The organism is Mesorhizobium sp. SARCC-RB16n (assembly GCF_008520305.1).
Lineage (GTDB): Bacteria > Pseudomonadota > Alphaproteobacteria > Rhizobiales > Rhizobiaceae > Mesorhizobium.
The window spans coordinates 1-53,567 of the sequence record NZ_ML703294.1; the positions used below are offsets into that span (position 1 = coordinate 1).

The following is a 53,567-nucleotide window of genomic DNA, read 5'->3' on the forward strand; positions in this document are numbered from 1 at the left end:
ACTCTTCCATCCGGAAAGGTTCGAAACTGTCCAAAGCCTCGATACGGCCATCAAGGGCTACATCGATTATTACAACCACCGCCGCATCAAACTGAAACTGAAAGGGCTGGCCCCCGTGCAATACAGGACCCAGCCCTTAAATCCACCAGCTCAATGAACCGTCCAACTTTACGGGGTCAGTTCACGAAGGCCGGATTTTTCGTTAACTCAGAAGGCGAAAAGCTCAGGCAGCTTCTTCCTGCTCGGCTTCCTCGTTGTCGGCCTTGGCGCCGCGCTTCGGGCCTTTGTTGAGGTTGACCTCGATCAGGCGCACGGCTTCGGTTTCCGACATGCGGTTGACTGCCGCGATCTCGCGCGCCATGCGGTCGAGGGCCGCCTCATAGAGCTGGCGTTCGGAATAGGACTGCTCCGGCTGGTTGTCGGCGCGGTAGAGGTCGCGCACGACTTCCGAGATCGAGATCAGGTCACCCGAATTGATCTTGGCGTCATATTCCTGGGCACGGCGCGACCACATGGTGCGCTTGACGCGGGCGCGACCCTGCACCACCTTCAGCGCGCGTTCGACATAATCCTCTTCCGACAGTTTGCGCATGCCGATCGAGGTCGCCTTGGCGACCGGCACCTTCAGGCGCATCTTGTCCTTCTGGAAGTCGATGACGAAAAGTTCCAGCTTGTGGCCGGCCACTTCCTGCTCGTCGATCGAGACGATCTGCCCAACGCCATGCGCCGGATAGACGATATACTCACCGGTCTTGAAACCGTGACGCGCGGCCGTGGACTTTTTCTGCGGGGTGATCGTTGCCATTACGCCCTGAACTCCTTGTTGTGGGCCGGCGGCGGTGCCGGCTGAACTCACGTGATCGGGGTCACCGACCATTAGCCGCACAACAGATGAACCCACCGGAAAAGCCGGGACCGGCAAACCGCACGAACTGCGACCGCCTGGCCCAGATCACTCTGGTCCGGAATGGGATTTTCACCTTTCAGTGATTTGGGGCGTCTGCGCCATAAATCGACGTTGTGTCACCGGCATATTTCGCTGATGTAACACAAAAAGTCGGAAGAATCAAGGTTTTGGTGCAAAAGCGAAGGCCACAGCTCTGCTCCGGCTGTCAAGCCGGTTAATGTACCATGCCTCTTACGCAGCGTCATACAGGTCGCGACGCCGGTGCTGTCAGTCGCCTTCGCCGGGTTCCGCCGAGAAATATTTCTCGAACTTTCCTGTCTCGCCGTCGAAGGTCTTGGCGTCGGCCGGCGGCTCCTTCTTGGCGGTGATGTTAGGCCATTTCTCGGCATATTCAGTGTTGATCTGCAGCCATTTGTCGAGGCCCGACTCGGTGTCGGGCTTGATCGCGTCGGCCGGGCATTCCGGTTCGCAGACGCCGCAGTCGATGCACTCGTCGGGATGGATGACGAGCATGTTCTCGCCTTCGTAGAAACAGTCGACCGGACAGACCTCGATGCAGTCCATATATTTGCATTTGATGCAGTTGTCGGTCACGACATAGGTCATCGGTCGGCTCCGGGATGTCCCGTTTTTGTTGGCTTTTTTTGTGAGGTAACGCCTTTATCGGCTGCTTGCAAGGGTGGCCATTCCCAGTGGCGTCAGGGTTTGGGAATGGAATTCCAGGTGGGCGGTGCCGCGAAGGCCCGACATGCCCCGCCGACCGTCCTGTTTGCCGCTCAGGGTTCCGCTTTTGTTTGTCGTTCCTGTGGGGAAAAACACCCCGCGTTTGGTCGACAGGGCTCAATCTTCGTCAAGCAATCGGTCGGTCTGGCGGCGCTCTTTCTTGGTCGGGCGGCCGCTGCCGGCCTCGCGCAGCGCCGGAATGGCATCGGGAAGGGCGTCGGCCCTGGGCGCGGGCGGCGGCGACATGTCTTCATAAAGAGTGCGGGCTTCCTCGGCCGGGCCGCGCCGCACACCAGCGCCGAGCACCTTCCAGACGAAGATACGCCGGTCCAGCGTGATGGTCAGCACGTCGCCCTGCTTGACCAGATCGGAGGCCTGCGCTGCTTTGTCGCGATTGATGCGCACGCGGCCGGCGACCACCAATTTGGCCGCCAGCGAGCGCGATTTTACCGCGCGCGAGAAGAACAGCCATTTGTCGATGCGCTGGCGGCCTTCGGCAACCATCGAAGGGAGCCTACTTCTTTAATTGGTCGCGCAAGGCGGCGAGCTTGGCGAAGGGGGAATCAGGATCGAAGCGCACCGGGCGCTCCTCGCGCGGCTTGGGCTGGAAGGCGGGCTTTCCGCCTCCCTTGCCGCGATCAGCATCCTTGCCTTCCGGCCTGCCGCCCTTCCAGTCTGGACGGCCTTCGCGGCGGTCGGGACGATCGCCTTGCGGGCGTCCGTCGCGGCGCTGCTCGCCTTCGCCTTGCGGCCTCGGCTTGAACTTCGAGCGGTCGAAGCGCGGCTTGCCGGCGCCGTCGCGGCGTCCTTCATGGGCGGGACGGTCTGCGGGCGTGCCTGTTGCCTGTTCGCCGCCGGCATCGGCCGGCGCGTTGCTTCGGCCGCGCGCCTGTCCGTTTTGCGGGCGGTTGTTGCGGCCGTCGCGATGGCGCGGACGCTGGTCAAAGCGACCTTGGCGCCACAGCAGGATCGGCTTTGGCGCTTCGGCTTCCGGTGCGGGTCCGCTGGCGACTTCCTGCACTGCAACCGGTTCGGCGGCATCCGTCGGCGCGGAGGCCTCCACGGTTGGCTCCGTCGCTGCGGCTCCCTCCGTGGGCGTGGCCTCAATCTCGGCAGTTTCAGGTTCGGCCTGCGGTTCAACCGGCGCTGGCTCGGCGGGTTCAACAGCGGCTTCGGCTACAGGCGCTTCTTCATCCGCGACTTCAGCCGTGGCTTCCGCCTGCTCCTGCACGACAGCGTCCGCTGGCGCGTCTGCTACGGCTTCGGCTGGAACCTCCGTCTCCGCGGTGGTTGCCGCGTCCGGCACCAGCTCCGATCCTTCGGCGGCCGGCGATGCTGCTTCTTCCACTGCCCTGGCATGTTCCACGCGGGCTGCCTCTTCGGCTGCGGCTGCCTGCTTGGCCGCGGCGGCTTCCCGCGCGGCGGTGTCCTGCGCTTCCAGCCGTGCCTTGACTTCCGCAGGCGGCTTCGGCTCGGCGCGATAGCCGAGGCCCTTCAGGATCTCTTCCATGTCGTCGGCGGTGGCGCCGAGGATCGACATCATCGGCGGCGTCACCATGAAGGACTGGCCGTCATAGGCGCCGTCCGGCCGCTGGCCGAGGCCGGGCTTCCAGTTGGTCGCCGGGCGGATCAGGTCGGCCAGCCGCTCGAGAATGTCGATGCGCACAGCGCGGCGGCCGAGGTTGCGGTAGCCGGCAAGCTTGTAGAACGCCTTGTCGAAGGCCGGATCGATGACAACAGAGGTGCGGCCCGATGCCAGCGCGTGGACGACGTCGCCGAAGCCGGGTTTGTCCTTGCCATCGTTCTTCAGCGCCCACAGCAAGGTCACCAGCCCGGCGGGAGCCGGCTTGATCAGCGCCGGCACGAAGACGTGGTAGGCACCGAAGCGCACGCCGAGCCGGCGAAGTGCCGCGCGACCTTCCTGGTCGAGCGACTTCATTTCCTCGGCGATGTCGCGGCGATTGATGAGGCCGAAGTTCTCCACGAGCTGGAAGGCGATGCCGCGGCCGATACCGGAAATCTGCTCGGCATTTTTCAGGTCGACCAGCGGCTTCAGCAGGGATTCGATCTGGAAATTGACGAAGCGCTCGGCACGCGCGGCAACCTTGTCGCGCGCCGGGCCAGTGAGCTGTTCATCGGCCAGCAGCACCAGGCGAGGCTTCAGCGCGTCCTCGCCCGAAACCAGCGTGCCGATCGGGGCGCCAATCCAGCGCAGCGTGCCGTCCGAACCGAGCGCGAGGTCGCCATTGGCGCAGGCGCCGAAGCGCTCCGCACGTGCATCGAATTCGGCGGCCAGCGCCTTTTGCGCGGCCGTGCGCACGGCCTTGGCGTCTTCGCCGCCGGCGGTCTGGTCGGCGGTGAAGCGGAACCCTTGCAACTCGCCGACATGATGGCCTTCGACAAGGACGGTTCCGGTAGGACTGATTTCGGCTTCAGGCATGGTATTTTCTCTAAGGCGCCGCATGAGGACGGAAGTCCTGCGGTCTACGAAGCGTTTCGTCAACCGCTCATGCAGCGCATCCGACAATCTGTCTTCGATTTCGCGCGTCTTTTCCTGCCAGTGTGCCTGATCGGCCAGCCAGCCGGGCCGGTTCGACACGAATGTCCAGGTGCGGATCTGGGCGATGCGGTGCGACAGCGTATCGATGTCGCCTTCGGTGGTGTCGGCGCGGCGCACCTGCTCGGCCATGTAATTCTCGTCGACATGGCCATGCCGGGCGAGGTCCGTGTAGATCGAGGCGATCAGGTCGGCATGCTGGGCGGGCGCAATCTTGCGATAGTCCGGCAGCGCGCAGGCTTCCCACAGCAGCGCAACGCGTTTGGCATTGGTCGCGAGGGCGCGGATGTCTTCGTCGCGGGAGAGATGTTCGAGCGCCTGTGCATCGACGGCCGGCAGGGCGCGCGTCAGTCCCTCGACCGGGGCGTTGGTTTCGATGGAGCGCTTCAGCGCATCGAGGCTGGCGAAATCGAATTGGGCGGTGCGCCACTGCAGCACCTTCACCGGATCGAAGTCATGGCTCTCGATCTTCTGGACCAGGTCCTCGTCCAGCGGATCGACCTGGCCGGTGACGCCGAACGTGCCGTCGCGCAGATGCCGGCCGGCGCGGCCGGCGATCTGGCCGAGTTCGGCCGCTGTCAAATTGCGGTACTGGTAGCCGTCGAACTTGCGGTTCTGGGCAAAGGCGACATGGTCGAGATCGAGGTTGAGACCCATGCCGATCGCGTCGGTGGCTATGAGGTAGTCGACATCGCCCGACTGGAACAGCGCCACCTGGGCATTGCGGGTGCGGGGCGACAGCGCCCCGAGAACCACCGCCGCACCGCCCTGCTGGCGCCGGATCAGCTCGGCGATGGCGTAGACCTCGTCGGCGGAGAAGGCGACGATCGCGGTGCGCCGCGGCAGGCGCGTCAGTTTCTTGGAGCCGGCATAGGCCAGATGCGACAGCCGCGGCCGCGTCACCACCGAGACGCCCTTCAGCAGCCGCTGGAGAATGCCGTGCATGGTGGCCGCGCCGAGCAGCAGCGTTTCCTGGCGGCCGCGCAGATGCAGGATGCGATCGGTGAAGATATGGCCGCGCTCGAGGTCGCCTGCCAGTTGCACCTCGTCGATGGCGACGAAAGCGGCGTCGGTCTCGCGCGGCATGGCTTCGACGGTACAGACCGAATATCTGGCGCCCGGCGGCTGGATCTTCTCCTCGCCGGTGATCAGCGCCACCTTGTGAGCGCCAACTTTCTCGCAGACGCGCGTGTAGACTTCCCGGGCCAGCAGCCTCAGCGGCAGGCCGATGACGCCGGTTTCGTGCGCCACCATGCGCTCGATGGCGAGATGGGTCTTGCCCGTGTTGGTCGGGCCAAGCACGGCGGTCACGTCGCGGCCCGACAGGATCAGCGGCTCGGTGTGTTTCTGCTGGATGTTCATCGGCTCGGAAATAAGGCTTTCTGGCCTCTCGTTGTCGGGAGCGTGCCTGCACGGCGCGTATGACAGCCGACACATAGGGATTTCGGGCGCGAAGCGAAAGCGGAATGTTCCGGCCGGGTTCCGAAGACGCCCGCGCCAACCCGCAAATGAGCCTCTGCTTAACAGTTGGAACGAGTCTGGAACGAATCAGCGACGAATCGCTGACTTCGAGAGATTCAGCTTTTGTTCACGGCTAGATATGGATTTTGTGACGACGAGTCTCACCACATGCTGAATCGCCGAACTGGCCCGTTTTATGCTAGGTAGGCCTCGCCGTTAACTTTTGCCGGTAAACGATGCTGGAAGTACGGTACGCTCCGCTCAACATTATGAAATTGTTAATCTTTCTGAACTCGACGTTAAGGAATTGCAGGCAATCGCGGCCATTAATGTTAATATTGCGCTCAAAGCCGGAACGAATCGGCGACAAATCAGCGCCAGCGGTATTTTCTCCTTTTGTTCCCTCAATATCTTGTGTTGTGAACAGCTTATCCACCGAGGATTCACAGGCTTAACCACAGGTTTCGCGCAGGCGCCGCCGTCGCCATTAACCTTTGCGTGCCGGATTGGGACATTGCGCGATTGCCAAGCCTTCCGAGGCTTCAGGCGTCATTTGAAAGCGGACCGATTTCCCGGTCCGCTTGTCGCGGGGCTCGCGTCGATCCCCAGCCGTTGGCTACGATGAGAAGACGTCTCAGACGAAGTACTGGCCGCCATTGGCGGTGAGAGTCGAGCCGGTGATGAAGCCAGCATCTTCGGAAGCGAGGAAGACGACGCAGCGCGCGATCTCTTCCGGTTCGCCGAGGCGGCCGACCGGGATTTGCGGGATGATGCGTTCGTTGAGCACCTTCTCGTCGATTGCCTTGACCATCTCGGTGGCGATGTAGCCCGGGCAGATGACGTTGACGGTGATGCCCGCGCGGGCGCCTTCCTGGGCGAGCGCCTTCGAGAAGCCGATGTCGCCGGCCTTGGCGGCGGAGTAGTTGACCTGGCCGGCCTGGCCCTTCTGGCCGTTGATCGAGGAGATGGTGATGACGCGGCCGAACTTGCGGTCGCGCATGCCGCCCCACAGCGGATGCGTCATGTTGAAGACGCCGGACAGATTGGTGTCGATGACCTCTTTCCACTGATCGCGCGTCAACTTGTGGAACATGGCGTCGCGGGTGATGCCGGCATTGTTGACCAGTACGGAGACCGGGCCGAGGTCGGCCTCGACGTTCTTGATGCCGGCTGCGCAAGCGTCATAGTCGGCGACCGACCATTTATAAACCGGAATGCCGGTCTCGGCCTTGAACTTCGCCGCCGCGTCGTCGTTGCCGGCATAGTTCGCGGCAACCGAATAGCCGGCAGTCTTCAAAGCGATCGAGATGGCAGCGCCGATACCGCGCGATCCACCCGTGACGATTGCAACCTTGGTCATGCATTTCCCCTTTTTGAAATCGCCCTGTTGTCGGGCTTGGCAGGCACTGGATTTGCTACAGGCACTACATATGAAACGGGCGGCTCGCGCCGCCCGTCCAAATCTGTCAGAGAGCCTCCACGCACATGGCGACGCCCATGCCGCCGCCGATGCATAGGGTGGCGAGACCCTTCTTGGCGCCGCGTCGGCGCATCTCGAAGACCAGCGTGTTGAAGACGCGGGCGCCCGAGGCGCCGATCGGATGGCCGATGGCGATGGCGCCGCCATTGACGTTGACGATCGAGGGATCCCAGCCCATGTCCTTGTTGACTGCGCAGGCCTGCGCGGCGAAGGCCTCGTTGGCCTCGACCAGATCGAGATCGCCGACCGACCAGCCCGCCTTTTCCAACGCCTTGCGCGAGGCGGGAATGGGTCCGGTGCCCATGATCGCCGGATCGACGCCGGCGGTTGCCCAAGAGGCGATGCGCGCCAGCGGGGTGATGCCGCGCCTGGCGGCTTCCGCTTCGCTCATCAGCAGCGCGCCGGCGGCACCGTCATTGATGCCAGAGGCGTTGGCCGCGGTCACCGTGCCGTCCTTGTCGAAGGCCGGCTTCAGCTTGGTCATGGCATCGATCGTGGCGCCGTGGCGGATGTATTCGTCCTGGTCGACAATGGTGTCGCCCTTCTTGCCCTTGATGGTGAAGGCGACGATCTCGTCCTTGAACTTGCCGGCCTTCTGCGCGGCCTCGGCCTTGTTCTGCGAGGCCAGCGCGAACTGGTCCTGGTCGTCGCGGGTGATCTGGAACTGGCGGGCGACGTTCTCGGCCGTGTTGCCCATGTGGTAGCCGTTGAAGGCGTCCCACAGCCCATCCTTGATCATGGTGTCGATCATCTTGTAGTCGCCCATCTTGACGCCGGCACGCAGGTGCTCGGCGTGCGGCGACAGCGACATCGATTCCTGGCCGCCGGCGATGATCACCTTGGCGTCGCCGGTGGCGATCTGCTGCATGCCGAGCGCGATGGCCCGAAGGCCCGAGCCGCAAACCTGGTTGAGGCCCCAGGCGGTGGTCTCCTTGGGCAGGCCGGCAAGGATCGAGGCCTGGCGGGCCGGGTTCTGGCCTTGCGCCGCGGTCAGCACCTGGCCGAGTATGACCTCGTCGACCTCGCCCGCCTCGACACCGGCACGCGCCAAAAGTTCCTTGACGACGACGGCGCCGAGTTCATGTGCGGGCGTGGCGGCGAAGGCGCCGTTGAAGGAGCCTACAGCGGTACGCGCGGCGCTGGCAATGACGATGGAAGCGGACATTTTCTTCTCCAGACTTCAAGGGTGTTGTTGTGCCGTTGAGGACTTTTCTTGCCCTTTCCCAATCCCAAGTCAAACCGGAAATCGGCATGGCGCCGTTGGGTCGCAAGCAGGTCGTGCATCATGGTGCCGGCGGTCTGGCCGCTGCTGCGCAGCATATTTAGCCTGCCATGCAGCATTATATGATCCCGCACTGCACAAACTGCTTGGAATTATGAGGCTTTTGCGCATATCCTCAAAAAGGGCGCAATCGTTACCGGCTGCTTACTCAGGCGTGCCGGTGTCCGGGGAGGATGCAGATGGCCGCAAAAGACGACCCGATCATTATCAAGAAATACGCCAACCGCCGCCTCTATAATACGGGGACGAGCACCTATGTGACGCTCGAGGATCTGGCCGAGATGGTCAAGAAGGGCGAGGAATTCACCGTACAGGACGCCAAGACCGGTGACGACATCACCCATCCGGTGCTGACCCAGATCATTTTCGAACTGGAGAACAAGGACGGGCAGAACATGCTGCCGATCCCGTTCCTGCGCCAACTGATCGCCTTCTACGGCGACCAGATGCAGATGATCGTGCCGAGCTTCCTCGAACAGTCGATGATCGCCTTCTCCAAGGAGCAGGAGCGGTTCCGCGAGCAGATGAAGGGCGCCATCGGCAAGTCGCCGCTCGACGTGATGAAGATGGCGACGCCGATGAAGGCACTGGAGGAACAGACACGGCGCAACATGGAAATGTTCCAGAATGCGATGCGGCTGTTCACCCCTTTTCCGCCGGTGGGCTCCGCACCCGCCGCGACCCCTGCCGAACCGGCCAGGAAGGAAGTCCCGGAGAAACCCGACGATCTGCAGCAACTGAAGGACCAGATCGCGGCCATGCAGCGCAAGCTCGACACGATGTCGTAAGCGCATAGCTCTCACGCAATCCATGGCAACAATCCCTCATAGCGGCCGCGCGGCCGGATGACGCTGCCGCTCACGATCTGTTCGACCATGTGTGCCGCCCAGCCGACGCTGCGTCCAAGCGCGAATAGCTGGAACGGTGCGTCGCGCGGCAGACCAAGGCCGCGCGTCAGCACGGCCAGCGCAAAATCTATGTTCGGTTGGCCGCCGGTCGCGGCAATGGCGGCGGTTTCCAGCGATCGCAATGTCTCGTCGGTGTTGTCGAGGGCGGCCAGAAGTGCCGTGGCCCGGGGATCGCCCTCTGGATAGAGCTGGTGGCCGAAACCCGGCAGTGGCCGGTCGTGGCCGAGCCAGCGCCGGATCGCGACATCGGCGCCATGCCGCGTCGCGTCTTCGGCAAGCTGGATCACCGCTTCGCCGGCGCCGCCATGGCGTGGGCCGGACAATGTCGCCAGGCCCGCCAGCAGGCACGCGGCGGGTGAGGCGCCGGTCGAGGCCGCGACGCGGGCCGCGAAGGTCGATGCGTTGAGTTCGTGGTCGGCGAGGAGGACAAGGACGCGACGGATCGCTTCCGCGCCATCATCGTCCACCGACCAGCCTCGCGCCAATCGCCGATGTACTGGTTCCGGGCCCGCCTCGGCACCGAGGGCGCTGGCCAGAACGCCGATCGCGTGCGCCGCATCGGCGCACAACGAGGCAGCACTTCGTCCAAGCGAAGGCCGCGACTGGCCGGCAAGCAAAGCGAGTTGCGCAAAGGCCCGGGCGCGGCCGATCTGTGGCGGTGCATCTGGTGTCGGCGCTTCGAAGCTGACCGGGCCGGGCAAAGCCCAGAGCAGTCCAGCGGTTTCTTCCAGCGTGGCATGGTCGGACAGCGCAACGGCGTCCCGGCCCCGATAGATGAGGTGGCCGTGCCAGACGGTCGAGATCGCGGTGACAATCGACGGCTCGCCCCAGGCGATGGCGCTTTCGGCAATGGCCGAGGGGCTGCGCCCGCGCGCCCTTCGCGTCGCCAGCGCCGCGATGTCGTCGGCGCGGTACTGGCTGCGGCGCGGATCGTCCCGGTCCGGGCGCATGCCGATGCGGCCGCGGCTGACATAGGCGTAGAGCGTCTGCGGCCTCACCCGAAGCCTTTGCAGTGCCTCTTCCCGAGACAACCATTCGGACATATCGGCCCTGATATTGATTCTATTGATCAAGATTGATGGGTATGCCGCCCACCCTTATCTGCCATCTGCAAAAGCTTCAAGGAGATAAGGCCATGGCGAATGGGCTCGATGATGTGGTGGCGGCCGAAACCGTGCTGTCGGACGTGGATGGTCTGGGCGGCCGCCTGACGATCCGCGGCCATTCGCTTGGGGAATTGGCAGGGCGATGGAGTTATGCCCAAGTCGTCCACCTGCTGCTGGACGGGTTCTTCGACGATCTGCCTGGCGACGCCGAACTGGCGGCAAAACTGGGTGAGGCACGCGTCGAGGTCTTCGACCGGCTGGCGCCTGCGCTGTCCTTGCTGGCACCGCTCGAAATCTACAGCGCCATGCGCGCCGGCATGGCCTTGATGCCGGATGGCGAGACACTGACGGACGCCTTGAGACTGATCGCGGCGCCCGCGGTGCTGACGCCGGCCCTGCTGCGCCTGCAGCGCGGCGAGCAACCGATCGCCCCTGATGGCAAGGCCGACCATGCCGCCGACATGTTGAGGATGCTCAGGGGATCCGCCCCGTCGCCGGCATTGGCAAAGGCACTTGATACCTATCTGGTGACCGTGGGCGACCATGGCCTCAATGCATCGACCTTCGCCACCCGCGTCGTCGCCTCGACGCTGGCCGGCCTGACATCGTCGGTGCTGGCCGGGCTCGGGGCGCTCAAGGGGCCGCTGCATGGTGGCGCGCCCGGCCCGGTCATCGAGATGCTCGACGCCATCGCTGCGCATGGCGACGCGGCCGGCTGGCTGCGCGACGCGATCGCCCATGGTGAGCGCATCATGGGCTTCGGCCATCGCATCTACCGTGTGCGCGATCCGCGTGCCGATGTGCTGAAAGCGGTGGTGCGCAAGCTTGGCGGCGAGGGCGACACCGGTCGCCGGCTGGCCTTCGCCGAGATGGTCGAGCAAACGGCGCTCGACGTGCTTCGGATCGCCAAGCCACAGCGCTCGCTGCAGACCAATGTCGAATTCTACACCGCGCTGGTGCTGGAAGCGGCGGGATTTCCGCCCCAGGCGTTCAGCAATGTCTTTGCCGCCGGGCGCGTTGCCGGCTGGCTCGCGCATGCGCGCGAGCAGCAGACGACCGGACGGCTGATCCGTCCGCAATCGCGCTATGTCGGCCCGGTGCCGGACCTCGTCGCGTAGATTTCTGTCCGTTTTGAAAACTACGGCCTCTCCGCATTGCAGCGGGGGCTTTTTGCATGACCGAAATTTCATGTGATCACGCGACCGTGTTCGTGTTCTTGCCTTGGTCCGTCCTTATATGCTGCACTGCAACATAGGCCCCGCAACCGCTTCGCTTCAATGACGTTAGGCAAGCTGGCACATCAGGATGACAGGAACGCCATGACGAAGAACGGCAAGGCGGAGGAAAAGAAGAAGATCAACATCGCTCTTCAGGGCGGCGGCTCGCACGGCGCCTTCTCCTGGGGCGTGCTCGACCGGCTGCTGGAGGACGGCAGGCTGGAGATATCGGCCGTTTCCGGCACCAGCGCCGGCGCCATGAACGCGGTGGCGCTGGCCGATGGTTTCGTGCGCGGCGGAGTCGAGGGTGCCAGGCAGAAGCTGGACGATTTCTGGCACGCGGTGGCGGCGAAGGGCCGTTTCAGCCCGGTGCAGCGCATGCCGTGGGATGTCGCCTGGGGCAACTGGTCGATCGAGAACACGCCGGGCTACGTCTTCTTCGACACAATGTCGCGGGTGTTTTCGCCCTATGTCGCCAACCCGCTCGGCCTCAATCCATTGCGCGACGTGGTCGCGCGGGAAATCGACTTCAAGAATGTTCGCGCCTGCAAGTCGATGGAACTGTTCATCTCCGCCACCAATGTCGAGACGGGGCAATTGCGGGTGTTTTCCGATGGCGAGATCGATCTGGATACGGTGATGGCGTCGGCCTGCCTGCCGCAATTGTTCCGCGCCGTCGAGATCAAGGGCGTGCCCTACTGGGATGGCGGCTATGGCGGCAATCCGGCGCTCTATCCCTTCTTCAAGGCGGCGGCGACCGAGGACGTGCTTCTGGTGCAGATCAATCCGGTGGTGCGCGAGGGAACACCAAGAAGCGCCAACGAGATTCAGAACCGCATCGACGAGATCACTTTCAACGCCGGGCTGCTACGCGAATTCCGTTCGATCGCCTTCATCAAGGAACTGATCGCCGCGGGCCGTCTGCCGCATGGCGAGTACCGCGACATCCGCATGCATCGCATCGATGCCGACGAGGCGTTCAAGGACCTGTCGGCATCGTCCAAGGTCAATGCCGAATGGGCGTTCCTGACCTATCTGCGCGACCTCGGCCGCACCGCCGCCAGCGACTGGCTGGAGGAGAATTACGATGCCGTCGGCAAGCGGGGTACGCTCGATCTTTCGGGCGAACTCGATGATGGTTTCAAGCCGGTACGCGGTCCCGCACCCGGCCGTCGGGTCAAGGAATTTCTCGCCGTGCGCAAGAACCCGGAAGCGGAACGCCGTCGAGCCTGAGCCCGCCAAGTGCCGAAGAGCCGATCTGCATCAGGCACTGCCGCAACAACCAGCGCGTGTGAGTAGCGCATCATCATGCTGACGTCTGCTGCCACCATATGGCTGTCGATACTACGGGCTGTCGCATTGTATTGCTGAAATCAGACGAACGAAACGGTCGACATCCTTCCAGCTAATGGGACGAAGAACAGGCGATGTTTCCTCATCAGCATCGCGCTCGGTCTCATGTCGAGATCAGCGCACTGCGGGACTGGTACATTCCGGCGCCGGTGCACTGACGTTCCTAACACCGGTTCGGGCCAGCCGGGACTGGCCTTTGGCAATGCTGGCTTAAGTCCCTTCTTTTCTATTTTAGTCAGTTATTTCAAGTGCTTGTACGGTCCACGCGACGCCGGAGTTTAGTGCGGTTCGCCCGCCGGAAATTGATCTGGCCTGTCGGCCAAATCCGTATCCAGTTTCGAAGTAGGCCGGACGATGGCGCAACATCTCGGGAATGTCGCGCTGCCTTTTGGCGATGGCAGACCGTCGTCCGGTGCTGGTCATGAGGGTCGGATCATGCGCCGGCTGCAAGTCCGTTGAATAGGTATTTTAGCAGATCAAAAGCTGGCTCGCGGCGGTGACACCTTGCCCGGCTACGCAATGCTGCTGCAACTTTGGGACTATATTGCGATGCAACTTTGATGTAGAAGCGCGCTCGCCTATCACGGCGATTTGAACACGGTCAGGCGCGCACCCATATCGGCGACGCGCCCGCGTCAAAGACGCGGTGCTGGCCGAACCCGCAGTGGAAAAATGACGATGCCTAAAATCAGGTTTCACAAGCTTGCAGCCATTGTTGTGCTCATCGGTTTCGCGGCGTGGATGGCGACGGGCGAGTTCTCGTCGGTCGGCAGCGTAGCGGCCAACAAGGCCAAGGCCGCCGAAGTCCAGCAGGGCAAGGCGCCGGACGCGAGCAAGCCGAAGACAGCGGAAGCCGAACCGAAAGCGCCATTGCGCACCGTCGCGGTGGTGACGCCGCCACGCAAGACCTATGCGCGCGCCATCCGCATTTCGGGGCTGACCGAAGCCGATAAGCGCGCGGTGCTGGCAACCCGCGTCGCCGGCGTCATCGACAAGCTGCCTGTCAAGCAAGGCGATCACGTCAAGACCGGCGATCTGGTGCTGATGCTCGCCGCCGAGGAAAAGATCTCGATGGTCGACAACGCCAAGCAGCTTGTGGTGCAGCGCAAGGCCGAGCTCGATGCCGCCGAGCGGCTGGCTAAGACTGGAAACCTGCCCAAATTGCAGCTCGATACTGCCCGTTCCAACCTGACCCAGGCGCAATCCCAGCTGGATACCGCACAGGCCGAGCTCGACCGCAACGAAGTGAAGGCGCCGTTCGACGGCGTCATCGACCGGGTGCCGGTGGAACTCGGCAGCTCCGTTATGCAGGGCGGCGAGGTGGCGACGATCCTCAAGCTCGATCCGGTGGTCGCGCGCGGCGAGATTAGCGAGCGCGACCTCGGCTATCTCAAGATCGGCGACAAGGCCAGTGTCCGGCTGGTCAGCGGCCAGACCGTCGAAGGCACCGTGCGCTATATCAGCCGCGACGCCTCGTCGGCGACCCGCACCTTCCGTGTCGAGATCGCCATCCCCAATGCCGATGGCTCCGTTCCGGCCGGCATGACGGCGGAAATCCAGCTCAGCGCCTTGCCGACGGACGCGGTCCTGCTGCCGCGCTCGGTGGTGACGCTCGGCGACAAGGGGGATCTCGGCATCCGCGCCGTCGGCAAGGACAACAAGGTGGCGTTCTTCCCGATCGACCTGGTCGACGATACGCCGACCGGTCTCGTGCTTGGCGGCATCCCGGCCGATGCGCGCATCATCGTCGCCGGCCAGGAACTGGTGAAGGAAGGCGATAAGGTCAAGCCCGTCGAGGCCGACCAGGCGACCATCAACAAGCTGATCGGCGAAGCCACCGCCGGGACGCAGTAGCGCGTGGACGCCGGCGCCGGGCCTTGCCCGACGACAGCGTGTCCATTCGCCACTCCCGAAAGCAACAGCAGGCATAAGTCATGGATATCGTCAGACTCGCAATCAACAATGCCCGCCTGACCATTTCGGTCCTGGTCTTCCTGCTGATTGCAGGCTGGGTTGCCTATCAGTCGACACCGAAGGAAGCGGAACCCGACGTTCCGATTCCGATGATGTATGTCAGCCTGATCTATCAAGGCATTTCGCCTGAGGATTCCGAGCGCCTTCTGCTCCGGCCGATGGAAAGCAAGCTGAAGAGCCTGAAGGGCCTCAAGGAGATGCGCTCGGCCGCTTTCCAGGGCGGCGGCTATGTGCTGGTCGAGTTCCAGCCGCAGACGAACCTGGCGACGGCGCTGCAGGATACGCGCTCCAAGGTCCAGGACGGCAAGGCCGACCTGCCGCAGGCGGCCGAAGAGCCAGTCGTCACCGAGGTCAATATTTCCGAATTTCCCGTGCTGGTCGTCACTTTGTCCGGCGAATTGCCCGAACGTGTGCTGGCGGCCGCGGCGCGCGAGCTGCGCGACCGTATCGAGGAAGTGCCCGGCGTCCTGGAAGGTTCGCTGCAGGGCTCCCGCGACGATCTGGTCGAAGTCGTCATCGATCCGATGAAGCTGTCGTCTTACGGCTTGCAGCTCGACCAGCTGATCGGCGCCGTCGGTGCTTCCAACAGCCTGGTTGCCGCCGGCAACATCGAGGGCTCGCAAGGCAAATACGCCGTCAAGGTGCCGTCGCTGATCGAAACGCCCGAGGATGTGGCGGCACTTCCCGTGGTCGCCGGTCCCAATGCCGTCGTTCAGGCCAAGGACATCGCGACGATCCGCTCGACCTTCGCCGACGCCACGACGATCACGCGCCTCAACGGCAAGCCGGCCATCGCCATCGAGGTCAAGAAGCGCATCGGCGCCAATCTGATCGACACGCTGACCAAGGTCAGGGAGGTGTCCGATACCTTCGTCAAGACCATGCCCGAAGGCATGCACGTCACCTACACGCAGGACAAGTCTGTCTTCGTCAACCAGTTGCTGGGCGATCTGCAGAATCACGTGATGATCGCCGTCATCTTGGTGTTCATCGTCATCCTCTACGCGCTGTCCGGGCGTGCCTCGCTGCTCATTGGCCTGGCCATTCCGTCATCCTTCCTGATCGGCATCCTGCTGCTCGCCATGATGGGCTACACGATCAACATGATCGTGCTGTTCAGCCTCATCCTGGCGGTCGGCATGCTGGTCGACGATGCCATCATCGTCACGGAGTTTGCCGAACGACGGATGAGCGAGGGCATGCCGAAACAGGAAGCGTTCGCGCTCGCCGCCAAGCGCATGGCCGGTCCGGTCATCGCGGCGACGATGACGCGTATCGCCGCCTTCTCGCCGTTGCTGTTCTGGCCGGGCATCATCGGCGATTTCATGAAGTACATGCCGATCACGCTGATCGTCACGCTGTCGGCCTCGATGCTCTATGCGCTGGTCTTCGCGCCGACGCTGGGCGCGATCTTCGCCAAGGCGCCGCAGCATCACGAGGATGGCAATCGCGATGGCTGGTACATGGCTGTCGTCAAGCAGGCAGTACGCTTCCCCATCACCGTGATGGTGCTCACCGTCGTCTTGCTGGCCGGCATCTTCGTTGGCTATTCGAAGTATGGTGCCGGCGTGGAGTTCTTCCCGAGCGTCGAACCCGACTACGGCCTGCTCTATGTGCATGCCCGCGGCAACCTCTCGCTGGCCGAAATGGATACCGCGACCAGGATTGCCGAAAACCGGCTGCTCGGCTGGCCGGGCGTGAAGTCGGTCTATACCCGCGTCGGCAAGTCCGAGGGCGGCGGCCAGGACGTGCCCGAAGACGTCGTCGGCGTCATCCAGTACGAATTCATCGACTGGCGCGAGCGCAAATCGGCCAATGATATCCTGAACGACCTGCGTGGCGTGATGGCCGGCATTCCCGGCGTCGACGTCGAGGTGCGCGTGCCGGAAGCGGGTCCGCCGACCGGCAAGCCGATCCAGATCAGGCTTTCGGCCATCGACCCGAAGGGATTGGACGAGAAGGCGCGCGCCGTCGCCGCACGCATCGCCAAGGTGCCCGGCGTCATCGACATTTCCGATGGCTTGCCGCCGCCCGGCGTCGACTGGGCACTCGAGGTCGACCGGGCCAAGGCCGCCCAGTACGGCATCAGCCCAACCTCGGTCGGGACGGTGGTTCAGCTTGTCACCAACGGCCTGAAGCTTTCGGAATACCGGCCTGCCGGCGCCGATAAGGCCGTCGACATCCGGCTGCGCTTGCCGGAGGACCGGCGCACGCTGTCGACGCTCGACGAGCTCAGGGTGCAGACTTCGCAAGGGTCGGTGCCGATCTCGAACTTCGTCGTGCGCAAGGCGAAGCCGAGCGTCGGCGTCCTCAACCGCATCGATGGCGCCCGCACCGTGGTGGTGCAGGCCAACGTTGCCGCCGGCGCCCAGGTCGCTGCCGTGCAGCAGGAGGTCACCAAGGCCGTCAGCGACATGAATCTCGGCAGTGGCATCCGCTGGAAACTGGCTGGCTCGAACGAGGACAGCGCGGAAGCCAGCGCCTTCCTCAGCAAGGCTTTCGGTGCCGCGATCTTCCTGATCTTCCTGGTGCTGCTGGCGCAGTTCAACAAGTTCACCAGCGTGTGGCTGGTGCTGTCCTGCGTGGTCATGGCGACGATCGGCGTGTTCCTCGGACTGTTGATAACAGGCGAGACGTTCGGCATCGTCATGTCGGGCATCGGTGTCATTGCGCTGGCCGGCGTGGTGGTGAACAACAACATCGTGCTGATCGACACCTACGACCGGCTGCGCGAGGAGGGCTGGGACAAGATGGATGCGGTGCTGCAGACCTGCCGTGAGCGTGCGCGCCCGGTCGTGCTGACGGCGGTGTCGGCCATCCTCGGCGTGTTGCCGATCGCCTTCGGCCTTGGGCTCGAAATCTTCCATCACGAGACGACGATCAATGCGCCGTCGACGCAATGGTGGATTTCGCTGTCCTCGGCTATCGTCTTCGGCCTGTCCTTCGCCACCATCCTGACGCTGGTGGTGACGCCGTCGATGCTGATGGTGTTCACGCGCGCCAAGGTCAAGCCCGGTGCGCGGCGCGGCTGGTTCAGCCGCCTGTTCCGGCGTAGCAAGGGCGAGATCTCGTCGGACACGACGGCAGCGGATGCAGTCGCCGAGCCGGCAATTGCCTTCCCGAAAGCCGCCGAATAGACAGGCTTCCCGGTCTGACTGGCAAAGGCCGCCCGGAACAACCGGGCGGCCTTTTGCATTTCCCCCAGGGCCGATGCCAAGCATTGTCTCGGAAGCAACGCAGAGCGGGGAATTTGTCATGCCGATCACCACCATCGTCGTTGTCGTGCTGATCCTTGTCCTTATCGGGGCAATTCCGGCCTGGCCGCACTCGCGCTCCTGGGGTTATGGACCTTCAGGCATTATCGGCGTGGTGCTGGTGATCGTCCTTGTGTTGCTGTTGCTGGGGCGGATCTGAGCGGCCACCTCATCCATCGATAGCGGCTGCTGGCCGCGACGCGCCTCAGGCAGCTTTCGCGGCGCCATTCATGGTGGCTATGCCGATATCCTCGAGCGCCTCGGCAACCGCCTGGTCGAGCGGCGTGTGGGGAATTTCGCCGATGATGCCTTCCAGCCGCGTCGAGACCAACCGGTGCGGCTCGAAGCGCAGGTATGACATAGAGACGATCTCTTTCCACATTGCCACGAAAGGGCTGCCGGCGCGCAGTACCCACCAGGGCATCGCGGTCATCTTGAGCTGATGGCCGACGGCCTTCTCGGCGGCGGCCTTCATCTCGAGATCGGTGACGGCGTGGCCGGGGAAGTTCAGCGCCTCATAGAAGCCGAGCTTGTCGAGATTGCGGGCCAGCGCGACGAAACCGACGGCGAAGTCCGGCAGATAAGCCCATTCATGCACGAGGTCGGCCGGACCAGGTGCCGTGTAGATGCCCTTGTCGATCTTGGCGGCGACGACCAGGTCGAACCACGAGCCGCTGCCGGCGCCGCCGAAGAAATCGCCGGCGCGCAGAAGGATGGTGCGCACCCGGCCGGCCTCGGCCTCAAGGCGGAACAAATCCTCCATTGCGCAGCGAATGCGGCCTTTTTCAGTGGTCGGGTGGAAGGGGGTGTCTTCCGTGATCACCGCCGGCATTGGCGAGCCGTAGTTGTAGACGGTGCCGGGGAAGAGGTGCAGCGCGCCGTTAGCATGGCAGGCGGCCATGACATTCTGCGCCATCGGCAGGCACTTGCCCCAATCGGTGTAAATCGGGTTCAGGCCGTTGAAGATGATGTCGACGCCTTGCGTGGCGCGGATTAGCGACTGGCGGTCCAGCGCATCGCCGGCAACCGCGGTGGCGCCTGCGAGTTCGGCCGGCACCTTGCCGGTGCGGGTGACGGTGCGGACGTCGAAGCCGGCGTCGATGAAGGCTTTGGCAACCACGCGGCCGAGCCGGCCGTTGGCGCCGAGGATTGCGATCTTGCTCATTTCAGGTCTCCTTGTTGGTGTTTGCAGCCCGAATATGATCGCATCAATCACGAATGAAAATTGACTAGTATTGGCGTTCTGATATTCAAAATTGAATGACTGATATCGATTGGAATCTGATCAAGAGCTTTGTCACCGTGGCCGAAACCGGCAGCCTGTCGGCTGCCGCGCGCAAGCTCTCGGCGAGCCAGCCGACGCTTGGTCGTCACGTCGCGGAGTTGGAACAGGCGCTCGGCGTTACCTTGTTCCGGCGCGGACGGCGCGGTTATGAACTGACGGAAGCCGGCAGCACGCTGTTCGAACGCGGCAAGGCCGTGAGCGAACAGGCGAGCGCCTTCTCATTGCTCGCGCTGGGCTCGGTCGAGGCGATCGAGGGCACGGTACGGATTGCCGCCAGCGAAGTGGTGGCGGCCTATGTGCTGCCAGCCATGATGGCAAGGCTCGGCATCGAGGAGCCCGGTATCGAGGTCGAGATCGTTGCGTCGAACCAGGTCGAGAACCTGCTGCGTCGCGACGCCGACATCGCCATTCGCATGGTCAAGCCAGCCCAGAATGAACTGGTGGCGCGCAAGGTCTGCGATATCGCGCTCTGTGCCTGCGCTGCCGTATCCTATCTCGACAGGTGCGGGCGTCCACTAAGGCCGGCCGATCTCGTCAATCACGCCCTGATCGGCTTCGATCGCAGTGACGAGATAATCCGAGGCTTTTCCCAGCATGGCATCCCGGTCACCCGAAACAGTTTTCGTTTCAGGGCCGACAACCAGATCGTACTGTGGGAAGCGGTGCGGGCGGGAAACGGCATTGGTCTTGGCCAGGAGCCGCTGGCCGACCGCGATCCGCTGGTGGAAAAGGTGTTGCCCGGCCTGCCGTTACCTGCCCTGCCGGTGTGGCTGGCGATGCACCGCGACGTGCGCGGCAGCGTGCGCATCCGCCGCGTGGCCGACTTTCTCCATGAGGAGTTGAAGCGCTATTCGGCAGGGGCCGCGTCGGGGGCGAATTCGGCGCGGTGAGCCAATCCGGCCATCAGAAGGACGACGATCAGCAGGCCCGCCATGGCGATGAAGATCGGGCCGAAGCTGAAATGTTCGGCAACGAAGCCGATCGCCGACGGCGCCACCAGAATGCCGGAATAACCCATGGTGGTGACGACGCTCATGCCGGTGCCCGACGACATGCCTTCCTGGTTGCCGCCGGCCGAAAAGATGATCGGCACCATGTTGGCGATGCCGAAGCCGCACAGCGCAAAGGCTGATACGGCGAGCCAGGGCGACGGCGACAGGCCGGCGATCAGCATGCCGGCGGCGGCGAATACAGCCGACCCGCGCAGCGTCGTCACTGCGCCGAAGCGGTTGCGGACGCCATCGCCGAAAAAGCGCATGATCGCCATGACGCCGGAAAAGGCGGCGTAGGCAAGGCCGGCGACGGCGAGGTCGGCGCCGAGTTCCTGCCGCAGATACAGCGCCGCCCAGTCGAGCACCGCGCCTTCGGAAATCATCGTCAGCAGGGCCATCAGGCCGATCAGGTAGACCAATGGGTTTGCCGGCAAAGTAAATTTATGATGCTCGGCCGCCTGCGGCCTGTTTTCGGCCACGATATGGGGGACCGCCACCGCGATTGCCGCGAAGGCAAGCGCGGTCACCACCGAGGCATGGGCGAGATGGCCATAAGTCTGGATAGCAAAGCCGCCAAGGGCGCCGCCGGCGAAACCGCCGAGGCTCCAGAAGCCGTGCGAGGAGGACATGATGGCGCGCCCCAGCCGCCGTTCCACCACTACCGCATTGGCATTCATGGCGACATCCATGCCGCCGATCGAGCCGCCGAAGACGAACATGGCGACGGCCGCCAGCGGCACGTTGGGCGCCAGCGCCACGATAAGCAGGCCGAGGCTACCGCACAGGCCGAACCAGCGCAGCACGGTGCGCGAGCCATGTCTGGAGATCAGGTGGCCGCACCACGTCATGGCGGTGACCGCGCCGGCGCCGAACAAAAGGATCAGCAGGCCGAGCGTGAATTTCGAGATGTCCAGCCGCGTCAGGAACACCGGAATCTGCGGCGCCCAGCTGCCGGTCAGGAAGCCATTGGCAAGGAAAATGGCCGCAACGGCCCATCGGCCGCGAATGGCAGTCTGCATGGCGTTCGACGCGTTCATAGGCGAATCCGGTCAGAAAATGGCTTTGCGCGGCAAATTAGATCGATTCAATTTTCAGTCAAGCGCTCTTGTGGGAAAGCATTTGGGCCAAAACGGACTCAGTGATCCTTGGGACGCCTGGCTTCGAATTCGGCCTTCTTGGCGTCCGAAGCCTCTGTCTGGTTGAGTGCCTGCCATTCGGCATAAGGCATGCCGTAGACGATCTCGCGCGACTGGTCCTTGCCGAGGTCGACGCCTTCCGCATTGGCCGCCTCGCGGTACCAGTTCGACAGGCAGTTGCGGCAGAAGCCGGCGAGGTTCATCAGGTCTATGTTCTGCACGTCGCTGCGTTCGCGCAAATGCGTCACCAGCCGGCGAAAGGCGGCGGCCTCGAAGTCGCGCTTCTGTTCGTCGCTGAGTTCGGTCATCGTAACGTCCTTTCGGTCTTACAGCGGCCCGGAGCGCGAGCCGAATTGCTTGACCTCGTGTATATCGGCACGGCGGTCGATCGCGTCAACGATCGGAGCCAGCCGCCCGGCCCAGGCGAGAATGCCCTGCTGGTCCGCTATCAGGTCCTGGCGGATTTCGAGCAACGCGTGGGCATAGCCATTGACGATGGCGTGCTTGAACATGGTGTCGCCGCGCAGCGCGCCGTCATAGGGTTCGTTGTCGCCGACGATAAGTCTCTGGTCCTCAGCCAGCATGTCGATCAACGGCCGCGCCACCCGATCGTCCTTGTCCCAGAGGATGCCGACATGCCAGGGGCGCTGTCTGCCCTGCATGGCCGGCGTGAAGGAGTGCACCGAGAAGATGAAGGGCGCCTTCCCGGCGGCTTGAGCGACCGACGCAATCATGGCGCCGACCGCATCGTGATAGGGACGGTAGAAGCGATCAAGCCGCCTTTCGCGTTCCTCCCGCGCCAGGGGATAATTTCCCGGAATAATGGTGCCGTCGTAGAGCTGGCGAATGAGGGTTGGATCGTCCTCGCCGCGGTTGGGATCGATCAGCAGCCGCGAGAAATTGGCGAGCACCGCAGGCGCATCCAGCAGAGCCGCCAGTTCGCGCGTCACCGCCTCGACGCCGATATCATAGGCGATATGGCGATCGAACTCGGTCGCCGGCAGTCCCAGGCTGCCATACTCCTCGGGCAGGTCGCGGCGAGCATGATCGGCCAGAAGCACGATGCCTCGCTTGCGGTCGCCCTCGACGATATCGAAGGGCGCGAAAACTGTGGATCGGGTCATTGGCGGAAAATGGTCGTTCGCTGGCTTTGGGGGGAGGATGCTATCGTCATTCCACGAAGACGACGCGTGCGCAATGCCGTTGTTTGGCCAAGGTTTCCCGGGAAATCTGGCAAGAGGCGACGGATCATGCGCCGGGAGCCTTCCTAAATCGATTGGAATTGGACAAAACGGCGCGTTGACATGCGGCCGGACTTTTCCGAAAAGGGGCGCAGAGAGATGCTGATGTGGTTCTTAAGGGGTTTTGGAATGGGTTCCGCCGGCAGGCAGGGCATGCGCTCTGCCTTTGCCATGCCGCTCCTGATCCTGACCGTTGGCGTGTCGGCAATGGTCATGGCCTCGCCGGCGCACGCCGATTTCCGCGTCTGCAACGCCACGCAGAACCTGGTCGGCGTCGGCATCGGCTATCGTGCCAAGGCCGGCTGGATCACCGAGGGCTGGTGGCACATCGAAGGATCGAGCTGCAAGACGTTGATCGAAGGGCCGCTGTCATCAAGGTTTTACTATCTTTATGCAGAAGACGCGGAGCGCGGTGGGCGCTGGGACGGCCCGATCAACATGTGCGTGGCTGAAAAAGAGTTCAAGATCGCCGGCGTAAGCGACTGCGTCGCCCGGGGCTTCCAGCGCGCCGGATTCCAGGAATATGACACGGGCGAGCAGGCAAGCTGGATGGTCCAGCTCACCGATGAGCCCGCAACGGGAGGCGCCCCAGCCGCCCCGGGAACGAACAGTCAATGAGACGTAGCCGCAAGGTCAAGATCCTCGCCACCATCGGTCCGGCCTCCTCGTCCGAGGAGATGCTGAAGAAGCTGTTCGAAGCCGGTGCGGATGTCTTCCGCATCAATATGAGCCATACCGATCATGAGCTGATGCGCACCCTGGTCGCCCGCATCCGCGCCGTCGAGGAAAAAGTTGGCCGGCCGATAGGCATCCTGGCCGACCTGCAAGGTCCGAAGCTGCGCGTCGGCAAGTTCGCCAATGGCAAGGAAGTGCTGACGCTAGGCCAGACCTTCACGCTCGACGACAATCCCGAGCCTGGTACCTCGATCAGGGTCTACCTGCCCCATCCGGAAATCCTGAGCTCGGTCGAGGCTGGCCATCGCCTCCTGATCGATGACGGCAAGCTCGAGCTGAAGGCGGTGAAGAGCGACGGAAAGTCGATCGTCTGCACCGTCATTGCCGGCACCACCATTTCCGACAAGAAGGGCGTCAGCCTGCCCGATACCGACCTGCCGGTCGGTGCGCTGACCGAGAAGGACCGCAAGGATCTCGACGCTGTGCTGGCGACTGGCGTCGACTGGGTCGCGCTGTCTTTCGTGCAGCGGCCGGAAGACCTGGCCGAAGCGCGCAAGATCGCGCGCGGCCGCGCGCTCATCATGGCCAAGATCGAAAAGCCGCAGGCCGTCGCCCGGCTGGCCGAGATCATCGAATTGTCCGACGCGCTGATGGTCGCCCGCGGCGATCTCGGCGTCGAGATGCCGCTGGAAGCCGTGCCCGGCATCCAGAAGCAGATCACGCGCGCCGCGCGCCGCGCCGGCAAGCCGGTGGTGATCGCCACGCAGATGCTGGAATCGATGATCACCGCCCCGGTGCCGACCCGCGCCGAGGTCTCCGACGTTTCGATCGCCGTCTTCGAAGGCGCCGACGCCATCATGCTGTCGGCGGAATCGGCGGCAGGCGCCTATCCGGTCGAGGCGGTTGCCATGATGAACCGCATCGCCGCCAAAGTCGAAACAGATCCGACTTATGCCGGCATCATCAATGCACAGCGTTCGGAGCCGGAGGCGACCGGCGCCGATGCCATTTCGCTGGCCGCCCGTGAAATCGCCGAAACGCTGAAACTGTCGGCGATCGTCACCTACACGGCATCAGGGACCACCGGCCTGCGCGCAGCGCGTGAGCGCCCGCAGGTGCCGATCATCGCGCTGTCGCCGATCCTCAACACCGCCCGGCGGCTGTCGCTTCTGTGGGGTACGCATTGCGTCGTATCGCCAGATGCCACCGATCTCGACGACATGGTCAACCGCGCCTGCCGCATCGCGCTGGAAGAGGAATTCGGCAAGCCGGGCGATCGCGTCATCATCACCGCCGGCGTGCCGCTCAGGACGCCGGGGTCGACCAACATGCTGCGCATCGCCTATGTCGGATCGGAAACAGCCGGCCGATAGTCTCCTCCTTCTCGGCAGAAGCGCAGAACACACTGTTGCCGCGATACAACAAAGGCCGGGACAATTATCCCCGCCTTTGTCTCGACACAGGGTCGCCGTGATCACCGCTACAAGACGCGGTGAGGCGGCGTTAACAGTCGCCCTGCCTGAATTTCCCATCGCTTGAAAGTATATTGAATGTCATTTGCCGTTTCACGCCGGTCCCTTCTGACCGGGCTTTCGCTCATTGGCGTTTCGACCATCTCCGCCTGTGCTCAACTGCCCAGGCAGTCGATCGGCTTGGCGAGTACGCCTGTCCCGGTCCCGCTCGAGCCGACGCCGGAAAAGGCGCCGATCGAAGCTGCCGCGCCTGAAGGGATCGCCCCGGCGTCGTCCGACTACGCGGGCATGTACAGCGCGATCGAAGACGGCGGCCACGCGCTGCCGGCAATCCCGTTCGCCAAGGTCGACGGGCGGTTCCTGCGGCAGATCGTCGACGATCCGACAGGCGAAAAACCCGGCACGCTCGTGGTCAATACGACGGACAAGTATCTTTACTGGGTGCTCAAAGACGGCAAGGCCATGCGCTACGGTGTCGGGCTGGGGCGCCAGGGCTATTCCTGGAAGGGCCGAGCGATCGTCCAGTGGAAACGCAAATGGCCGACCTGGACGCCGCCTTCGGCAATGATCCGCAGGGATCCGAAGCTGGAAAAATGGCGACAGGGCATGCAGCCCGGCATCAGCAACCCGCTCGGGTCACGCGCGCTCTACATCTTCAAGGACGGCGTAGATACGCTTTACCGGATCCATGGGTCGCCGGACTGGAAATCGATCGGGAAATCCGCGTCGTCCGGCTGCGTGCGCATGTTCAACCAGGACGTGATGGACCTCTACGACCGCGTTCCCGGCAAGACGCCGCTGCTGGTCATTTAGCATATGGCGCTGCGTGGCGGTGGCCTGGCATCCTGCCCGGAGCCCAAGGGCAGACCTCAGGTCGGCGCGAGTTCCGCTTCGGGTTCCTTGATGTCGGCGCATTTGCCCACGCCATAGGCGTCGGCGGCAATCCGTGCCTCCACCGTCCCGGCGATTGCTTCCAGGTCGATTTCCTTGCCGGCGACTTTCTCGATGGCGCCGACGACGAGGTCGGAGGCGATCCAGTCGGGTTTGTGACCGAGATTATGCACCCAGACGAGCTCGGCGCCTGAGATGTCGCGCACCAGACCAACGGAATGGATATGCGCGTAGACGACCTTGTCGCGGTCGCCGGAGATGACCACGGTCGGCGCCGTGATCTCTTTGTAATGCGGCGCGGCACCAAGCGCATACCGATAGAGCCCGGCGACGTCGGTGGCGTTGGCGCGGAAGGCCGATGGCCGCAGCACCAGCGGGATCGAGGCCTCGGCGAGGTAATTGTCCGGCACTTTGTTGGGCGAGAAGACGCAGCTCGTCGCATCCGCCATCTGCAGCATTCCCGCGGGATAGCTCAGGGTCTCGGAGAACAGCCGGCCGATCGCCGGAATGGTGGTCAGGTCGTAGTACCAGGACGTCGCGCCGCCCGGCCAGGGATGGCTCGCCGGCGCCAGGAAGACGAGGCCGAGCGTCTTGTCGGCATGCTCGCGGCCGAAAGCCGCCGTCACCACGCCGCCGAAGGAATGGCCGACAATGATGGCCTTGCCGATGCCGAGACGGCCCATCAGCAGGGAAATGGTGTTGGCCTGTGCCGACGGATCCTCATTGTTGCCCGGGCCGCGTCCCGACCAGCCGGCTCCCGGCCGGTCGAAGAACAGCATTTCGGCGCGGCCTTCGAGCAACGGCCTGAGCGGCAGCATCTGGTCTTTCAAATTGGCGCTGGCGCCATGGATGAAGACGATCGGAGGCAGATCCGCATTGGTCGCGGCTGGGATGTGGACATAGTGGATGCGGGCGCCGTCGACGTCGGCGAATTCGCCGACCGGCGGACCGCGGCGCTCGATCAGCCATGAGCCGACGCGGGTCACGCCGGCAAGGGCAAGGACAAGCGCCATCAGGAAGGCGAGCACGGCATAGATCAGGTTCATGCGGGGATATACGGGCGTGAGGTGGGATTAGTTGTGGGGTAGGGAGTAGGCCAATGCTTATTGCCTAGTCTTCAAATGCCTTCGCCGGCAAGCTCTTCCGACAGGGTGGCGACCTGGTTCTGGGCGCTGCGCATCATGGGATAGATGGCCAGCACCTTCTGCCAGGCCTCGAGCGCCGATTGCTTGTGGCCGGTTTCAGCCATGATCTGGGCCAGGCCCGAAAGCGCGCCGAAATGGCGTGGCTCAAGCTGCAGGGTGCGATCGATGTCGGCCATCGACTTGCCGTAGTTCTTCATCATGAAATGCACGGTGGCGCGGCGGTTCCAGCCTTCGGCGTAGTTTGGCTGCAAGGTCACCACCTGATCCAGGAAATCGAGCGCGACGTCGAACTTCTGGTCGTTCATCGCTTTTTGCGACCACTGCATCATCAGGTCGATCGAGGCGCTGCCGGACTGGAACCATTCGTTCCAGATGTTGCCGGCGATGCGCTCGGCGGCCTTTTCGTTGCGCTCGCGCTTCAGGTCGGAGAACAGCTTGTCGAGCCGGGCCTGTTTCGTCATCGGCGCCGCCGGAGTGTCCGGGGCCGAGGGCTGGGCATCCGGGGGCGCCGGCTGACCATCCGCGGCCGCCGCCGCGATCGGCCGATCACCGGCCTGCGTCGGCAGGGAGATAACGCCGGAAACAATGAAAGTCGTCAAAAATGCAAAAAGAATCCGCATCGCCTGAGTTTAATCCCGGGCGGCGGAACATCAAAGTGATTTTAGCGTGGGAAGGTCGGCTGGCCGACAAGCATCAATGGGCGGAGGCAAAAAAGCCTCCGGCCGAAACTCAACCCTGGCGCGCCTTGTAGCGCGGGGCGGTCTTGTTGATGATGTAGATGCGGCCCTTGCGGCGAACCAGCTGGTTGTCGCGGTGACGCGCCTTCAGCGCCTTGAGCGAATTTTTGATCTTCATGGTCTTGCCTGTCGGTGCGGACCCGGTTCCGGGTCGAAATTTTAAGGCGCGCCAGAAGACGCGCCTTTTGAACGGTGGGTGGCTCATAAACGAGGAGCCTTGCCCATGTCAACCGTAAGTCAACCGCAAGCGTGCTTCGCGTCCAGATATCATCAAATATCCACCATGTCGGCCCCGCTAGCATTGCGCGACCTTGGGCGGGCTGGGATGATGCCGCGACAATCAAGTGATTTGGGGACCAAGATGCGCCGAATTTTCCTGTCCGCCTGCCTCGCCGTCCTGGCGGCAAGCGCGGCTGCCCGCGCGCAGGAATGCGACCGCTCCGACGACAGCCAGCAAATGATGAACATCTGCGCCGGCGAGGACTACCAGGCGGCCGACGCCAGGCTCAATGCGGCCTATCAGGCGCTGATCGGCTCCGACGATGCCGATGGCAGGAAATTGCTACAGGCCGCGCAACGGGCCTGGATCGCCTTCCGCGACGCCGAGTGCTCGCATTCCACGGCCGCCAGCGCGGGCGGTTCCATCCATGCGATGGAGGTCTCGCAATGCCTGACCAGGCTGACCAATGATCGCATCAAGCAGCTCGCTGCCTCTGCCAATTGCGAGGAAGGCGATGCGAATTGCGCCAGTCCCGGCGCGGACGAGAGCGGCGAGGTGCAATAGGCGTCTGCGATCAGCCGCGGCGGCTGATGCGGGTGAAATGGCCCATCTTGCGGCCGGGCCGCGCCTCGGCCTTGCCGTAGAGATGCAGCATCAGGTCGGGCTCGGCGAGCAGGGCTGGAACGCGCAGCACGTCGTCGCCGATCAGGTTCTCCATGACGCAATCGGAATGGCGGTCGGGGCTGCCCAGCGGCAGGCCTGCAATGGCGCGGATATGTTGCTCGAACTGCGAAACGATGCAGGCGGCTTCGGTCCAATGGCCTGAATTATGGACGCGGGGCGCGATCTCGTTGGCTAGCAGCGAACCATCGGCCAGTACGAAGAACTCCACACCGATGACACCGACATAGTCTAGCGCGGACAATATCTTCGATGCCGCCACTCGTGCCGCTACCGCCGTTTCGGGTTTGATGCCGGCTGGCAAGGTAGATGTGTGCAGAATACCGTCGCGGTGCACATTTTCGGCCGGATCATAGGCGGCGACCGCCCCATCGATCCCGCGCGCGGCAATGACGGAAATCTCGCGCTCGAACGGCACGAAACTTTCCAGGATCAGCGGCACATTGCCCATCGCCTCGCAGGTGCCGGCGAAACCGCCGGCTTCCATGTTGCGGAAGACGCGCTGGCCCTTGCCGTCATAGCCCATGCGTCGCGTCTTCAGGATGCCGCTGCCGCCGAATGCCTTCAGCGCCGCCGCCAGCTCGTTGTCTGCGTCGACCGGACGGAAATCGGCGGTGGCGATGCCGATGCCGTTGAGGAATGTCTTTTCGCTCACCCGGTCCTGCGCCACGTCAAGCGCGCGCGGCGGCGGATAGACCGGTACCGTGGCGGCAAGCGCGGTTGCAGCGGCCACCGGCACGTTCTCGAACTCGTAGGTGATGGCGGCGCTCGCGGCCGCCAGTTCGGCAAGGGCGGCCGGGTCGTCATAGGCGGCCGTGATCTGCCGGTTGGCGACCTGGGCGGCCGGGCAATCCGGCTGAGGCTCCAGCACGGCTGTGCGGTAACCGAGGCGGGCGGCTGCCATCGCCAGCATGCGGCCAAGCTGGCCGCCGCCAATGATGCCGATAGTCGATCCGGCGGGCAGGCTCACGGTGTGTCCGTCGGTTCGGCGGCGACCTTGGCGGTCTGCGAGGCGCGCCAGGCATCGAGCCGCTGGGCAAGCTTGTCGTCGTTCAGCGCCAATACGGCGGCGGCCAGAAGAGCTGCATTGGCAGCACCTGCCTTGCCGATGGCCAGTGTCCCGACCGGAATGCCGGCCGGCATCTGGACGATCGACAGCAGCGAATCCTGTCCCGACAGCGCCTTCGATTCCACCGGCACCCCAAACACTGGCAATGGCGTCATTGCCGCCGTCATGCCGGGCAGATGCGCTGCGCCACCGGCGCCGGCGATGATCACCTTGTAACCGGCTGCCTTCGCGCCCTTGGCGAATTCATAGAGCCGGTCGGGCGTGCGATGTGCGGAGATGATCAGCCGTTTATGGGGGACACCCAGCGCCTCCAGCGTCTCCGCTGCCTGGCGCATCGTCGCCCAGTCGGATTGGCTGCCCATGATGATGGCGACGTCGGCGCGTTGATCGTTCAAGCTTCTGCTCCCGGCGACAAAGGCGCGCCTTAGCGGAATTCGCGCGGGGCCGCAAGGATATGCGGCCACTGGCGAGATGCCGACGGCCGCATCCGGCTCATACCGCCGCCTTGCGGAAGCGGGCGACGAAGTCGTCGAGTTCGGGGCGCTCCATGTCGGAGATCGCCCAATAGGAGAAGGCGCCGTCGCTCCAGTGCACCATCGAGAAGCCGCTCGAGGAAAGATCGTCCGGCTGGGCGGTCTTGCCGCCCTGCTGCGGTTCGGCGACAAGCGTGATCAGGTGCTCGCGGTGACGGTAGACCAGTGCCGGAACTGGCCGGCCTGCGATTACCTCGACCCGGCCGCCGATCAGGGCAAAGCCGTCCTGGGCAAGGTCGGGCGCAGGCGGCGAGACGCCGATCCTGGCGTCGAGCCACGGCTTGACCGTATGGCGGTCGGAGGACCCGATGTCGATCGGGCTTGCGGCGAGCAGGCTGCGGCGATGGCCGCTGGCGACAGCGGCGGCAAAGCCGTCTTCCGCGCCGCTGAACATCACCCACTGCGTCGCGCCGCTGGCCAATACCGCGCTGATCATGATCGACGCGGCCATGGCGCGCCAGTCGAACGAGCCGAAGCGGCGTGCCCTTGGCAGTGTGCCTGTTTGCGAAGGACGCGTCCCTGCTTGCCGTCTCTGGCCTGCGCCTGCAATCAATCCCGGCAGCGTTGACGGCATGCCGCGCCGTGGCTGCGCCGCCTCTGCTTGGTCCTGCCGTTCGGTATCCGCCATGCCGATCGCCGCGATGCGGGCCCGAAAGGCGTCGCTGACATCGGGGCGTGGCAAGCGGCCGACCGCGCCTCGCAAGGCAACGATACGGGCATGTTCGGCGGCAAGCTGGGGATCGGCGGCGATGCGACGCTCCACGGCAAGGGCGGCCGCCGCATCAAGCTCGCCATCAACTAGGGCGTGGATCATCAGTCCCATACCTTCGGGATCGTTGGGCAGTCCATCGTCATGGCCGGTCATGGCGCTCTCCCCAGTTCAGACGCCAGCAGGTTACGGGCACGGGCCAGCCTGGACATCACCGTGCCCATCGGCACGTCGAGCGTGGCGGCTATCTCGCGATAGCTGAGGCCGTTGATGTCGCGCAGCACCAGCGTTTCGCGAAACGGCTGCGGCAGGGCTGATATTGCGGCCTCCAATGCCGCCGTATCGGCCCTGGCGATCAGGCTCGTTTCCGGGCCGTCCTCGTCGCGCAGGCTGGTGCCATGGGCCGCAGCCATGTCGTCGAGATCGCCGAGATCGCCGACGGCCATCATGGCGCGCGGCCGGTTGCGCGCCATCCAGGTGTAGGAGGTATTGCGCACGATGGTCAGCAGCCAGGCACGGGCGTTGCCGCCGGCATAGCCTGATATCCCGGCATGCGCCTTGATACAGGCGTCCTGCACGACATCCTCGGCGTCGGTGGCATTGCCGGTCAGCCAGCGGGCAAGCGCCAGCGCATCGCCGAGATGCGGCAGCACCACCTGGTTGAAGCGCTCTGCCAGGGCGCTCTCGCTCAAAGCAGCACCATGATCCCCTCCGGAGCGGACAGGCCGTGCCGCCTCAACATGCGACAGCGATTTTGCCGTGCTTGCAGGAGCAAAGCTCCCGGAAACGGGCGAAGTCGCCTGCCTTGCTGAAAGTGAATTCATCCGCGTCACCAGTGTCAAGCGCCATGAAAAGGAAGCGCGCCACGGAGGAGGAACTGATGACGATCATGCTCGCCAGCGCAGGAAGGCGGCGGCTGCCGCCGCGGCCGTGTTCGCTGTGCTCGCGATGATGGGGCATGCCGATCTCCTCAACGCCAGCTCTGGCGTATGCCGAGGAGACTTGTTGAGGGGACGATTTATTCCCGCGTGGGCAAATCCGGCTGTTCACGGTCGCGTGATCAGCCGGTGCTTTTCGGCACTGTTGGTCGGTTTGACGATCAATCCGGCCAGCGCAAGACGCCCGAGGAATCCTTGCGGGCGACCTTCATCGCATCGGCCGGGCGATCCTTCGCGGTCAGCACGGCGCGCAGCCGTTCGGCGACGATCTCCGCCTCGCCGGGGTGAAGGTTACAGGGGTCGAGGAAGAAATGGCCGCGCTCGACCTCGTGGTTGCGCACGATGATCGGCGGCGAGCCGGCCGCCAGCGCCGAGGTGAGTCCGGCCGCGGTGAAGCGGCTCTCCGGCGAGACGAATATCTGCAGCCGGTCGAGCGGATTGGCTGTCGGGTCTGGAATAATTTTCGCTGAGATGCCCGGCAGTCCCTGCAAAGCGCCCTTCCACAGGTTGAGTGCCGCCTCCTCGCGCCGTCGGATGCCGGCATGGTCGCGCTTCTCCCAAGCTTCGAGCGCCGCCATGGTGCCGGCGATGCTTTCCTTGCCGACCTTCATGGCACGCGCGACGCCGCGGTTCTGCAGATAGGCTGATCGCACCAGGTCCTTGCGGCCGGTGACGATGCCGCTGGTCGGCCCGCTCAGGAATTTGTGGCCGCTGTAGATGACGACATCGGCACCGCGCGCCAGGAAGCCGCGCAGATCATATTCGGACGCGGCATCGACGATGACAGGCACGCCCTTGGCATGGCAGATCTCGCAGAATTCCTCCAGCGACAGCATGCCGTACTGCACGGTGTGGTGGGCGACGACATAGAGGCCGGCTGCCGTGCGCTCGTTGATCGCTTCGCGCACATGATAGTCCTGCGTGACGCTGACCGTGCCGGCGGATACCACCTTGGCGCCGGCGACGCGCACCGACTGGTCGATCGGCGCGCCGTAATTGACGATGTGGCCAAGCTGGATGACGACCTCCGACTTGAGGTCGCCGGTGTCGTCCGGCAGGCGTTCGATGGCGAGCAGGCTGGTTCCGGTCATCGCGCCGGCGATCGCCATGGTGATGCCGCTGGCGCAGCAGGCGGTGATGAAGCCGGCCTCGCCGCCGGTGAGGCGCGCGACGACCGTGCTCGCGGCACGCTGCAGGTCGTCCATCTCCACCCATTGCGAGGCCATTTCGGCCATCGCGCTGATGGCTTCCGGGACGATGATCGAGGCGCCGAGCGCGGTCATGGTGCCGGAGACGTTGATGATCGGCCTCAAGCCCAGCCGTTCGCGGATTGTGGTGTTGGAGCCGGTGTCGGAGTAGGTTTTCATGTGAGCAAATCCCGTGGGTGGCAGGTCAGGCGGCAATCTCGACGACCGCTTCGATTTCGACGGTGATGTTTCCAGGCAGCGAGCCGACGCCGATCGCTGAACGGGCATGGCCGCCGATCTTGTCGAAGACATCGGCAAACAGGTCCGAACAGCCATTGACCACCTTCGGGTGATCGCTGAAGGTCGGCGTCGCATTGACAAAGCCGAGCAGCTTGACGACACGCACGATGCGGCCGAGATCGCCGGCGGCGGCATGCATGACGGCAAGCAGGTTGAGCCCGGTCAGGCGGGCATGCTGATAAGCCTGCTCGACCGTCACATCCTCCCCCACCTTGCCGGTGCAGAACGTGCCGTCGGCGCGCAGCGGCCCCTGGCCGGAGAGGAAGATCAGCCGGCCGCTTTCGGCGTGGGTGACGAAGTTGGCGATGGGTGTCGGCGGCTCGGGCAGCGTCAGGCCGAGTTCGGCGAGCCTGGTATAAGGCGTCATGGATGAAGGCTCCTTGGGGCGGCGTCGGCCGTCCGATGTCAGAAGTGCGAGGCGCGGAAGCGCGCCAGGAAAGTGCGGAGGCGCTCGTTGGTGGTCTCCGCCGCGAGGATCTCCTTCGGCGGCCCGACGGCGCTGACGCCGCCATCGGCCATGAAGACGATGCGGCTCGAAGCGTCGCGGGCGAAGGCCATTTCGTGTGTCACCATCAGCATCGTCATGCCGTCTTCGGCGAGGCTGCGCACCACGGCCAGCACCTCGCCGACCAGTTCGGGGTCGAGTGCGGAGGTGATCTCGTCGAGCAGCAGGATCTTTGGCTCCATCGCCACGGCGCGCGCGATGCCGACACGTTGCTGCTGACCGCCGGAGAGCTCCGCCGGCAGGCTGTCGGCCTTGTGGGCGAGGCCGACCCGGCCGAGCCAGTGTTCCGCGACGGTGCGTGCCTCCGCCTGGCTCTTTCCCCGCACCTTGGTCAAGCCCAGCATGATGTTGCCGGCCGCCGTCAGGTGCGGAAACAGGTTGTAGCTCTGGAACACCATGCCGGTTTCGGCGCGCATGGCGGCAAGGTCGCGTTCACTGCGGCGCTGGCGTGTTCCGGCCTCGCGATAGCCGACCTCCCTGCCGTCGATGCGGATCGAGCCGCTGTCGTAGCTTTCGAGGAAGTTGACGCAGCGCAGCAGCGTGGTCTTGCCGCTGCCGGAGGGGCCGATGACCGTCACCACCTCGCCGCGCTTTACCTGAAGGCTGACGGAACGCAGCACCTCGACGGCGCCGAAGGCCTTGGAGACGTCGCGCACGTCGAGCAGGGCGGGATGGGCATTTGAGGCGTCGGACATGGTGCTATTCCCGGATGAAGGCAAAGCGCCGCTCGAGCCGCCGGCTGGCGAGCGATAGCGCGTAGTTGACCGCGAAGTAGATGAGCGCGCCTAGTATATAGAGGGGCATCGCCTCATAGGTGCGGCCGATGACCTGGTTGATGGCCTGCATCAAATCGGTGATGCCAAGCAGCGACACCAGCGCGCTGCCCTTGACCGCGTCGGTGACGCCATTGATCCAGGGCGGCAGGAAGCGCCTGAAGGCCTGCGGAAAGATGACGTAGGTAAGCCGTTGGCGAAAGGTCAGCCCGATCGCCATCGCGGCTTCGGACTGTCCCTTCGGGATCGAGCCGACCGCGCCCCTGAGATACTCGATGACCTGCGCCGTCTTGAAGAGGGTCAGCGCGGACACCGCGGCCCAGAACGACGGCAGATGCAGCCCGATCGCCGGCAGGCCGTAATAGACGAAGAACATCAGCACCAGGATCGGAATGCCGCGAATAGTGTCCGAGAAGATGCGCACCGCCCAGCGCAGCGGCATTGGTCCATAGACCAGGCCGACGCCCAGCAGGACGCCGGCGATGAGCGACAGCACCACGACCAGCAACGATACCCACAAGGTCACGGCGAAGCCTTGGGCGAGGAACGGCAGCGCGTAGAGGATCTGGCCAAGCATGTCAGCGCGCTGCCCTGGACCGACGCTCGACGAGCCGCAGCCCAAAAAGCATGATGTAGCCCGTCACCAGATACATCGCGGTGGTGACCAGGTAGACCTCGACGATGCGGAAGGTGTTGAAGTTGATCCACTGGGCGCCGAAGGTGAGTTCGGGCACCGAGATGACGGAGGCGATCGAGGTGTCCTTGAACAGCGAGATGAAGGTGTTGGAGAGCGCCGGCAGCGTGATGCGTAGCATGGCCGGCAGGCGCACGTGGAGCAGTCTTTGCCAGGGCGTGAGGCCGATCGCCTTGCCGGCGTCGAGCTGGCCGCGCGGGACAGCCTCGAGGCCGGAGCGAAACACTTCGACCAGATAGGCGCCGCTATAGACCGACAAGGTCAGCACAAACGAGGTCGGTGCGCTGTAGGCCAGGTCGACCACGGTCGGCAGGCCGTAGAAGACGAGATAGACCAGCAGAATCAGTGGCACGTTGCGGATGAATTCGACATAGCCGGCGATCACCGCCCGCACCACGCGTCCTGCCGAGACGTACCAGACCGCGAGCACCAGACCGATGACGACGCCGATCGTGATCGAGATCACGGCAAGCTCGAGGCTGAGCAGCAGGCCGCCCCAGAGCTTGTCGAAATGGCGCCAGATCAGGTTGAAATTGAGGGCATAGCCCATGCGTCCGCCTCGGTGTGAAGGGCGTCGAGTCGGTTACGGAAGGGCTGGAATGCCGCCCTTCCGTAATCCGGGATCAGATGACCGGGAAGCCGGGATGACGCGCCGGCGGTTCCTGGCCGAAATAGTCCTTGAAGGCAGCGTCGTAGAGCGCCGATTCATGACCGAACATAGCGATGGTGAAGGTCTGGTTGACGAAGGTCAGCCAGTCGAGATCGCCTTGCCGAAGTGCCGCGCCATAGAGCATCGAATACCAGCTTTTGCCGGCATCGAAATATTTGTCGGGATTGCGCGAGGCGAGCCAGCGCACGGTGGACAGGTCGACCGCGGCGGCGTCGGCGCGCTTGGACTCCAGCGCCTGCAGCACGTTGGCCTGGGTGTCGATCTGCAGCACCTGCGCCTGCGGCAGAGCGTAGTGGACCGAGCTTTCGGCATCGACATTCTGTAGAATGGAAATGCGCGTCGCCGAACCGCCGGCCAGCAGCTTGTCGAAGGTCTTGTTCTCGGCTGTCGGCAACGTTAGCAAGGCAACGCCTTCGACATAGTAGGGCCTGGAGAAATTGATCAGCTGCGAGCGCTGGGCCGTCATCGTCATGAACTGGATGGTGATGTCGACCTTGTTGGTCGCCACGTTGGGAATGCGCTGGGCCGGATCCTGCATGACAAACTCGACCTTGGTCGGATCGTCGAAAAGGCCCTTGGCGAGGATGCGGCCCATGGTGATGTCCATGCCGACCAGTTCGCCGGCATCGTTCTCGAAATGCCACGGCGCGTTGGTGCTGCCGGTGCCGACGATCAGCTTGCCGCGGTCGAGCACTGTGCGCAGAAGACTGTCGGATGCGGCTTGCGCGGCGGCCTTCTGGGCATCGACGGTTGCCAGCACGCCGGCCGTAGCAAGTCCCGCCATTCCCAATTTCAGAAAATCACGTCTTCCGGATGTGTCGTTCACGGCGACCTCCTTTCGTGTTGTGTTCCCCTATGCACAGGCCATACACGCAGCAGTGACTATCAAGGATTGTCTCTTACAAGAGACGCATGTATCCTGTACAAGACAGATACTAACACCAGGAATCGACAATGCAAGATGGCAATGCCTTGGCCATGTCAGCCGATGAGAAGACGCCGGGCTCCCGTGAAAAGGGCCTCACCCGGGTCCTGGAGATTCTGGAATTTCTCCACACGACGCAGCGGGCGATCGGCATTGGCGATCTTGCCAAGGGGGTCAATGCACCGCGTTCGACCACCTACACGCTGGTGCGGTCGCTGGTCGATGCCGGCCTGCTGGAAATGGCCGGCGACGGCAACCGGGTCTATTTCGGCAAGAAGCTCTATCTCTATGGAATGGACTATGTGCGCGGCAACGACCTGTTGCGGCGCGGGCGCCAGGAGGTCGATCATCTGTCGCGCGAGACCGGCGAGACCTCGGAACTGTGCATGCTGCAGAGCGGCCGCTACACGATCGTCCATTCCAGCCCCGGCACCAGGCCGTTCCGCATCAGCTCCGCCACCGGCCTGCAGATACCGCTGCCCTGGACCGCCTCGGGCCGGCTGCTTCTTGCGGGGCTGGACAGAGCCGCGATCGAAGCCATGGTGTCGGACGACGATCTCGTGCTGCCCGACGGCCGCAAGCTGCGGCTTGACGATTTCATCGCCGACATCGCAAAGGCAGGGGTGACCGGCTACTGCGTCACCTCGGGCCTGGTCGACGCTTACACGAAATGCCTCGCCGTGCCGGTCTTTTCAGCGCCAGGCAAGGTCGAGGCGACGATGTGCCTGGTGGTGCCCATCGACACGTCGGAGGAGCGGACCGCCGATCTCATCGGCCTGCTGCGCGGCCGCGCCGGCGGGCTCTCGATCGGCGGATAGGCTACGGATGGCACCGAGCGCGAGGCGTCCGCGTCAGGCGATGATGTCTGGAATGATCTTGTCTTCCAGTTTCATCAGCCGGTCCTTGAGGAACAGCTTCTTCTTTTTCATGCGCTGGATCTGCAGCGGGTCGCAATTCATGGCTATCATCGCGTTGATCGCCGCATCGAAATCGGCGTGTTCCTGCTTCAGCCGGGAAAATTCGAGGCGAGTATCGGCCTGTTCCTGATCGGACATTCTCTACCGTCTGCACGTCTGCGGCGCCCAAAACTGGGCCTGGTTGGGCGGGGGAGGCAATTTCTGCCACCGGCGCGCAGCCCATATCACATTTCACATTGTCGTGGAATGCTACCACGCAGCATTCGACATCGTTGGCGGAAGGTGACACACTGTCATTGTGCCGTCACAGATGCGACCTGCGGTGGACGTGCCTTTGACGGCTGCAATCGAGGAAACCATGAAAGGGAGAACCAATCATGTCTCTTGCATCCCATCTTGATGAGTTGCAGCGGAAACACGGCGACATCGAACGCGAAATCGATGACGCGATGAACCACCCGTCGGTGGACGACCTCGAGATCGTGAATCTCAAGCGACGCAAGCTGGCACTCAAGGATGCGATTGAGAAACTGAGGGCGCAACCAACCACGCATTGATCCTCACCTGATATAGCCGCTCACCACTGGCGGTCTTCCTTGCCGGCGGCGCCAGCCGCCGGTACAGCTGTTTTGATTTTCAGCGCTGCGCCATAAGCTGTAGCTAATATCCTCTCAGACATGGTTTGACCTCGACCGTTGCCGGGTCGCGTCCTTTTCAGGTCTCCGGCGGGGATCAATTGCTGCCAGTGGCGACCTGTCGCCATTGACAAGCCATCTTTGCTCCTTCACCTCATGCCCGGACTTCAGCGCATCGGACCGGCTTGTGCGTCCAAGCGGATGCATGGGCTTCAGAGAGAGACGCGTAGCGCTCCAGAGACAAAGGCTACCGGCATGACCGGATATTTTTCCTCTCCCTTCCCCCGCCGGACCTCGGTCGGCGTCGATGTCGGCGGTGTGGTCGTCGGCGGTGACGCACCTATCGTCGTGCAATCGATGACCAATACCGATACCGCAGATGTCGACCAGACGGTTGCGCAAGTCGCGGCGCTGCACCGGGCCGGCTCCGAGATCGTGCGCATCACCGTCGACCGCGACGAGAGCGCGGCCGCCGTGCCGCGCATCCACGAGCGTCTGTTGCGGCTCGGCATCAACGTGCCGCTGGTCGGCGATTTCCACTATATCGGCCACAAGCTCCTGGCCGATCATCCGGCCTGCGCCGAGGCGCTGGCCAAGTACCGCATCAATCCCGGCAATGTCGGCTTCAAGGACAAGAAGGACCGGCAGTTCACCGATATCGTCGAAATGGCGATCAAACACGGCAAGCCGGTGCGCATCGGCGTCAACTGGGGCTCGCTCGACCAGGAGCTGTTGACCCGGCTGATGGACGACAACCAAGACAAGGGGTTCCCCCTGACCGCGCAGGAGGTGACGCGCGAGGCGATCGTGCAGTCGGCGATCCTGTCGGCCGAGATGGCCGAAGAGATTGGCCTCAGCCGCGAAAAGATCATCCTGTCGGCCAAGGTCAGTGGCGTGCAGGATTTGATCGCCGTCTACACCGAGCTCGCCACCCGCTCCAATCACGCGCTGCATCTCGGCCTCACCGAAGCCGGCATGGGCTCGAAAGGCATCGTCGCTTCCTCCGCCGCCATGGGCATCCTCTTGCAGCAAGGCATCGGCGACACCATTCGCATCTCGCTGACGCCGGAGCCCAACGGCGACCGCACCCGCGAAGTGCAGGTGTCGCAGGAATTGCTGCAGACCATGGGCTTCCGGCAGTTCGTGCCGATCGTCGCGGCCTGCCCCGGCTGCGGCCGCACCACGTCCACCGTGTTCCAGGAACTGGCCCAGAACATCCAGGCGGACCTGCGAAAGAACATGCCGGTGTGGCGTGAGAAGTACCCAGGCGTCGAAAACCTCAAGGTCGCGGTGATGGGCTGCATCGTCAACGGCCCGGGTGAGTCCAAGCATGCCGATATCGGCATTTCGCTGCCCGGCACGGGCGAGACGCCGACCGCGCCCGTCTTTGTCGACGGCAAGAAGGCGGCGACGCTGCGCGGGCCGTCGATCGCGGCGGATTTCGAGAAAATGGTCGCCGACTATATCGAGCAGAGGTTCGGTCAGGGCGGCAAGGCAGCGGCAGAGTAGGCCAGATGCGGCGTTTCCCTTGGGCGACGCTGATTTTCCTGTGCGGCATGGCCTGGTCGACGCTTGCCGAGGCTGATCCGCCGCAATCGGCCAAGCAGCGGCTGATCGACAAGGTTTGCAACCTGATCCAGGCGCATGCCGACCAGAACGGTCTGCCCCGGGACTTCTTCGCCCGCCTTATCTGGAAGGAAAGCCGTTTCGATCCCAACGCCGTGAGCCCCGTCGGCGCCGAAGGCATCGCCCAGTTCATGCCGGGCACCGCCAAGATGCGGGGGCTTGCCGATTCCTTCGACATCAACCAGGCGATCCCGGCGTCGGCCAGGTATCTCGCCGAAATGAAGATCAGCTATGGCAATCTCGGCCTGGCGGCGGCCGCCTACAATGCCGGCGAGAGCCGGGTGTCGCGCTGGCTGAATTCCGGCGGCTTCCTGCCGATGGAGACGGAAAGCTATGTGTTCGACGTGATGGGCGAGCCGGTCGACAAGTTCGCCGACCGCGCCTATGCCGGAAAAGTCGAGCCACTCGATGCCAAGCTGGATTTCGCGGTCGCCTGCCGCAAGCTGCCGGTGATCATGTCGAAGACCGTGGCGATGGCCTCGATCAACATCAAGCCATGGGGCATCCAGGTGGCGGGTAATTTCCGCCGCAGTGCTGCGATCAGCCAATGGCTCAGGGTGCGGGGCCGTTTTCCTGCACTGCTTGCCGGGCATGATCCGGTGGTGAGCCGAGTACGCACGCCGATCGGCCGGCGCGGCATCTACGCCGTCAGAATCGGGATCGACGACCGCGCCGCCGCCAATGTCATCTGCCAGAAACTGCAAAGCGTCGGTGGCGCATGCGTGGTGGTGCGCAATCGGTAGCCGAGGACGGCTGGGTGCACGGGCCGCGCGTCATGACCAAAATTGCCAAGATCATTCTGCTCACGCCACCTGAAATGCGCCTGTCGCATCCAGCAACAATTTCGCCTATAGGCGCGGTGGATTGGGGCTTGCCCAGCCTGCGATGAACGACAAGGGGCCGCAATATGTTCGACGCGTACATCCTCTGCGGCACGCCCAGAACCGGCAGCACTTTGCTGTGCAAGCTGTTGGCGGCCACCGGGACGACCGGCGATCCCCACTCATTCTACCGACGGCAGGATGTATTGGAGTGGGCCGAGGACTGGGGACTGCCGGCTCGCGACACGATGGGCGAGCCTGAATTCCAGCTTGCCTATCTCGATGCGGCAATCACTGCCGGCAAGGGTGGCACGGACGTCTTCGGCCTGCGCCTGATGCGTGAAAACCTGGGCGAGCTTTCAGCGATGCTCGACAGGATTTCCCCGGGGCTTGCGTCGGACAAAGCGCGTTTCGAGAAGGCTTTTGGTCGTGTCCTCTACATACACCTGTCGCGCGAAAACAAGCTCGCGCAGGCTGTCTCCCTGATCAAGGCACAGCAAACCGGTCTTTGGCATATCGCCCCCGACGGAACCGAGATCGAAAGGGTGGGGCCTGCCAAGGAACCTCACTATGATTTCGAGCGCATCAAGGGTGAGGTCGAAGAACTGGAGGCCTATGATGCGGCCTGGAACATCTGGTTCGCGCAACAGGGCATAGCGCCGTTGCGGATCGGCTATGAGCGCCTTGCCGCCGAGCCGGCCGTTGAATTGCTGCGCATCTGCGAAGCCCTGGGCGTCCGGGCGCCGGATGCCGGGCATATCAGGCCCTGCGTCGCGAAGCTCGCCGACGAGACAAGCCTGGACTGGATGCGCCGCTTTCATCTGGACACGGCCATTTGAGGCGTTGATGGCGCTGGTCAGGCGGTCTTGGCCACCACCGTCTCGCTGAGCCAGGTGCCGATCTTGGCGCCGAGGCGATCGGGCGAAACCGGCTTGGGCAGATAGTCGTCCATGCCGGCCTCGATGCACTTGTCGCGGTCGCCCTTCAACGCATGCGCGGTGACGCCGATGATCGGGATGTGACCGCCCGAGGACGCCTCGATCGCCCGGATGGCGCGTGTCGCCTCGTAGCCGTTCATTTCCGGCATCGAGACATCCATCAGAACCAGCCTCGGATGCAGCGACCGGTACATCTCGACCGCGGTGCGGCCGTTGCCGGCGATGCGGTAGCTCAAGCCCAGACCATTGAGGATCTGGCCGAACACCATCTGGTTCACGTCATTGTCCTCGGCGATGAGGATGTCGATCGGGCTGTTCGGCGCGGCATGCGATTCCGGCACTGTCGCGACCGGTACGGCGGGGCCACGGATAACCGTGAAGGCCGGCGGAGCCGGTTGAGGCATCGGTTTGACCGGCTCGCGAATGAACTGCGCCTTGCCGACCTGCGAGCGCGCCTTCTGGATGACCGAGATGACCGTGCCGAGCAGGACGGCCGAGCGCGCCGGCTTGGTCAGATGCGCCGATATGCCGAAGTCGATGATCATCTTGCCGAAATCGACCTGATCGACCGAGGTCAGGATCACGACCGGGATAGCGGACAGCCGGCTATCGGCGGCGATGGCACGAGCAACATCGGCGCCGTTCATGCCGGGCATCTGATAGTCGAGGATGATGCAGTCGACGCTGGCGCCGAGTTGGCAGGCGCGATCCAGGAAGGCGAGGCCCATCGCGCCGCTTTCGGCGGCGGCGCAGTCGAAGCTCCAGCTTCTGAGCTGTTCGAGCAGGATCTCGCGGTTGACCGGATTGTCATCGATGACCAGCACGCGCGCGCCGGTGACATCCACCGGCACGATAGCGTCTCGCGCCTCGGCACGGTGGACCGGCAGCGGCACGGCGAACCAGAAGACCGAGCCGCGGCCGATCTCGCTCTCGACGCCGATCTTGCCGGCCATCAGGTCGACGAGACGGGCGGCGATGGCGAGCCCAAGGCCGGTGCCTTCGTGACGACGGGTCGAGGAGCCATCGACCTGAGCGAACTTCTCGAACACGTTCTGCAATTTCTCGGCCGGGATGCCGATGCCGGTGTCCTCGACGCGCAGCTTGAGCTGGACGACGTCGTTGATGGTTTCGCCGCCGACATCGATCAGCACATGGCCCTTCTCGGTGAATTTAACCGCATTGCCGACCAGGTTGGTGACGATCTGCCGGAAGCGGCCGGCGTCGCCGACGACATAGGCCGGCAGCCTGGGGTCGACACGCACGATGAGTTCCAGGTTCTTCTCGGCGACACGCGCCGAGACCAGCGTCGCCACATCCTCCACCGCTTCCGAGAGGCGGAAAGGGGCAGGGTCGAGCGTCAGCTGCCCGGCATTGATCTTCGAGAAGTCGAGGATGTCGTTGATGATGGTGAGCAGCGCATTGCCCGATTTGACGATGACGTCGGTGAAGGTCTTCTGGCGCGGGTTCAGCTCGGTCTTGGCCAGCAATTCGGCCATGCCGAGCACGCCGTTCATCGGCGTGCGGATCTCGTGGCTCATATTGGCCAGGAACTCCGACTTCGCACGGTCGGCGGCCTCGGCCTTGAACAAGGATTCGGCCGACTGGGCAAAAGCGCGGCGGATCGCCTGTTCCATCGGCCGGAAGATCCAGAAGGCGACGATGGCCAGTACGGCAAACAACAGGCCGCTCGCCCACAAAAGCAGCCGGTCGCTGGAGGCGTCCGCCAGATGGCGTTCGTCGTCCATGGCAGTGCGGACACGCACCAGCATGGGCTGAACGAACAGGTCGTTCTGGTTGCGGATTTCGCGAGAGCTCCATTCATCGGTCTTTTGCGCCACCGCCATCAGATTGAAGTTGCGGACCATGTCACGCGGCGACCAGAACAGATCGCCATTGACGGAAGCGGCGGCGAGTTCGTCGACGGTCTTGGCCGACAGGCGTGGACGGATCGCGGCGAGTTGGGCGGTCAGTGTCTCGATCTCGCCGGTCAGGCGCTCGGAATGGGCGCGCGCCGAAGCCGTCAGCGCATCGCGCGTCTCGATGCGCCATGCGGAACTGGTTGTCTCGGCGAAGCTGGTGGCGTTGCGCAGGTCGCGGGTGAAAACGACGAGGTTGCTGCTCAGCGCATCGATTTCATGACGCAAGGAATTGACGCGATTGAGCGCAACCATGATGGCTGCTGAAGCCAGCGCGAAAACCAGCAATCCTGAAAGATAACGTATCCGGACGGACCGGATGAAAGAAGAATATTCCGGCATGCGCAACCCCAACACATACGCATTCTAAGAATTGGGATTACGCTTCATTTACATTAAGATTTCGTTGGCACAACCACAGGTGCAATGCGCAACCCGGTATGGACCTGCCGTCAGCTGTTACGGGTTGCAACGAAGGTCGCGGCGGACTTCAGCAGGGCCGCCGTTTCGCCATAGGGTTCGAGCAGCGCGTGCGCCTGGCCGACGAGACCGTCGAGCTGCTTGCGTGCCCAATTCGCGCCGTGCAGGGCCACCAGCGTACCCTTGCCCGCGGCGGCGTCCTTGCCGGTCGCCTTGCCCATCTGCTTGGCGTCGGCCGTCAGGTCCAGCAGGTCGTCGGCGAGCTGGAAGGCAAGGCCGATCGCCGAACCGAACTCGGCCAATCTTTCACGGTCATCCGACTGTGCGCCGGCCAGGATTGCACCCGCCTCGCAAGCGAAGCGGATCAGCGAGCCGGTCTTCATTGCTTGCAGCCGGATGATGCCGGCCTCGTCCGGTCGCACCTGCTCGGCTTCGAGGTCAAGCTTCTGGCCGCCGACCATGCCACCGGCCCCGGCGGCCCGGGCAAGCGCCAGCACAAGGGCTGCGCGCCGCTCCACCGGCAGCGCGGTTTCTTCGCCGGCGAGGATGTCGAAGGCGAGCGTCAGCAGTGCGTCGCCGGCCAGGATGGCGGTGGCTTCGTCAAAGGCCCTGTGCACGGTCGGCTGGCCGCGGCGCAGATCATCGTCATCCATTGCCGGCAGGTCGTCATGAATCAGCGAATAGCAGTGGACACATTCGAGCGCCGCCGCGACGCGCAGTGCTGCTTCGCCATCGGCGGAAAACAGCGCCGCACTTTCCATCACCAGGAAGGGGCGCAGGCGCTTGCCGCCATTCAGCACGCCATGGCGCATCGCCGCCATCAGGCGATCGGGCCGCGCGATCTCGCCCGAAAGCGGGCGGTTGTCGAGCAAGCAACGCAGCACCACCTCGACGGCCGCCGCCCGTCGGATGAGCGCCATTTCGAACGCCATTTCGTCGTCATTCGTCATGGCCGCGAGCGGTAGCCGACACTCAGACGTTGCGCAAGAAGGCAAGCGCCATTATGCCGGAGCAGGGAGAAGTACGGGTTGGGCGGCTTGGCGGAACCGATCGTCGATCATGAGACCGAAAAGCTGGACATGGCGACGAGATCGCGAGGCGTGAACCGCCGCAGTCTCAGGCGCTGGGTCCGGCGTGGCATCGTCATGGCCGCCGTGCTGGCGCTTATCCCGGTGGTGCTGACCTTTCTCTACCTGCCGTCCTTTGTGCATCCGGTGTCGACATTGATGCTGAAGGACCTTGCTACCTTCTCCGGCTACGATCGGCGCTGGGTTTCGATCGATGATGTGGCGCCGGTGCTCGCCCATTCGGTCATCATGTCGGAGGACGGGCAGTTCTGCTTCCACCGCGGCGTCGATCTCGGCGAACTCAGGGGCGTCGTCGACGATGCGCTGGCCGGCGAGGCGACGCGCGGCGCCTCGACCATCACCATGCAGACGGTGAAGAACCTCTTCCTCTGGTCGCGGCCGCTGGGCAGCGTGCGCAAGGTCGTCGAACTGCCGCTGGCCGTCTATTTCGACGCGGTGATGTCGAAGCGGCGCATCATGGAGATCTATCTCAACATCGCCGAATGGGGGCCGGGCATCTACGGCATCGAGGCGGCGGCGCAGCACCATTTCGGCATTTCCGCAAAGCAGTTGTCGCGCCGGCAGGCCGCATTGCTCGCCGTTACGCTGCCCAATCCGATCGCCCGCAATCCGGCAAAACCCGGGCCTGGCCTCAGACGCCTCGCCAATCTGATCGAGCGGCGCGCTGGCCGCTCCGGTGCTTATGTCGGCTGCCTGGACTAGCCGGCGCAAAAAAGATTCACCGCAGCGCTGGCCAAAACGGTGTCAGGCGTGTATAGGCACCCGACTTTCTCAGATTTAGGCCCCGACATGGCCCTTTCACGAGGGCGGGCGGGGCTTTTGACCATGTAGTGGAGCATATCCATGGCCGTTCCGAAACGCAAAACCTCTCCGTCCAAGCGCGGCATGCGCCGCTCGGCCGACGCCCTCAAGGCCCCGACCTATGTCGAGGACAAGAATTCCGGCGAAATGCGCCGCCCGCACCACATCGACCTGAAGACCGGCATGTATCGCGGTCGCCAGGTGCTGACCCCCAAGGAAAGCTGAGACCAGCTTTTCGGAAGGTTAGAGTTGCAAAAGACCGGCCTCTGGCCGGTCTTTTTGCGTTTGGTGCCGCCGTGCGCGCCGGCTACTTCAAGCGGTGAGCTTTCGTCGCTCGTTTTCCATGTCGGCCGGGCAACCGGCTGACATGGTTGTTGCATCCAGTCTTCGACCGTGTTTGCGGCCGCGTACGAAAAATCTTGACGCCGTGCCTGTGGAGCATTCTACAGAAGGTGCCCCCACTAGGAGACGCCAGATGTTCGGTGCCGTCCCGCTTTTGATCGTGCCTTTCGTGCTCTACAATCTCGGCCTGCTCGGTATATTCGGCGGCGGCGACGATCCGTGGGCGAGCGAGATATTCTCGTTCCGCATGATGTCGGGCGGGGTATTCTCGATGACGCTCGGCGACCTTATCGTGCTGATCGGGCTGATCTTCCTGTTCCTCGAAATGGTGAAATCGGCGCGCACGACCACGGCATCGATCATGGACCATCTTCTGTCGACGCTTGTCTTCGTCGCTTTCCTGGTCGAGTTCCTGCTGGTGAAGGGTGCGGCGCACTCCATCTTCTTCACGCTGATGATCATCGCGCTGTTCGACGTGATGGCCGGTTTCGCAGTGTCGATGCGGTCGGCCAGTCGCGACATCAATTTGAATTGAGGCTCAGCCCGGATCGGCGGTGAAGCCAGCGGCTTCGATGCCGGCAATCGCGGCCGCCTCGTCATTGTCAGACGTATCGCCGGAAATGCCGACGGCGCCGATGATGGTGCCGGCCTTGTCGCGGATCAGCACGCCGCCGGCGACCGGCAGCACGCGTCCCCCCGACACGTCGGAAATGCCGGCAACCAGATGCGGACGCTCCTTGGCGAAGGCCTCGACCTTGCGCGAGCCCATGCCGATGGCCAGCGCGCCATAGGCCTTGCCGGCCGACATTTGCGGGCGCAGGAACGAAGCGCCGTCCTGGCGCTGGAAGGCGACCAGGTGCCCGCCGGCGTCTAGCACCGAGACGCCGAGCGGCTTGAGCTTGAGATCGGCGCCCCTGGTAAAGGCGGCATTGATGATCTCGACGGCTTTTTCGAGGGGCAGTGCGGTCATGGCGATCTCCTGTTGAACAGCCCAATCATCGGCGGCCAGCCGGGCGAGGCAATGCCGGTTCCGGTTGAAATTGCTTCCTGTGAAGCAGCGGGATGAAGGCGCGCCTGTCCGATAGCGTCACGACCGCTCGATTCAGGGCGAGGAATTGACGGAGAGACGGGTGCGTTACTTTTTCTTGGCGCGGGCCGGCTTCTTGGCGGGTGCGGCAGGCGTGTTGGCCAGATCTTCGGCTTCCTTGGCGAGCCGCAGCGCCCGCAACTTGTCGGTCTTGGCCTTGCGGGCGTCACTCTCGGCGACGTACTCGGCCATGGCCTTCTGACGGACCGTCGCCGCCTCTTCCTGCTTCTTGAAGCGCAGATCGGCACGCGCGCGGGCAGTGTCCCTAGAGTTCTCAACCAAGAGTCTATCCAATCCCGTCACGTGTGATTTCCGTCCCTTGTAGCAGAGCCGGCCTTTCAGCGGGGAAAATAGTTGGTCAGGCGGCCGGGCTGGCGCTGCGGGCCTTTTCGGCAACCACCGCTTCATAGGCGGCCTGCAGCGTCGCGCGGACAGAAGGGCCGGACGCTGCATCGAGGGGGGTGCCGAGGTGCTCATGGCGCAACTCGTCCATGAATTTCTCCCACATTGGCGGCCCGCCCCTTTCCAGGAGTTCGGCGCGGATCGAAAGTTCCTCGCGGGTCGGCAGCCAGACGCGGCCCCAGGCGCCGAGATGGGCAAGGATGGGCACCAGCGCAATGGCCATCTCGGTCAGGCTGTAGATCGCCTTCTGCTTGTGACTGGGGTCGTCCGCCTTGGTCAGCATGCCGAGCTCCATCAGCCGCTTCAACCGGTCAGCGAGGATGTTGGAGGCAATGCCTTCCATCGACCCGTTGAGCAATTCACGAAAATGGCGCCTGCCGCCAAAAATAATGTCGCGCAGGATGATCAGGCTCCAGCGGTCGCCGAACACCTCAAGCGAGAGGTTGATCGGGCAGCCGGACCGGCGATCAAGAGGCATTCGAATCTCTCCACAAAACTGGTTGCATTATCGTATCAGCTTTATTATCATGCAACCGATTGCAAAATGCAATCAGATGAGGAGGCCATAATGACAACAAGAGACCGTCCCGAGATCGTATCCGAAACCTTTGGCGATCCGGCGGATCCGGCGCTGCTGCTGATCATGGGCGCGATGGCCTCGATGCTTTGGTGGCCGGAGGCATTCTGCCGGAAACTGGCGGATGCCGACCTTTACGTGATCCGCTACGACAACCGTGACACCGGCCGGTCGACCAAGTATCCGGTGGGACAGCCGCCCTACACTTTCGACGACATGGCCGACGACGCGATTGCCGTTCTCGACCGCCACGGCATCGGCAAGGCGCATGTCGCGGGCATGTCGATGGGCGGCATGATCGCGCAGCTCGTCGCACTCAGGCACCCCTTGCGCGTCGCTTCGCTGACCGTGATCAGCAGTTCGCCGTTGGGGACCGACACTTCGCATCTGCCGCAGACGACCGACGTCTATCTGGAGCATTCGGCCGCTGGGGCCAAAGTCGACTGGGCGGACCGCCGCAAGGTCATCGACTTCATGGTCAGGGATGCGCGGGCGATCGCCAGCACCGCCCATCCGTTCGACGAGGCCGGGATGAGAGCGTTCATCGAACGGGATTATATCAGGTCCGGCGGCTTCCTAAGCGCCACCAATCATTTCATGATCAAGGGCACGGACCAGTGGAAGGGTCGCCTGCACGAAATAGCGGCGCCATTGCTGGTCATTCACGGCACGTCGGATCCGATCTTTCCGGTCGAACATGGCGAGGCCCTGGCAAAAGCTGTTACCGACGCGAAACTTCTTCGTATCGAAGGCGGCGGTCATGAGCTGCATCCGGATGACTGGCCTGATTTAGAAGCCGTTATCGTCGCGCACGTCCGATCCAGTTGAGACTTCGCGGGTGAGCCTTGACGAGCGAGGCTTGCCGAAATAGTTAAGTAAATGCTTCAGTGTTACCGCAAAAACAGACGAGAACAAGAATGTCCCTGATCCTGCATTTCCATCCGCTGGCCTCCTTCTGCTGGAAGCCGCTGATCGCGCTCTATGAGAACGCCACGCCTTTTGCCCCGGTCATTGTCGATCTCGGCGACGAGCAATCGCGCGCGGCCTTCCTGGAGATTTCGCCGACAGGCAAGATGCCGGCGCTGCGCGACGACGCGCGCGACCGCACGGTGCTGGAATCGACCATTGTCGTAGAATATCTGGCCGCGCACTATCCGGGACCGGTCGAACTCGTTCCAGCCGACATCGACATCGCGCTGGCGGTCCGCCAGACCGACCGCTTCTATGATTTCTATGTGCAGGAGCCTATGCAGAAGATCGTCGGCGACAGGCTGCGGCGGCAGGGCGAGACCGATCCATTCGGTGTCGAGCAGGCGCGCGGTCAGTTGCGCAATTCCTACGCCATCATCGAAAAGGCGATGCAGGCGAGAGAATGGGCTGTGGGCGATGCCTTCACCATGGCCGATTGCGCGGCGTCTCCGGCGCTCTTCTACGCCAACAAGGTCGAGCCTTTCGGCGACAAGTATCCCGCCGTGAAGCGCTATCACGACCGCCTGCTGCAGCGCGCCGCCTTCACCAGGGTGATCGAGGAGGCGCAGCCCTACTTCAAGCTCTTCCCCTACAACAACGGCTGAGTGCGATGCTACATGATCCCGCCCAGCTTGACCTGATGTTTCAGGCGCTCGCCGATCCGGCGCGGCGGCAGATGGTCGACCGGCTGTCGCGGGGCCCCGCCTCGGTGAGCCAGTTGGCCGAACCGCTGGCGATGTCACTGTCGGCTGTCGTCCAGCACTTGAATTTGCTCGAGGCGAGCGGCCTGGTGCGCACGCAGAAGGTCGGGCGGGTGCGCACCTGCCAGATCGAACCGAAGGCGCTGCGAGCGGCCGAGCACTGGATCAACGAACGGCGTCTCTCATGGGAACGCCGACTGGATCGGCTCGGCGATTTCCTGGCCGAAAGCTGAAGAGGAAAATGTCATGTCGAAGATCGAGGAAGGTTTCATGACTGAACGATCCGTTGTCCATTCCACCTTTGTCGTCGAGCGGAGCTATCCGGTGGCACCGGCGAAAGTCTTCGCCGCGTTCAGCAACCCGGATGCCAAGCGTCGCTGGTTCGTCGATCCCCATGACCCGGCTCCCAGCCGGCACGAGATGGACTTCCGCATCGGCGGCAAGGAGGTCAATGCAGGCTGCCCGAGCGATGGACAGATGCATTTCTTCAACGCGGTCTATCAGGACATCGTGCCCGACCAGCGCATCGTCTACAGCTATGAGCTGCTGTTCGGCGAAACCCGCGTCTCGGTATCGCTGGCGACGATCGAATTTGTGGCGGAAAGCGGCGGCACACGGCTTGTGATGACGGAGCAGGGCGCCTTCTTCGACGGCCACGACACCTCAGCCACGCGCGAGCACGGAACGGGCGAACTGCTCGACGCGCTCGGCGCCTTCGTGAATTCGCAGTCCTGACCGGCACGTCGGGTTCGGCATCGAGAACTGATCAAGCTTTCCAGAATTGATCGAGCCAGATGTTGAGTTTCAGGAAGCCAGCATTGCTCACTGTGTAGACACGCCTTGTGCCTTCAGCCTTGGCGTTGACCAGCCCGGCGTCGAGCAACACTTTCAGATGCTGTGATACGGCCGGGCGGGAGACTGGCAGCCCCGCCGCCAATTCGTTGACGGTCTTCGGACCGCGTCGAAGTTCTTCCAGAAGATGGCGCCGATTGGGGTCGGCGATCGCCATGAAGGCGTCAGAAAACATCATTCCTCATTTGTGAGGCAAAGTTTTTCAAATCTCAACTGTTTGCTTCTGCTTTTCTTCTCGGATCAAGCCGCAATGCTTCGGGGGTCACCGAACGGTCGGCCGGTTGGGTCTTGAAGGCATCGCGATCTCCGATCGGCACCGGAGCGCGACGGCTGATGCGCAGCAGCGTGTAGCCAGCCAGGGATAGATGCGCGAAGGCGGTTGCCAGGAACAGGCCCTCCGGGCGCATCCAGCCCATCAGGGCGGCGGCCAGCAACGGCCCGATCATGGTGCCGAAGCCGTAAAGCAGCAGCAGGCCGCCCGATACCTTGACGAAATCCTCGGAGCGGGCGTGGTCGTTGGCATGCGCCACGGCAATCGAATAGAGCGTGTAGGCGAAAGCGCCGTAGGCGGCGGTCAGCACGATGACGAAGACGGCGGAGCGCGGCTCGAACAGGAAGATGAGAACCGCGACCAGGGCACCGCCAAAGGCAGCACCCGCCAGCACGAAACGCCGGTCGGTCTTGTCGGATAGACGCCCGGCCGGAAGCTGCATGGCGGCACCGGCGACCACCACAAGGCTCATCATCAAAGCGATTTCGGCCGTGGAGATGCCGATGCGGGCACCGTAGACGGCGCCAAGCGTACCCCAGGCGCCATTGGCGATGCCGATCAACAGGCAGGCGATCGCCGACACCGGCGAGTTGGCGTAGAGCCCCTTGACGTCGAGCTTGACGTCCTGAAGCGGCTTCGGATGCGAGGCCGTCGAAACCGCGGTCGGGATCAGCGACAGGCAGAACAGGATACCGGTGATCATGAACAGCGACGCCGATTTCACGTCGCCGCCGGCGACGATCATCTGTCCGCCCATGATCGAGGCGTAGGTGACCATCATATAGAGGCCGAAGACGGTGCCGCGGTTCTCGTTGGTGGCCTTTTCGTTCAGCCAGCTCTCGATGACCATGAAGGCCCCGGCCATGGTGAAACCGGTGAAGGCACGCAGCAGGATCCAGACATATTCGTCGATGATCAGGCCGGTGAGCAGCGCCACGATGGCGCCGGACGCGGCAAAGGCACCGAACGCGCGCACATGTCCGGCGCGGCGCACGAGGCGTGGCGCGAAGAAGCAGCCGGTGACGAAGCCGCCGGCCCAGGCCGTGCCCATCAGCCCGAGCGAAGCGGTCGAGAAGCCTTCCACCTGGCCGCGCAGGGGCAACAGCAGCCCGTGCAGTCCAGATGCGGCCAGAAGAAAGGCGGTGCCGCGAAGCAGGGAAAGGATCGGTCGATAGGCTGCGAGCATTTTTTGATCCGGCTGGACTGGGAGGACGCAGGTTTGAAGACAGTCGCATTCGGGCTTTTCGGCGGCGGACGCTTACCTCGGCGAATTATCCGCGGCGGAACAGTGCCTCGGCAGCCGACTTGGTGTTGTCCTTGGTCTTGAGTTCGGCCTCCAGCCGGGCGATCTCGTCGCGCAGGATGCCGATGCGCTCGGACAGTTCACCGACGGAAAGCAGCGATAGGTCCTGCCCGATCTCGTGCGGGCGCGCCTTCTTCTTGGGTTCGTCGTCGAAGATCGCCATCGTTGCTCCTCCTCCGCCAGACCAGATTGGCCATTTGCCTGATTTGGCAATCAGCATACATAGGGCAGGGGCATCGATGCAAACAGCCGGTGAAAGCCGGCAAGGAAAGACGGGAAACTTCATGGCGAGCGGACAGAATATTCCGGCACGGATGACGGCGATCGCGATCTCGGAGCCGGGCGGTCCCCGGGTGCTGAAGCCGGAAACGCGCGACGTTCCGGTGCCGGGTCCCGGGGAAATCCTGATCAAGGTGCATGCCGCCGGCGTCAACCGGCCCGACGTCCAGCAGCGCAAGGGCGCCTATCCGCCGCCGCCCGGCGCATCGGACCTGCCGGGCCTCGAGGTATCTGGAGAAGTGGCCGCCCTTGGCGACGGGATATCGCGCTGGCGGATCGGCGACCGGGTCTGCGCGCTCACGCCCGGCGGCGGCTATGCCGAATATGTCAGGGTTCATGCGGGCAGCGTTTTGCCGCTGCCGGCAGGCTTCACCCATACGGAGGCGGCGGCGGTGCCGGAAAACTATTTCACCGTATGGCACAATGTGTTCGAGCGCGGCGGACTGAAGAAGGGTGAGACACTGCTCGTCCATGGCGGCTCGTCCGGCATCGGCACCACGGCAATCCAGCTTGCCTCGGCCTTCGGCGCCTATGTCATCACCACCGCCGGATCCAAGGAGAAATGCGACGCCTGTCTGAAGCTCGGCGCCGATCGCGCGATCAACTATCGCGAGCAGGATTT

The 53,567-nt window shown here is 63.6% G+C and carries 60 protein-coding genes (1 of these 60 running past the window's edge); 25 read left to right on the plus strand and 35 right to left on the minus strand.

Annotation, left to right across the window (positions count from 1 at the left end; all coding sequences use genetic code 11):
- Positions 1–157: IS3 family transposase (locus C7I87_RS29965; RefSeq protein ID WP_149907594.1), on the plus strand; the 157-nt coding region annotated here is incomplete at its 5' end.
- Positions 158–223: 66 nt separating this feature from the next.
- Here C7I87_RS29965 and C7I87_RS29970 read toward each other — a convergent pair.
- The 7 genes from C7I87_RS29970 to C7I87_RS30000 all read right to left on the minus strand — a co-directional run bounded on the left by C7I87_RS29970 (position 224) and on the right by C7I87_RS30000 (position 8,293).
- Entirely contained in the window at positions 224–805 is a 582-nt protein-coding gene (locus C7I87_RS29970) for a CarD family transcriptional regulator (protein ID WP_006327799.1), read from the minus strand.
- Between the two features lie 369 nt (positions 806–1,174).
- Complete coding sequence (gene fdxA, locus C7I87_RS29975) at positions 1,175–1,513, minus strand: ferredoxin FdxA (RefSeq protein ID WP_140735514.1); 339 nt, start codon at positions 1,511–1,513, stop codon at positions 1,175–1,177.
- Positions 1,514–1,747: 234 nt separating this feature from the next.
- Positions 1,748–2,134, minus strand: a complete 387-nt coding sequence (locus C7I87_RS29980; protein WP_149907595.1) for an RNA-binding S4 domain-containing protein — start codon at positions 2,132–2,134, stop codon at positions 1,748–1,750.
- A 10-nt stretch (positions 2,135–2,144) separates the two neighbouring features.
- Positions 2,145–5,549, minus strand: a complete 3,405-nt coding sequence (locus C7I87_RS29985; RefSeq protein WP_149907596.1) for a helicase-related protein — start codon at positions 5,547–5,549, stop codon at positions 2,145–2,147.
- A gap of 298 nt (positions 5,550–5,847) precedes the next feature.
- Positions 5,848–6,084 (minus strand): hypothetical protein, encoded by a 237-nt coding sequence (locus tag C7I87_RS29990; RefSeq protein WP_149907597.1) that lies wholly within the window; start codon positions 6,082–6,084, stop codon positions 5,848–5,850.
- Between the two features lie 198 nt (positions 6,085–6,282).
- A complete protein-coding gene (gene phbB / locus C7I87_RS29995) occupies positions 6,283–7,008 on the minus strand; it encodes an acetoacetyl-CoA reductase (RefSeq protein ID WP_149907598.1) in 726 nt (241 codons plus the stop codon).
- 106 nt (positions 7,009–7,114) lie between these two features.
- Entirely contained in the window at positions 7,115–8,293 is a 1,179-nt protein-coding gene (locus C7I87_RS30000) for an acetyl-CoA C-acetyltransferase (RefSeq protein ID WP_149907599.1), read from the minus strand.
- 296 nt (positions 8,294–8,589) lie between these two features.
- Here C7I87_RS30000 and phaR point away from each other — a divergent pair, with 296 nt between their 5' ends.
- The gene (phaR, locus tag C7I87_RS30005; RefSeq protein ID WP_149907600.1) at positions 8,590–9,198 is read left to right on the plus strand and encodes a polyhydroxyalkanoate synthesis repressor PhaR; all 609 of its coding nucleotides are present in this window, start codon (positions 8,590–8,592) and stop codon (positions 9,196–9,198) included.
- Positions 9,199–9,209: 11 nt separating this feature from the next.
- Here the strand turns inward: phaR and C7I87_RS30010 are convergent, their stop codons facing one another.
- The gene (locus tag C7I87_RS30010; protein WP_149907601.1) at positions 9,210–10,361 is read right to left on the minus strand and encodes a citrate synthase; all 1,152 of its coding nucleotides are present in this window, start codon (positions 10,359–10,361) and stop codon (positions 9,210–9,212) included.
- Between the two features lie 92 nt (positions 10,362–10,453).
- Between C7I87_RS30010 and C7I87_RS30015 the strand changes: the two genes are divergently transcribed.
- The 5 genes from C7I87_RS30015 (at position 10,454) to C7I87_RS30035 (ending at position 18,382) form a co-directional block, all read left to right on the plus strand.
- The gene (locus C7I87_RS30015; protein WP_149907602.1) at positions 10,454–11,542 is read left to right on the plus strand and encodes a citrate synthase/methylcitrate synthase; all 1,089 of its coding nucleotides are present in this window, start codon (positions 10,454–10,456) and stop codon (positions 11,540–11,542) included.
- Positions 11,543–11,743: 201 nt separating this feature from the next.
- Positions 11,744–12,874, plus strand: a complete 1,131-nt coding sequence (locus tag C7I87_RS30020) for a patatin-like phospholipase family protein (protein ID WP_149907603.1) — start codon at positions 11,744–11,746, stop codon at positions 12,872–12,874.
- A gap of 798 nt (positions 12,875–13,672) precedes the next feature.
- Positions 13,673–14,848 (plus strand): efflux RND transporter periplasmic adaptor subunit, encoded by a 1,176-nt coding sequence (locus C7I87_RS30025; RefSeq protein ID WP_149907604.1) that lies wholly within the window; start codon positions 13,673–13,675, stop codon positions 14,846–14,848.
- Positions 14,849–14,928: 80 nt separating this feature from the next.
- A complete protein-coding gene (locus tag C7I87_RS30030; RefSeq protein ID WP_149907605.1) occupies positions 14,929–18,105 on the plus strand; it encodes an efflux RND transporter permease subunit in 3,177 nt (1,058 codons plus the stop codon).
- Between the two features lie 118 nt (positions 18,106–18,223).
- Complete coding sequence (locus tag C7I87_RS30035; protein WP_149907606.1) at positions 18,224–18,382, plus strand: DUF3309 family protein; 159 nt, start codon at positions 18,224–18,226, stop codon at positions 18,380–18,382.
- A 45-nt stretch (positions 18,383–18,427) separates the two neighbouring features.
- On the opposite strand, the gene C7I87_RS30040 is transcribed toward C7I87_RS30035, so the two are convergent.
- Entirely contained in the window at positions 18,428–19,387 is a 960-nt protein-coding gene (locus tag C7I87_RS30040; protein ID WP_149907607.1) for an SDR family oxidoreductase, read from the minus strand.
- 95 nt (positions 19,388–19,482) lie between these two features.
- Between C7I87_RS30040 and C7I87_RS30045 the strand changes: the two genes are divergently transcribed.
- Positions 19,483–20,397, plus strand: a complete 915-nt coding sequence (locus C7I87_RS30045; protein ID WP_149907608.1) for a LysR family transcriptional regulator — start codon at positions 19,483–19,485, stop codon at positions 20,395–20,397.
- On the opposite strand, the gene C7I87_RS30050 is transcribed toward C7I87_RS30045, so the two are convergent.
- The 3 genes from C7I87_RS30050 to C7I87_RS30060 all read right to left on the minus strand — a co-directional run bounded on the left by C7I87_RS30050 (position 20,355) and on the right by C7I87_RS30060 (position 22,759).
- On the minus strand, positions 20,355–21,536 hold the full coding sequence (locus C7I87_RS30050; RefSeq protein WP_149907609.1) for an MFS transporter: 1,182 nt from the start codon (positions 21,534–21,536) through the stop codon (positions 20,355–20,357). The genes C7I87_RS30045 and C7I87_RS30050 overlap by 43 nt on opposite strands.
- Before the next feature lie 98 nt (positions 21,537–21,634).
- Complete coding sequence (locus C7I87_RS30055) at positions 21,635–21,943, minus strand: DUF1244 domain-containing protein (protein ID WP_149907610.1); 309 nt, start codon at positions 21,941–21,943, stop codon at positions 21,635–21,637.
- A gap of 18 nt (positions 21,944–21,961) precedes the next feature.
- Positions 21,962–22,759, minus strand: a complete 798-nt coding sequence (locus C7I87_RS30060; protein ID WP_149907611.1) for an N-formylglutamate amidohydrolase — start codon at positions 22,757–22,759, stop codon at positions 21,962–21,964.
- Positions 22,760–23,047: 288 nt separating this feature from the next.
- On the opposite strand from C7I87_RS30060, the gene C7I87_RS30065 reads away from it, so the two are divergent.
- From C7I87_RS30065 to C7I87_RS30075, 3 genes are all read left to right on the plus strand, one after another.
- Positions 23,048–23,494, plus strand: a complete 447-nt coding sequence (locus C7I87_RS30065) for a DUF1036 domain-containing protein (protein ID WP_245458765.1) — start codon at positions 23,048–23,050, stop codon at positions 23,492–23,494.
- Positions 23,491–24,924 carry a pyruvate kinase gene (pyk, locus tag C7I87_RS30070; RefSeq protein ID WP_149907613.1) on the plus strand — a complete coding sequence of 478 codons (1,434 nt, stop codon included), beginning with the start codon at positions 23,491–23,493 and terminating at the stop codon, positions 24,922–24,924. The genes C7I87_RS30065 and pyk overlap by 4 nt, the downstream gene beginning before the upstream one ends.
- 177 nt (positions 24,925–25,101) lie before the next feature.
- Positions 25,102–25,836 carry a L,D-transpeptidase gene (locus C7I87_RS30075; protein WP_149907614.1) on the plus strand — a complete coding sequence of 245 codons (735 nt, stop codon included), beginning with the start codon at positions 25,102–25,104 and terminating at the stop codon, positions 25,834–25,836.
- 56 nt (positions 25,837–25,892) lie between these two features.
- Here C7I87_RS30075 and C7I87_RS30080 read toward each other — a convergent pair whose 3' ends face one another.
- The 3 genes from C7I87_RS30080 to ykgO form a co-directional block, all read right to left on the minus strand.
- A complete protein-coding gene (locus tag C7I87_RS30080) occupies positions 25,893–26,960 on the minus strand; it encodes an alpha/beta fold hydrolase (RefSeq protein WP_149907615.1) in 1,068 nt (355 codons plus the stop codon).
- 71 nt (positions 26,961–27,031) lie between these two features.
- Positions 27,032–27,679, minus strand: coding sequence for a tetratricopeptide repeat protein (locus tag C7I87_RS30085; protein WP_149907616.1), 648 nt, complete (start codon positions 27,677–27,679; stop codon positions 27,032–27,034).
- A 109-nt stretch (positions 27,680–27,788) separates the two neighbouring features.
- Positions 27,789–27,914: a type B 50S ribosomal protein L36 gene (gene ykgO / locus C7I87_RS30090; protein WP_006203764.1), complete on the minus strand. Its 126-nt coding sequence runs from the start codon at positions 27,912–27,914 to the stop codon at positions 27,789–27,791.
- A gap of 243 nt (positions 27,915–28,157) precedes the next feature.
- On the opposite strand from ykgO, the gene C7I87_RS30095 reads away from it, so the two are divergent.
- On the plus strand, positions 28,158–28,580 hold the full coding sequence (locus tag C7I87_RS30095; protein ID WP_149907617.1) for a lysozyme inhibitor LprI family protein: 423 nt from the start codon (positions 28,158–28,160) through the stop codon (positions 28,578–28,580).
- Positions 28,581–28,590: 10 nt separating this feature from the next.
- Here the strand turns inward: C7I87_RS30095 and C7I87_RS30100 are convergent, their stop codons facing one another.
- The 11 genes from C7I87_RS30100 to C7I87_RS30150 all read right to left on the minus strand — a co-directional run bounded on the left by C7I87_RS30100 (position 28,591) and on the right by C7I87_RS30150 (position 36,859).
- Positions 28,591–29,667, minus strand: coding sequence for a 5-(carboxyamino)imidazole ribonucleotide synthase (locus C7I87_RS30100; protein ID WP_149907618.1), 1,077 nt, complete (start codon positions 29,665–29,667; stop codon positions 28,591–28,593).
- On the minus strand, positions 29,664–30,161 hold the full coding sequence (gene purE, locus C7I87_RS30105; RefSeq protein ID WP_027141852.1) for a 5-(carboxyamino)imidazole ribonucleotide mutase: 498 nt from the start codon (positions 30,159–30,161) through the stop codon (positions 29,664–29,666). Before purE ends, C7I87_RS30100 begins: the two co-directional genes overlap by 4 nt.
- A 97-nt stretch (positions 30,162–30,258) precedes the next feature.
- Complete coding sequence (locus C7I87_RS30110) at positions 30,259–31,164, minus strand: anti-sigma factor family protein (RefSeq protein WP_149907619.1); 906 nt, start codon at positions 31,162–31,164, stop codon at positions 30,259–30,261.
- On the minus strand, positions 31,161–31,700 hold the full coding sequence (locus C7I87_RS30115; protein WP_149907620.1) for a sigma-70 family RNA polymerase sigma factor: 540 nt from the start codon (positions 31,698–31,700) through the stop codon (positions 31,161–31,163). The genes C7I87_RS30110 and C7I87_RS30115 overlap by 4 nt, the downstream gene beginning before the upstream one ends.
- 43 nt (positions 31,701–31,743) lie before the next feature.
- On the minus strand, positions 31,744–31,968 hold the full coding sequence (locus C7I87_RS30120) for a hypothetical protein (RefSeq protein WP_149907621.1): 225 nt from the start codon (positions 31,966–31,968) through the stop codon (positions 31,744–31,746).
- 139 nt (positions 31,969–32,107) lie between these two features.
- The gene (locus C7I87_RS30125; RefSeq protein WP_149907622.1) at positions 32,108–33,313 is read right to left on the minus strand and encodes an aminotransferase class V-fold PLP-dependent enzyme; all 1,206 of its coding nucleotides are present in this window, start codon (positions 33,311–33,313) and stop codon (positions 32,108–32,110) included.
- Between the two features lie 25 nt (positions 33,314–33,338).
- Positions 33,339–33,800: a RidA family protein gene (locus C7I87_RS30130; RefSeq protein ID WP_149907623.1), complete on the minus strand. Its 462-nt coding sequence runs from the start codon at positions 33,798–33,800 to the stop codon at positions 33,339–33,341.
- Positions 33,801–33,838: 38 nt separating this feature from the next.
- Positions 33,839–34,633, minus strand: coding sequence for an amino acid ABC transporter ATP-binding protein (locus tag C7I87_RS30135; RefSeq protein WP_149907624.1), 795 nt, complete (start codon positions 34,631–34,633; stop codon positions 33,839–33,841).
- 4 nt (positions 34,634–34,637) lie between these two features.
- Positions 34,638–35,288, minus strand: coding sequence for an amino acid ABC transporter permease (locus C7I87_RS30140; RefSeq protein ID WP_149907625.1), 651 nt, complete (start codon positions 35,286–35,288; stop codon positions 34,638–34,640).
- 1 nt (position 35,289) lies between these two features.
- On the minus strand, positions 35,290–35,955 hold the full coding sequence (locus C7I87_RS30145) for an amino acid ABC transporter permease (protein WP_149907626.1): 666 nt from the start codon (positions 35,953–35,955) through the stop codon (positions 35,290–35,292).
- 73 nt (positions 35,956–36,028) lie between these two features.
- Positions 36,029–36,859 carry a transporter substrate-binding domain-containing protein gene (locus tag C7I87_RS30150; protein ID WP_210250670.1) on the minus strand — a complete coding sequence of 277 codons (831 nt, stop codon included), beginning with the start codon at positions 36,857–36,859 and terminating at the stop codon, positions 36,029–36,031.
- 170 nt (positions 36,860–37,029) lie between these two features.
- On the opposite strand from C7I87_RS30150, the gene C7I87_RS30155 reads away from it, so the two are divergent.
- Entirely contained in the window at positions 37,030–37,818 is a 789-nt protein-coding gene (locus C7I87_RS30155; protein ID WP_149907628.1) for an IclR family transcriptional regulator, read from the plus strand.
- A gap of 33 nt (positions 37,819–37,851) precedes the next feature.
- Here the strand turns inward: C7I87_RS30155 and C7I87_RS30160 are convergent, their stop codons facing one another.
- Positions 37,852–38,055: a YdcH family protein gene (locus C7I87_RS30160; RefSeq protein WP_149907629.1), complete on the minus strand. Its 204-nt coding sequence runs from the start codon at positions 38,053–38,055 to the stop codon at positions 37,852–37,854.
- 239 nt (positions 38,056–38,294) lie between these two features.
- Here C7I87_RS30160 and C7I87_RS30165 point away from each other — a divergent pair, with 239 nt between their 5' ends.
- The 4 genes from C7I87_RS30165 (at position 38,295) to C7I87_RS30180 (ending at position 41,838) form a co-directional block, all read left to right on the plus strand.
- Positions 38,295–38,474, plus strand: a complete 180-nt coding sequence (locus tag C7I87_RS30165) for a YdcH family protein (protein WP_127278461.1) — start codon at positions 38,295–38,297, stop codon at positions 38,472–38,474.
- A 333-nt stretch (positions 38,475–38,807) separates the two neighbouring features.
- A complete protein-coding gene (gene ispG / locus C7I87_RS30170; protein WP_149907630.1) occupies positions 38,808–40,061 on the plus strand; it encodes a flavodoxin-dependent (E)-4-hydroxy-3-methylbut-2-enyl-diphosphate synthase in 1,254 nt (417 codons plus the stop codon).
- A gap of 5 nt (positions 40,062–40,066) precedes the next feature.
- Positions 40,067–40,921: a lytic transglycosylase domain-containing protein gene (locus C7I87_RS30175; protein WP_149907631.1), complete on the plus strand. Its 855-nt coding sequence runs from the start codon at positions 40,067–40,069 to the stop codon at positions 40,919–40,921.
- Positions 40,922–41,085: 164 nt separating this feature from the next.
- Complete coding sequence (locus C7I87_RS30180) at positions 41,086–41,838, plus strand: Stf0 family sulfotransferase (protein WP_149907632.1); 753 nt, start codon at positions 41,086–41,088, stop codon at positions 41,836–41,838.
- Positions 41,839–41,855: 17 nt separating this feature from the next.
- On the opposite strand, the gene C7I87_RS30185 is transcribed toward C7I87_RS30180, so the two are convergent.
- Together C7I87_RS30185 and C7I87_RS30190 are read right to left on the minus strand one after the other, a co-directional pair.
- Complete coding sequence (locus C7I87_RS30185) at positions 41,856–44,195, minus strand: response regulator (protein WP_149907633.1); 2,340 nt, start codon at positions 44,193–44,195, stop codon at positions 41,856–41,858.
- A 110-nt stretch (positions 44,196–44,305) separates the two neighbouring features.
- A complete protein-coding gene (locus C7I87_RS30190; protein ID WP_149907634.1) occupies positions 44,306–45,223 on the minus strand; it encodes a polyprenyl synthetase family protein in 918 nt (305 codons plus the stop codon).
- 78 nt (positions 45,224–45,301) lie between these two features.
- Here C7I87_RS30190 and C7I87_RS30195 point away from each other — a divergent pair, with 78 nt between their 5' ends.
- The 3 genes from C7I87_RS30195 to C7I87_RS30205 all read left to right on the plus strand — a co-directional run bounded on the left by C7I87_RS30195 (position 45,302) and on the right by C7I87_RS30205 (position 47,039).
- On the plus strand, positions 45,302–46,063 hold the full coding sequence (locus C7I87_RS30195) for a biosynthetic peptidoglycan transglycosylase (protein WP_149907635.1): 762 nt from the start codon (positions 45,302–45,304) through the stop codon (positions 46,061–46,063).
- A 141-nt stretch (positions 46,064–46,204) separates the two neighbouring features.
- A complete protein-coding gene (gene rpmF, locus C7I87_RS30200) occupies positions 46,205–46,387 on the plus strand; it encodes a 50S ribosomal protein L32 (RefSeq protein ID WP_008834724.1) in 183 nt (60 codons plus the stop codon).
- Between the two features lie 250 nt (positions 46,388–46,637).
- Entirely contained in the window at positions 46,638–47,039 is a 402-nt protein-coding gene (locus C7I87_RS30205) for a hypothetical protein (RefSeq protein ID WP_140754613.1), read from the plus strand.
- A 3-nt stretch (positions 47,040–47,042) separates the two neighbouring features.
- On the opposite strand, the gene C7I87_RS30210 is transcribed toward C7I87_RS30205, so the two are convergent.
- The 3 genes from C7I87_RS30210 to C7I87_RS30220 form a co-directional block, all read right to left on the minus strand.
- On the minus strand, positions 47,043–47,474 hold the full coding sequence (locus tag C7I87_RS30210) for a GlcG/HbpS family heme-binding protein (protein WP_149907636.1): 432 nt from the start codon (positions 47,472–47,474) through the stop codon (positions 47,043–47,045).
- A 165-nt stretch (positions 47,475–47,639) separates the two neighbouring features.
- Positions 47,640–47,873 carry a hypothetical protein gene (locus C7I87_RS30215; protein ID WP_135863133.1) on the minus strand — a complete coding sequence of 78 codons (234 nt, stop codon included), beginning with the start codon at positions 47,871–47,873 and terminating at the stop codon, positions 47,640–47,642.
- A 76-nt stretch (positions 47,874–47,949) separates the two neighbouring features.
- Complete coding sequence (locus tag C7I87_RS30220; RefSeq protein WP_149907637.1) at positions 47,950–48,471, minus strand: winged helix-turn-helix transcriptional regulator; 522 nt, start codon at positions 48,469–48,471, stop codon at positions 47,950–47,952.
- A gap of 90 nt (positions 48,472–48,561) precedes the next feature.
- On the opposite strand from C7I87_RS30220, the gene C7I87_RS30225 reads away from it, so the two are divergent.
- The 4 genes from C7I87_RS30225 (at position 48,562) to C7I87_RS30240 (ending at position 50,975) form a co-directional block, all read left to right on the plus strand.
- Complete coding sequence (locus tag C7I87_RS30225) at positions 48,562–49,398, plus strand: alpha/beta fold hydrolase (RefSeq protein ID WP_149907638.1); 837 nt, start codon at positions 48,562–48,564, stop codon at positions 49,396–49,398.
- 89 nt (positions 49,399–49,487) lie between these two features.
- Positions 49,488–50,144 (plus strand): glutathione S-transferase family protein, encoded by a 657-nt coding sequence (locus tag C7I87_RS30230; protein WP_149907639.1) that lies wholly within the window; start codon positions 49,488–49,490, stop codon positions 50,142–50,144.
- 5 nt (positions 50,145–50,149) lie between these two features.
- The gene (locus C7I87_RS30235; protein ID WP_149907640.1) at positions 50,150–50,473 is read left to right on the plus strand and encodes an ArsR/SmtB family transcription factor; all 324 of its coding nucleotides are present in this window, start codon (positions 50,150–50,152) and stop codon (positions 50,471–50,473) included.
- Positions 50,474–50,486: 13 nt separating this feature from the next.
- The gene (locus tag C7I87_RS30240; protein WP_246696456.1) at positions 50,487–50,975 is read left to right on the plus strand and encodes an SRPBCC family protein; all 489 of its coding nucleotides are present in this window, start codon (positions 50,487–50,489) and stop codon (positions 50,973–50,975) included.
- A gap of 31 nt (positions 50,976–51,006) precedes the next feature.
- Here the strand turns inward: C7I87_RS30240 and C7I87_RS30245 are convergent, their stop codons facing one another.
- From C7I87_RS30245 to C7I87_RS30255, 3 genes are all read right to left on the minus strand, one after another.
- Positions 51,007–51,270 (minus strand): ArsR/SmtB family transcription factor, encoded by a 264-nt coding sequence (locus C7I87_RS30245; protein ID WP_149907641.1) that lies wholly within the window; start codon positions 51,268–51,270, stop codon positions 51,007–51,009.
- Positions 51,271–51,301: 31 nt separating this feature from the next.
- Positions 51,302–52,549, minus strand: a complete 1,248-nt coding sequence (locus C7I87_RS30250; RefSeq protein WP_149907642.1) for an MFS transporter — start codon at positions 52,547–52,549, stop codon at positions 51,302–51,304.
- A gap of 85 nt (positions 52,550–52,634) precedes the next feature.
- Positions 52,635–52,829 (minus strand): DUF1192 domain-containing protein, encoded by a 195-nt coding sequence (locus tag C7I87_RS30255; RefSeq protein ID WP_027141877.1) that lies wholly within the window; start codon positions 52,827–52,829, stop codon positions 52,635–52,637.
- A gap of 121 nt (positions 52,830–52,950) precedes the next feature.
- Here C7I87_RS30255 and C7I87_RS30260 point away from each other — a divergent pair, with 121 nt between their 5' ends.
- Positions 52,951–53,567, plus strand: the 5' portion of a protein-coding gene (locus C7I87_RS30260; protein ID WP_149907643.1) for an NAD(P)H-quinone oxidoreductase. Its footprint extends 394 nt past the window's final position; only the first 617 of its 1,011 coding nucleotides appear in the window; it begins with the start codon at positions 52,951–52,953; its stop codon lies beyond the right edge, outside the window.

Excerpts from the sequence above, each read along its gene's own strand:
- C7I87_RS29970 (WP_006327799.1), bottom strand. The coding sequence starts at position 805 with ATGGCAACGATCACCCCGCAGAAAAAGTCCACGGCCGCGCGTCACGGT.
- fdxA (WP_140735514.1), bottom strand. The coding sequence starts at position 1,513 with ATGACCTATGTCGTGACCGACAACTGCATCAAATGCAAATATATGGAC.
- C7I87_RS29980 (WP_149907595.1), bottom strand. The coding sequence starts at position 2,134 with ATGGTTGCCGAAGGCCGCCAGCGCATCGACAAATGGCTGTTCTTCTCG.
- C7I87_RS29985 (WP_149907596.1), bottom strand. The coding sequence starts at position 5,549 with ATGAACATCCAGCAGAAACACACCGAGCCGCTGATCCTGTCGGGCCGC.
- phbB (WP_149907598.1), bottom strand. The coding sequence starts at position 7,008 with ATGACCAAGGTTGCAATCGTCACGGGTGGATCGCGCGGTATCGGCGCT.
- C7I87_RS30000 (WP_149907599.1), bottom strand. The coding sequence starts at position 8,293 with ATGTCCGCTTCCATCGTCATTGCCAGCGCCGCGCGTACCGCTGTAGGC.
- phaR (WP_149907600.1), top strand. The coding sequence starts at position 8,590 with ATGGCCGCAAAAGACGACCCGATCATTATCAAGAAATACGCCAACCGC.
- C7I87_RS30010 (WP_149907601.1), bottom strand. The coding sequence starts at position 10,361 with ATGTCCGAATGGTTGTCTCGGGAAGAGGCACTGCAAAGGCTTCGGGTG.
- C7I87_RS30015 (WP_149907602.1), top strand. The coding sequence starts at position 10,454 with ATGGCGAATGGGCTCGATGATGTGGTGGCGGCCGAAACCGTGCTGTCG.
- C7I87_RS30020 (WP_149907603.1), top strand. The coding sequence starts at position 11,744 with ATGACGAAGAACGGCAAGGCGGAGGAAAAGAAGAAGATCAACATCGCT.
- C7I87_RS30025 (WP_149907604.1), top strand. The coding sequence starts at position 13,673 with ATGCCTAAAATCAGGTTTCACAAGCTTGCAGCCATTGTTGTGCTCATC.
- C7I87_RS30030 (WP_149907605.1), top strand. The coding sequence starts at position 14,929 with ATGGATATCGTCAGACTCGCAATCAACAATGCCCGCCTGACCATTTCG.
- C7I87_RS30035 (WP_149907606.1), top strand. The coding sequence starts at position 18,224 with ATGCCGATCACCACCATCGTCGTTGTCGTGCTGATCCTTGTCCTTATC.
- C7I87_RS30040 (WP_149907607.1), bottom strand. The coding sequence starts at position 19,387 with ATGAGCAAGATCGCAATCCTCGGCGCCAACGGCCGGCTCGGCCGCGTG.
- C7I87_RS30045 (WP_149907608.1), top strand. The coding sequence starts at position 19,483 with ATGACTGATATCGATTGGAATCTGATCAAGAGCTTTGTCACCGTGGCC.
- C7I87_RS30050 (WP_149907609.1), bottom strand. The coding sequence starts at position 21,536 with ATGAACGCGTCGAACGCCATGCAGACTGCCATTCGCGGCCGATGGGCC.
- C7I87_RS30055 (WP_149907610.1), bottom strand. The coding sequence starts at position 21,943 with ATGACCGAACTCAGCGACGAACAGAAGCGCGACTTCGAGGCCGCCGCC.
- C7I87_RS30060 (WP_149907611.1), bottom strand. The coding sequence starts at position 22,759 with ATGACCCGATCCACAGTTTTCGCGCCCTTCGATATCGTCGAGGGCGAC.
- C7I87_RS30065 (WP_245458765.1), top strand. The coding sequence starts at position 23,048 with ATGCCGCTCCTGATCCTGACCGTTGGCGTGTCGGCAATGGTCATGGCC.
- pyk (WP_149907613.1), top strand. The coding sequence starts at position 23,491 with ATGAGACGTAGCCGCAAGGTCAAGATCCTCGCCACCATCGGTCCGGCC.
- C7I87_RS30075 (WP_149907614.1), top strand. The coding sequence starts at position 25,102 with ATGTCATTTGCCGTTTCACGCCGGTCCCTTCTGACCGGGCTTTCGCTC.
- C7I87_RS30080 (WP_149907615.1), bottom strand. The coding sequence starts at position 26,960 with ATGAACCTGATCTATGCCGTGCTCGCCTTCCTGATGGCGCTTGTCCTT.
- C7I87_RS30085 (WP_149907616.1), bottom strand. The coding sequence starts at position 27,679 with ATGCGGATTCTTTTTGCATTTTTGACGACTTTCATTGTTTCCGGCGTT.
- ykgO (WP_006203764.1), bottom strand. The coding sequence starts at position 27,914 with ATGAAGATCAAAAATTCGCTCAAGGCGCTGAAGGCGCGTCACCGCGAC.
- C7I87_RS30095 (WP_149907617.1), top strand. The coding sequence starts at position 28,158 with ATGCGCCGAATTTTCCTGTCCGCCTGCCTCGCCGTCCTGGCGGCAAGC.
- C7I87_RS30110 (WP_149907619.1), bottom strand. The coding sequence starts at position 31,164 with ATGACCGGCCATGACGATGGACTGCCCAACGATCCCGAAGGTATGGGA.
- C7I87_RS30120 (WP_149907621.1), bottom strand. The coding sequence starts at position 31,968 with ATGCCCCATCATCGCGAGCACAGCGAACACGGCCGCGGCGGCAGCCGC.
- C7I87_RS30125 (WP_149907622.1), bottom strand. The coding sequence starts at position 33,313 with ATGAAAACCTACTCCGACACCGGCTCCAACACCACAATCCGCGAACGG.
- C7I87_RS30130 (WP_149907623.1), bottom strand. The coding sequence starts at position 33,800 with ATGACGCCTTATACCAGGCTCGCCGAACTCGGCCTGACGCTGCCCGAG.
- C7I87_RS30135 (WP_149907624.1), bottom strand. The coding sequence starts at position 34,633 with ATGTCCGACGCCTCAAATGCCCATCCCGCCCTGCTCGACGTGCGCGAC.
- C7I87_RS30140 (WP_149907625.1), bottom strand. The coding sequence starts at position 35,288 with ATGCTTGGCCAGATCCTCTACGCGCTGCCGTTCCTCGCCCAAGGCTTC.
- C7I87_RS30145 (WP_149907626.1), bottom strand. The coding sequence starts at position 35,955 with ATGGGCTATGCCCTCAATTTCAACCTGATCTGGCGCCATTTCGACAAG.
- C7I87_RS30150 (WP_210250670.1), bottom strand. The coding sequence starts at position 36,859 with ATGGCGGGACTTGCTACGGCCGGCGTGCTGGCAACCGTCGATGCCCAG.
- C7I87_RS30155 (WP_149907628.1), top strand. The coding sequence starts at position 37,030 with ATGCAAGATGGCAATGCCTTGGCCATGTCAGCCGATGAGAAGACGCCG.
- C7I87_RS30160 (WP_149907629.1), bottom strand. The coding sequence starts at position 38,055 with ATGTCCGATCAGGAACAGGCCGATACTCGCCTCGAATTTTCCCGGCTG.
- C7I87_RS30165 (WP_127278461.1), top strand. The coding sequence starts at position 38,295 with ATGTCTCTTGCATCCCATCTTGATGAGTTGCAGCGGAAACACGGCGAC.
- ispG (WP_149907630.1), top strand. The coding sequence starts at position 38,808 with ATGACCGGATATTTTTCCTCTCCCTTCCCCCGCCGGACCTCGGTCGGC.
- C7I87_RS30175 (WP_149907631.1), top strand. The coding sequence starts at position 40,067 with ATGCGGCGTTTCCCTTGGGCGACGCTGATTTTCCTGTGCGGCATGGCC.
- C7I87_RS30180 (WP_149907632.1), top strand. The coding sequence starts at position 41,086 with ATGTTCGACGCGTACATCCTCTGCGGCACGCCCAGAACCGGCAGCACT.
- C7I87_RS30185 (WP_149907633.1), bottom strand. The coding sequence starts at position 44,195 with ATGCCGGAATATTCTTCTTTCATCCGGTCCGTCCGGATACGTTATCTT.
- C7I87_RS30190 (WP_149907634.1), bottom strand. The coding sequence starts at position 45,223 with ATGACGAATGACGACGAAATGGCGTTCGAAATGGCGCTCATCCGACGG.
- rpmF (WP_008834724.1), top strand. The coding sequence starts at position 46,205 with ATGGCCGTTCCGAAACGCAAAACCTCTCCGTCCAAGCGCGGCATGCGC.
- C7I87_RS30205 (WP_140754613.1), top strand. The coding sequence starts at position 46,638 with ATGTTCGGTGCCGTCCCGCTTTTGATCGTGCCTTTCGTGCTCTACAAT.
- C7I87_RS30210 (WP_149907636.1), bottom strand. The coding sequence starts at position 47,474 with ATGACCGCACTGCCCCTCGAAAAAGCCGTCGAGATCATCAATGCCGCC.
- C7I87_RS30220 (WP_149907637.1), bottom strand. The coding sequence starts at position 48,471 with ATGCCTCTTGATCGCCGGTCCGGCTGCCCGATCAACCTCTCGCTTGAG.
- C7I87_RS30225 (WP_149907638.1), top strand. The coding sequence starts at position 48,562 with ATGACAACAAGAGACCGTCCCGAGATCGTATCCGAAACCTTTGGCGAT.
- C7I87_RS30230 (WP_149907639.1), top strand. The coding sequence starts at position 49,488 with ATGTCCCTGATCCTGCATTTCCATCCGCTGGCCTCCTTCTGCTGGAAG.
- C7I87_RS30235 (WP_149907640.1), top strand. The coding sequence starts at position 50,150 with ATGCTACATGATCCCGCCCAGCTTGACCTGATGTTTCAGGCGCTCGCC.
- C7I87_RS30240 (WP_246696456.1), top strand. The coding sequence starts at position 50,487 with ATGTCGAAGATCGAGGAAGGTTTCATGACTGAACGATCCGTTGTCCAT.
- C7I87_RS30245 (WP_149907641.1), bottom strand. The coding sequence starts at position 51,270 with ATGATGTTTTCTGACGCCTTCATGGCGATCGCCGACCCCAATCGGCGC.
- C7I87_RS30250 (WP_149907642.1), bottom strand. The coding sequence starts at position 52,549 with ATGCTCGCAGCCTATCGACCGATCCTTTCCCTGCTTCGCGGCACCGCC.
- C7I87_RS30255 (WP_027141877.1), bottom strand. The coding sequence starts at position 52,829 with ATGGCGATCTTCGACGACGAACCCAAGAAGAAGGCGCGCCCGCACGAG.